The 57,135-nt window shown below is 65.4% G+C and carries 51 protein-coding genes and 1 tRNA gene (1 of these 52 only partly in view); 19 read left to right on the top strand and 33 right to left on the bottom strand.

Annotated elements, in window-relative coordinates; genetic code table 11:
• Together IHV25_RS08325 and speD are read right to left on the bottom strand one after the other, a co-directional pair.
• Positions 1-270: the start of a type III PLP-dependent enzyme gene (locus IHV25_RS08325; protein WP_192534660.1), read on the bottom strand. 996 nt of this gene lie to the left of the window's left edge; 270 of the gene's 1,266 nt are visible here — the first part of the coding sequence; its start codon is at positions 268-270; its stop codon lies beyond the left edge, outside the window.
• A 166-nt stretch (positions 271-436) separates the two neighbouring features.
• Complete coding sequence (gene speD, locus IHV25_RS08320) at positions 437-952, bottom strand: adenosylmethionine decarboxylase (protein WP_192534659.1); 516 nt, start codon at positions 950-952, stop codon at positions 437-439.
• 378 nt (positions 953-1,330) lie between these two features.
• Between speD and speE the strand changes: the two genes are divergently transcribed.
• From speE to IHV25_RS08305, 3 genes are read left to right on the top strand one after another with little or no spacing between them, the layout of a single operon-like run.
• Positions 1,331-2,188 (top strand): polyamine aminopropyltransferase, encoded by an 858-nt coding sequence (gene speE / locus IHV25_RS08315; protein WP_192534658.1) that lies wholly within the window; start codon positions 1,331-1,333, stop codon positions 2,186-2,188.
• Positions 2,188-3,027: a nucleoside triphosphate pyrophosphohydrolase gene (mazG, locus tag IHV25_RS08310; protein WP_192534657.1), complete on the top strand. Its 840-nt coding sequence runs from the start codon at positions 2,188-2,190 to the stop codon at positions 3,025-3,027. Before speE ends, mazG begins: the two co-directional genes overlap by 1 nt.
• The gene (locus tag IHV25_RS08305) at positions 2,967-3,677 is read left to right on the top strand and encodes a hypothetical protein (protein ID WP_192534656.1); all 711 of its coding nucleotides are present in this window, start codon (positions 2,967-2,969) and stop codon (positions 3,675-3,677) included. The genes mazG and IHV25_RS08305 overlap by 61 nt, the downstream gene beginning before the upstream one ends.
• Positions 3,678-3,686: 9 nt before the next feature.
• Here the strand turns inward: IHV25_RS08305 and IHV25_RS08300 are convergent, their stop codons facing one another.
• Positions 3,687-4,550: an inositol monophosphatase family protein gene (locus IHV25_RS08300; RefSeq protein WP_242018890.1), complete on the bottom strand. Its 864-nt coding sequence runs from the start codon at positions 4,548-4,550 to the stop codon at positions 3,687-3,689.
• 212 nt (positions 4,551-4,762) lie between these two features.
• Between IHV25_RS08300 and lexA the strand changes: the two genes are divergently transcribed.
• A complete protein-coding gene (gene lexA / locus IHV25_RS08295) occupies positions 4,763-5,533 on the top strand; it encodes a transcriptional repressor LexA (protein ID WP_192534655.1) in 771 nt (256 codons plus the stop codon).
• A gap of 890 nt (positions 5,534-6,423) precedes the next feature.
• Here lexA and IHV25_RS08290 read toward each other — a convergent pair.
• The 3 genes from IHV25_RS08290 to IHV25_RS08280 form a co-directional block, all read right to left on the bottom strand.
• A complete protein-coding gene (locus tag IHV25_RS08290; RefSeq protein WP_192534654.1) occupies positions 6,424-7,659 on the bottom strand; it encodes a flagellar motor protein MotB in 1,236 nt (411 codons plus the stop codon).
• A gap of 217 nt (positions 7,660-7,876) precedes the next feature.
• Positions 7,877-8,242 carry a MotA/TolQ/ExbB proton channel family protein gene (locus IHV25_RS08285; protein WP_192534653.1) on the bottom strand — a complete coding sequence of 122 codons (366 nt, stop codon included), beginning with the start codon at positions 8,240-8,242 and terminating at the stop codon, positions 7,877-7,879.
• A gap of 242 nt (positions 8,243-8,484) precedes the next feature.
• Positions 8,485-11,211 carry a penicillin acylase family protein gene (locus IHV25_RS08280; RefSeq protein WP_192534652.1) on the bottom strand — a complete coding sequence of 909 codons (2,727 nt, stop codon included), beginning with the start codon at positions 11,209-11,211 and terminating at the stop codon, positions 8,485-8,487.
• Positions 11,212-11,286: 75 nt separating this feature from the next.
• Between IHV25_RS08280 and IHV25_RS08275 the strand changes: the two genes are divergently transcribed.
• Both IHV25_RS08275 and IHV25_RS08270 read left to right on the top strand, forming a co-directional pair.
• A complete protein-coding gene (locus IHV25_RS08275; protein ID WP_192534651.1) occupies positions 11,287-12,366 on the top strand; it encodes a hypothetical protein in 1,080 nt (359 codons plus the stop codon).
• Positions 12,366-13,127 (top strand): SAM hydrolase/SAM-dependent halogenase family protein, encoded by a 762-nt coding sequence (locus IHV25_RS08270; RefSeq protein ID WP_192534743.1) that lies wholly within the window; start codon positions 12,366-12,368, stop codon positions 13,125-13,127. The genes IHV25_RS08275 and IHV25_RS08270 overlap by 1 nt, the downstream gene beginning before the upstream one ends.
• Positions 13,128-13,420: 293 nt before the next feature.
• Here IHV25_RS08270 and hemB read toward each other — a convergent pair whose 3' ends face one another.
• Entirely contained in the window at positions 13,421-14,446 is a 1,026-nt protein-coding gene (gene hemB, locus IHV25_RS08265) for a porphobilinogen synthase (RefSeq protein WP_338048611.1), read from the bottom strand.
• Complete coding sequence (locus IHV25_RS08260) at positions 14,443-15,735, bottom strand: O-acetylhomoserine aminocarboxypropyltransferase/cysteine synthase family protein (protein ID WP_192534650.1); 1,293 nt, start codon at positions 15,733-15,735, stop codon at positions 14,443-14,445. Before IHV25_RS08260 ends, hemB begins: the two co-directional genes overlap by 4 nt.
• Before the next feature lie 309 nt (positions 15,736-16,044).
• Between IHV25_RS08260 and IHV25_RS08255 the strand changes: the two genes are divergently transcribed.
• Entirely contained in the window at positions 16,045-16,860 is an 816-nt protein-coding gene (locus IHV25_RS08255; RefSeq protein ID WP_192534649.1) for a squalene/phytoene synthase family protein, read from the top strand.
• Positions 16,861-17,009: 149 nt separating this feature from the next.
• Here IHV25_RS08255 and IHV25_RS08250 read toward each other — a convergent pair whose 3' ends face one another.
• The 5 genes from IHV25_RS08250 to IHV25_RS08230 form a co-directional block, all read right to left on the bottom strand.
• Entirely contained in the window at positions 17,010-17,609 is a 600-nt protein-coding gene (locus IHV25_RS08250; RefSeq protein ID WP_192534648.1) for a superoxide dismutase, read from the bottom strand.
• A gap of 313 nt (positions 17,610-17,922) precedes the next feature.
• Complete coding sequence (locus tag IHV25_RS08245; protein ID WP_192534647.1) at positions 17,923-18,189, bottom strand: DUF1150 domain-containing protein; 267 nt, start codon at positions 18,187-18,189, stop codon at positions 17,923-17,925.
• Between the two features lie 34 nt (positions 18,190-18,223).
• The gene (locus IHV25_RS08240) at positions 18,224-18,697 is read right to left on the bottom strand and encodes an Hsp20 family protein (protein WP_192534646.1); all 474 of its coding nucleotides are present in this window, start codon (positions 18,695-18,697) and stop codon (positions 18,224-18,226) included.
• A 393-nt stretch (positions 18,698-19,090) separates the two neighbouring features.
• On the bottom strand, positions 19,091-19,444 hold the full coding sequence (locus IHV25_RS08235; protein ID WP_192534645.1) for a hypothetical protein: 354 nt from the start codon (positions 19,442-19,444) through the stop codon (positions 19,091-19,093).
• Between the two features lie 177 nt (positions 19,445-19,621).
• Positions 19,622-19,954, bottom strand: a complete 333-nt coding sequence (locus IHV25_RS08230; RefSeq protein ID WP_192534644.1) for a hypothetical protein — start codon at positions 19,952-19,954, stop codon at positions 19,622-19,624.
• Between the two features lie 181 nt (positions 19,955-20,135).
• Here IHV25_RS08230 and IHV25_RS08225 point away from each other — a divergent pair, with 181 nt between their 5' ends.
• Positions 20,136-20,831, top strand: a complete 696-nt coding sequence (locus IHV25_RS08225; RefSeq protein WP_192534741.1) for a M48 family metallopeptidase — start codon at positions 20,136-20,138, stop codon at positions 20,829-20,831.
• 155 nt (positions 20,832-20,986) lie between these two features.
• Here the strand turns inward: IHV25_RS08225 and recJ are convergent, their stop codons facing one another.
• The 11 genes from recJ to IHV25_RS08170 form a co-directional block, all read right to left on the bottom strand.
• Positions 20,987-22,813, bottom strand: coding sequence for a single-stranded-DNA-specific exonuclease RecJ (gene recJ, locus IHV25_RS08220; protein WP_192534643.1), 1,827 nt, complete (start codon positions 22,811-22,813; stop codon positions 20,987-20,989).
• A 109-nt stretch (positions 22,814-22,922) separates the two neighbouring features.
• The gene (gene glpX, locus IHV25_RS08215) at positions 22,923-23,918 is read right to left on the bottom strand and encodes a class II fructose-bisphosphatase (RefSeq protein ID WP_192534642.1); all 996 of its coding nucleotides are present in this window, start codon (positions 23,916-23,918) and stop codon (positions 22,923-22,925) included.
• A gap of 63 nt (positions 23,919-23,981) precedes the next feature.
• Entirely contained in the window at positions 23,982-25,307 is a 1,326-nt protein-coding gene (locus IHV25_RS08210; RefSeq protein WP_192534641.1) for a homoserine dehydrogenase, read from the bottom strand.
• 24 nt (positions 25,308-25,331) lie between these two features.
• Positions 25,332-26,579 (bottom strand): LL-diaminopimelate aminotransferase, encoded by a 1,248-nt coding sequence (locus IHV25_RS08205; protein ID WP_197975007.1) that lies wholly within the window; start codon positions 26,577-26,579, stop codon positions 25,332-25,334.
• Positions 26,580-26,722: 143 nt separating this feature from the next.
• Entirely contained in the window at positions 26,723-27,922 is a 1,200-nt protein-coding gene (locus IHV25_RS08200; RefSeq protein WP_192534640.1) for an OmpA family protein, read from the bottom strand.
• A gap of 857 nt (positions 27,923-28,779) precedes the next feature.
• Positions 28,780-29,217 carry an ATP synthase F1 subunit epsilon gene (atpC, locus tag IHV25_RS08195; RefSeq protein ID WP_192534639.1) on the bottom strand — a complete coding sequence of 146 codons (438 nt, stop codon included), beginning with the start codon at positions 29,215-29,217 and terminating at the stop codon, positions 28,780-28,782.
• A 39-nt stretch (positions 29,218-29,256) separates the two neighbouring features.
• A complete protein-coding gene (gene atpD / locus IHV25_RS08190; protein ID WP_192534638.1) occupies positions 29,257-30,678 on the bottom strand; it encodes a F0F1 ATP synthase subunit beta in 1,422 nt (473 codons plus the stop codon).
• Positions 30,679-30,706: 28 nt separating this feature from the next.
• A complete protein-coding gene (locus IHV25_RS08185) occupies positions 30,707-31,600 on the bottom strand; it encodes a F0F1 ATP synthase subunit gamma (RefSeq protein ID WP_192534637.1) in 894 nt (297 codons plus the stop codon).
• A gap of 50 nt (positions 31,601-31,650) precedes the next feature.
• Complete coding sequence (gene atpA, locus IHV25_RS08180) at positions 31,651-33,183, bottom strand: F0F1 ATP synthase subunit alpha (protein ID WP_192534636.1); 1,533 nt, start codon at positions 33,181-33,183, stop codon at positions 31,651-31,653.
• Positions 33,183-33,743 (bottom strand): F0F1 ATP synthase subunit delta, encoded by a 561-nt coding sequence (locus IHV25_RS08175; RefSeq protein WP_192534635.1) that lies wholly within the window; start codon positions 33,741-33,743, stop codon positions 33,183-33,185. Before IHV25_RS08175 ends, atpA begins: the two co-directional genes overlap by 1 nt.
• Before the next feature lie 247 nt (positions 33,744-33,990).
• Entirely contained in the window at positions 33,991-36,255 is a 2,265-nt protein-coding gene (locus IHV25_RS08170; RefSeq protein WP_192534634.1) for a primosomal protein N', read from the bottom strand.
• A gap of 165 nt (positions 36,256-36,420) precedes the next feature.
• Between IHV25_RS08170 and fsa the strand changes: the two genes are divergently transcribed.
• From fsa to creD, 4 genes are all read left to right on the top strand, one after another.
• On the top strand, positions 36,421-37,104 hold the full coding sequence (fsa, locus tag IHV25_RS08165) for a fructose-6-phosphate aldolase (RefSeq protein WP_192534633.1): 684 nt from the start codon (positions 36,421-36,423) through the stop codon (positions 37,102-37,104).
• Positions 37,101-37,850: a DUF484 family protein gene (locus IHV25_RS08160; RefSeq protein ID WP_192534632.1), complete on the top strand. Its 750-nt coding sequence runs from the start codon at positions 37,101-37,103 to the stop codon at positions 37,848-37,850. The genes fsa and IHV25_RS08160 overlap by 4 nt, the downstream gene beginning before the upstream one ends.
• A gap of 23 nt (positions 37,851-37,873) precedes the next feature.
• Positions 37,874-38,848, top strand: coding sequence for a tyrosine recombinase XerC (locus tag IHV25_RS08155; protein ID WP_420825421.1), 975 nt, complete (start codon positions 37,874-37,876; stop codon positions 38,846-38,848).
• Positions 38,849-38,952: 104 nt separating this feature from the next.
• Complete coding sequence (creD, locus tag IHV25_RS08150; protein WP_192534631.1) at positions 38,953-40,635, top strand: cell envelope integrity protein CreD; 1,683 nt, start codon at positions 38,953-38,955, stop codon at positions 40,633-40,635.
• A gap of 135 nt (positions 40,636-40,770) precedes the next feature.
• Here creD and IHV25_RS08145 read toward each other — a convergent pair whose 3' ends face one another.
• The 7 genes from IHV25_RS08145 to amrS all read right to left on the bottom strand — a co-directional run bounded on the left by IHV25_RS08145 (position 40,771) and on the right by amrS (position 50,111).
• Positions 40,771-41,700 (bottom strand): AEC family transporter, encoded by a 930-nt coding sequence (locus IHV25_RS08145; RefSeq protein WP_192534630.1) that lies wholly within the window; start codon positions 41,698-41,700, stop codon positions 40,771-40,773.
• A gap of 634 nt (positions 41,701-42,334) precedes the next feature.
• Complete coding sequence (locus tag IHV25_RS08140) at positions 42,335-43,309, bottom strand: lysylphosphatidylglycerol synthase domain-containing protein (protein ID WP_192534629.1); 975 nt, start codon at positions 43,307-43,309, stop codon at positions 42,335-42,337.
• The gene (gene hpnK, locus IHV25_RS08135; RefSeq protein WP_192534628.1) at positions 43,306-44,208 is read right to left on the bottom strand and encodes a hopanoid biosynthesis-associated protein HpnK; all 903 of its coding nucleotides are present in this window, start codon (positions 44,206-44,208) and stop codon (positions 43,306-43,308) included. The genes IHV25_RS08140 and hpnK overlap by 4 nt, the downstream gene beginning before the upstream one ends.
• Before the next feature lie 12 nt (positions 44,209-44,220).
• Positions 44,221-45,648, bottom strand: a complete 1,428-nt coding sequence (gene hpnJ, locus IHV25_RS08130; RefSeq protein ID WP_197975005.1) for a hopanoid biosynthesis associated radical SAM protein HpnJ — start codon at positions 45,646-45,648, stop codon at positions 44,221-44,223.
• Positions 45,645-46,823, bottom strand: coding sequence for a bacteriohopanetetrol glucosamine biosynthesis glycosyltransferase HpnI (hpnI, locus tag IHV25_RS08125; protein ID WP_192534627.1), 1,179 nt, complete (start codon positions 46,821-46,823; stop codon positions 45,645-45,647). The genes hpnJ and hpnI overlap by 4 nt, the downstream gene beginning before the upstream one ends.
• Positions 46,824-47,272: 449 nt before the next feature.
• Entirely contained in the window at positions 47,273-48,757 is a 1,485-nt protein-coding gene (locus IHV25_RS08120; RefSeq protein ID WP_192534626.1) for a hypothetical protein, read from the bottom strand.
• A gap of 298 nt (positions 48,758-49,055) precedes the next feature.
• Positions 49,056-50,111: an AmmeMemoRadiSam system radical SAM enzyme gene (gene amrS / locus IHV25_RS08115; protein WP_192534625.1), complete on the bottom strand. Its 1,056-nt coding sequence runs from the start codon at positions 50,109-50,111 to the stop codon at positions 49,056-49,058.
• Positions 50,112-50,238: 127 nt separating this feature from the next.
• Here amrS and amrB point away from each other — a divergent pair, with 127 nt between their 5' ends.
• From amrB to IHV25_RS08080, 7 genes are all read left to right on the top strand, one after another.
• Positions 50,239-51,054 (top strand): AmmeMemoRadiSam system protein B, encoded by an 816-nt coding sequence (amrB, locus tag IHV25_RS08110; RefSeq protein WP_192534624.1) that lies wholly within the window; start codon positions 50,239-50,241, stop codon positions 51,052-51,054.
• A complete protein-coding gene (amrA, locus tag IHV25_RS08105; protein ID WP_192534623.1) occupies positions 51,051-51,776 on the top strand; it encodes an AmmeMemoRadiSam system protein A in 726 nt (241 codons plus the stop codon). Before amrB ends, amrA begins: the two co-directional genes overlap by 4 nt.
• 144 nt (positions 51,777-51,920) lie before the next feature.
• Complete coding sequence (locus tag IHV25_RS08100; protein ID WP_192534622.1) at positions 51,921-52,301, top strand: hypothetical protein; 381 nt, start codon at positions 51,921-51,923, stop codon at positions 52,299-52,301.
• Positions 52,302-52,607: 306 nt separating this feature from the next.
• Positions 52,608-52,916, top strand: a complete 309-nt coding sequence (locus IHV25_RS08095; protein WP_192534621.1) for a DUF485 domain-containing protein — start codon at positions 52,608-52,610, stop codon at positions 52,914-52,916.
• Positions 52,913-54,613, top strand: a complete 1,701-nt coding sequence (locus IHV25_RS08090) for a cation acetate symporter (RefSeq protein ID WP_192534620.1) — start codon at positions 52,913-52,915, stop codon at positions 54,611-54,613. The genes IHV25_RS08095 and IHV25_RS08090 overlap by 4 nt, the downstream gene beginning before the upstream one ends.
• 160 nt (positions 54,614-54,773) lie before the next feature.
• Positions 54,774-55,253: a YbjN domain-containing protein gene (locus IHV25_RS08085; RefSeq protein WP_192534619.1), complete on the top strand. Its 480-nt coding sequence runs from the start codon at positions 54,774-54,776 to the stop codon at positions 55,251-55,253.
• Between the two features lie 123 nt (positions 55,254-55,376).
• Positions 55,377-55,452 (top strand) — tRNA-Glu (locus tag IHV25_RS08080).
• Between the two features lie 595 nt (positions 55,453-56,047).
• Here IHV25_RS08080 and IHV25_RS10575 read toward each other — a convergent pair.
• Complete coding sequence (locus tag IHV25_RS10575) at positions 56,048-56,305, bottom strand: ATP-binding cassette domain-containing protein (protein ID WP_338048609.1); 258 nt, start codon at positions 56,303-56,305, stop codon at positions 56,048-56,050.
• Positions 56,302-56,736, bottom strand: a complete 435-nt coding sequence (locus IHV25_RS10740; protein ID WP_420825420.1) for an ATP-binding cassette domain-containing protein — start codon at positions 56,734-56,736, stop codon at positions 56,302-56,304. Before IHV25_RS10740 ends, IHV25_RS10575 begins: the two co-directional genes overlap by 4 nt.
• Positions 56,737-57,135 lie beyond the last annotated feature (399 nt).

Raw genomic sequence — 57,135 nt, 5'->3', positions numbered from 1 at the left:
CAGGGGGTTGGCCTTGACGGCGTAGAACACCTCGACGCCGGGGAGGGCATCCGTGAGACGGTTGTAGTTCTGCCCGACCACGTCCACGTCGATCACGACGCAGGGGGTCTGGGGCTGGGAGGCCAGGAATGCGGCCTGCTTGACCGTCAGGCCCGGAGCCACCCACTCGGGGGTGCGGGCGAACGACAGGATGGTCGCTCCCGTGGAGGCGACGTTCTCGCGCGGGGAGGACCAGGAATCCGGGTGCAGAACAGCGACAGGAGGAGACATCGGACTTTTCCCCTTTCGGAAAAGCCCGGCCTACCCTTCCCCGCCTGGCGTTCTCCGGCCTGTTGCGGAGAAACGGTGCGGAAAAGGAAGGACCGGAAAAAGGACGAGGAGGGGCCGGAAGCCCCCCCGGGTGACATCACTTATAAAAATCCGGTCTGCCGTTTTTTCAGGAAACGACGAGGCCACGCTTCTGGTCGGACAGGACCATACGTCCGGCGCCGAACGCCCGCTTGAACACCGGCACGGCGCTCAGGGGACGGGCATCGCCGCACATGAAGATGTCGAGTGCGGCATATCCGCATTCCGGCCACGTGTGAATGCTGATGTGCGATTCCGCAAGCACAGCCACGCCCGAAACGCCCCCGTTGGGAGAGAAGTGGTGCAGGTGGATATGCAGAAGGGTGGCGCCGCATTCCTCGACGGCGCTGCGCATCGCACTTTCGATCAGCGCAATGTTGTCCAGTCCCTCAGCGTCCCACAAGTCCAGAATAAGGTGGGTTCCGGCGAATGTCAGTCCGTCCCTGTGTATGAAGTGGTCAAACCGCTCGTCACTGGCTGAACTTGTCGTCTCAACGACTTTCAGGTGGTTGTGCGAGACGGGTGAAACGGATCTTACCTCTGCTCGGGCTTCGAGGGCCTCCGCTTCAGTATTCACCGCCAATCGGGGGGATGCGTAGTGCATTTTGGTGCTCCCTCTAACCAGCGTATGAACCCGAAGGGGTTGTGGTTGTTGCTGGACAAGCCTCATCAGATTGTTACAAAAAACAACGCACACAAGCAGACATCCGACAATCCGTCAACCCGGTGGGTCACTTCCTTCTGGAGCTGCGAGCGTGCGCTTCGTGTGTGGCGGGCTTAATGCCGACTTTTCGCAGCCGGCGCAAGCCTTTTCTGCGCAGGAGTTCAAAAAAGTCCCAGATGTAACAAATGGAACGGGACCAGAACCCCGCCCGGTGGCGGCCTGGCCTGTGTTAAGGGTTTGAGACTTGCCCCTTTCCGAAAAGTTCGCCATCCTCCCGCCTTTGTGTTCGGTAATCCGGCTTCGGAAAGGATATGATCAATGGTGAACTGGCTGTCCGAGACTCTCTACCCCGCCTGGGAGCAGAGATTTCGTGTTGACGAGGTTCTTTTTCAAGAGAAAACCGCCCTTCAGGATCTGGTGATCCTGAAAAACGAGATGTTCGGAACGGTCATGATGCTGGACGGCGTGGTTCAGCTTACGGAGAAGGACGAGTTTGTCTATCATGAAATGCTCGCGCACGTGCCCGTGTTCGGACACGGCTCGGCCTCGCGCGTTCTGATCATCGGTGGCGGCGACGGCGGCACCCTTCGCGAGGTTCTGCGCCACCGCTCCGTGACCCACGTGACCCAGGTCGAGATCGACCGCGCCGTGATCGACATGGCCCTGAAATACATGCCCGGCGTCAGCGCCGGCGCCTATGACGACCCCCGTGCCCGGATCATCATCGCCGATGGCATCCGTTATGTGGCCGAGACCGAGGACCGCTATGACGTCATCCTGGTGGACTCCACGGACCCGGTGGGCCCGGCCGAAGGTCTCTTCACCGAGGAGTTCTACCGCAACTGCAAGCGCTGCCTGACCGAAAACGGCATTCTTGCGGTGCAGGGCGGTGTCCCCTTCCTCCAGCCGGAGGAGCGCACCCTGGTGAACAACCGCATGAAGCCCAGCTTCCGCTGCTCCACCAGCTATATCATTTCCATGGCCACCTACGTGGGCGGTCCCATGACCCTTGGCTGGGCGTCGGACGACCCGTCGAAAAAGACCCCGGATCTGGCGGTGCTCGAGCAGCGCTACCGGGAGGCCGGCTTCAGCACCCGCTACTACTCGCCGGCCGTGCACATCGGGGCCTTCGCCCTGCCCCCGTACATCGCCGCGCTCGAGAACGGACCGGCCTGATGGGCACGCCGGCGACCCGTGTCGCGCGTCTTCTCGAGATCATGGCACGGCTTCGCGACCCGGTCGGCGGATGTCCCTGGGATGTCCGCCAGACCTTCGAGACCGTGGCGCCCCACACCCTCGAGGAGGCCTATGAGGTCGTCGATGCCATAGAGAACGGAACCCCGGCGAATCTCAGGGAGGAGCTGGGGGATCTCCTGTTCCAGGTGGTGTTCCACTCGCGGATCGCCGAGGAGAAGAATCTTTTCTCTTTCAGCGATGTGGTGGATACTCTTGCGGACAAGCTGGTGCGTCGCCACCCCCACGTGTTCGGGGACACCGCCGGGGCCGGAGCCCCCTCGACCCCCGAGGAGGTTGCGGACACCTGGGAGCGGATCAAGGCCCGGGAGCGGGAAACCCAACCGGGCGGTGACAGCGTTCTCGACGGAGTGACCCGCGCCCTTCCCGCCCTGTCCCGGGCACGGGCCCTGGGCCGGAGGGTTGCCACCGTGGGCTTTGACTGGCCCACTGTGGAGCGGGTTCTGGAGAAGGTGGATGAGGAGCGCCGGGAACTGGATGACGAGCTTCGTTCCGGTGCCGACCCGGACCGGACCGCTGAGGAACTGGGAGACCTGTTCTTCGCCCTGGTTCAGCTGGGCCGGAAGCTGGGGATCGACTCTGAAGCCGCCCTCCGGGCAGCCAACACAAAGTTTGAACGCCGTTTCCGGGCTGTGGAAGAGGCGCTGGCCCGACAGGGATGCGCCCCCGGGAACGCCACTTTGGAAGAGATGGAGGAAATATGGCAAGCGGTGAAACAGAAGGAAAACCGCACGCCCCCGGCGCCCGGCGGTTTGGCCTGAGCGCACTTAGAAGGCGCGGGTTCCTGTTCCCTGCGGTGGCCGTGCTTGTCTCGGCCCTGTGCCTTTTTGTGGCCTCCTGCTGGCTCCCCAACTCGTTCATCGCGGAAATCCGCCTCTCGACGGACCGGAGCTACGGTTTCGTCTACGAGGGCGAACTGACATGGGTTCCGCTGGCCCAGGACATCCGGGCCGGGAAGCTGTCCCAGGCGGAGATCGCGGAGAAGGTCCAGGTGCTGATCCGCGACCTGAACCGGGACAACCATTTCAAGACCATCCGATCCCTCGGGGACGGGCGCTTCCAGGTCCGCTACGAGGCGCAGGGGCGCCTGGGAGAGCGGGGCATCTTCATCTTCCTGAGGCGCACGGACCGGCTTGTGGTGATCGAGACCTTCGAGGACGGCACCGCCCGGGTTTATGCCAAGACCCTCAAGCAGAACCAGCGCCAGCAGATCGCGGATTCGGGGATCACCATCAACGGAAAGTTCCGCGTGGTCACCAATGGAACCGCGACCCGCGGAAATGCCCAGTCGGTCAAGCCCAGGGGCTTCCAGAACTACATGACCTATGACTGGGACATCACGAGCGAGAACCTGGATTCGCCGGTTCTCTACGTGGACCTCAACCGGGCTGCCATTCTGCCCGAGAAGTAGAGGGGCCGCTCACTGCGGGTGCATGCCCGCAGCCGGAGCGTCCGCGCCTGCGGCCTCAATACGGCCCGCGAGTTCGTCCCACATCCCCGGATCCGGGGCCAGAACCAGAGGGCTGGGCTCGCTGCGCATCAGCGGCGAGTAGGGGCGCCTGTCCCCGAGAGCCGCAATCCCGCCCGCCTCGCGCACCATCAGCACACCGGCGGCATGGTCCCAGACATTCAGTCGGCTGAAGGCTGCAAAGTCGATCCGCCCGCCCAGAAGATCCAGATAGGTCTGGGCCGCGCTGCCCACCCAGTCCACCTTGCGCACACAGGGCTTGAGCGCGCGGCGGATGGCCTGTCCACCGACCTGACCGCACAATCCGGGCAGGCGCGGAGCCGGGGCGGGGGTGCTGGTGTGCAGGTGGATTCGGTCTCCGGACGGGCCGTACACCCCCTGCCCCGCCACCGCCAGGACCGTCTCACGCTCCACACAGGAATCAATCCAGCCCATGCGCGTGATGCCATCCTGAACCAGGGCCACAATGCAGGCAAAGCGCGGGTTCCCCCGGACAAAGTTGCCCGTGCCGTCCACCGGATCGATCACCCAGACCGGGGCCCGGTCCCGCAAGGCCTCGAGAACCGCCGCGTCCCTGTACACCCCTTCCTCCCCCACCACCCGCGATCCCGGCAGAAGGGAGGTCAGACGCCGGCTCAAGGCGGCCTCGGCCTCCAGGTCCGCCTCGGTGACCAGATCTCCGGGGGCCGATTTCGTGTGGATCTGGGATTGCTCCAGCCGTTGAAAACGTGGAAGAATCTCGCTGTCAACGACCTCGCGAACAATGGCGCTGACGGCAGCCGGGTCAATGCGGATCATGGTTTTGCCCAAAATCATAAACGACACGAAAGGTTACCCCAAACATTGGCCCTCCGCACACCGGAAAATACCCCCTTGACATAAAAAGAGAACCAACTTAGAACATAAGAGATCGTTTACGGCTTTTGTTCGGTTATTGGCAAGAGTGACCGTGAACACTTGCAACCACGGCGCACGCACCGCTGCGGGTCATCCTGCCGGTTGCCGTTCTGTGTCAGGGAGCCCTCGCCATGCTCACGAAGAAACAACACCAGCTGCTGACCTTCATCGAGGGCCGTCTCCGGGAAACGGGCATTTCACCGTCGTATGACGAGATGCGCGATGCTCTGGGCCTGCGCTCGAAATCCGGCATTCACCGGCTGGTGCTCAGCCTTGAGGAGCGGGGCTTCATCCGGCGCCTTGCCCACAAGGCCCGCGCGGTGGAGGTTCTGAGAACGCCCGAAAGCTCGGCTGCCCCCTCCCCGTTCCCCATGCGCGCCGATGTGACGCCGGAAGGCTACTATCTCGCCCCGGCCCCGCACGGTTTCCCCTCCCAGATCCGGTCGGTGGGGGACGCCACGGCTCCCCAGCCCTTTGCCATTCCCGCCAGTCACGTGGAGGCCCAGGGCGCCCCGGCCGTCTCGCTGCCGCTCGCCGGCAAAATCGCCGCAGGAACCCCCATTTCCGCCCTGAACGACACCACGACGCAGGTCGATGTGCCCTCAGCCCTTATCGGAGCGCCGGGGGAACATTTTGCCCTCACGATCGAGGGGGATTCGATGGTGGAAGCCGGAATTCTGGACGGGGACACGGCCATTATCCGCCGCTGCTCCAGCGCGGACAACGGGACCATTGTGGTGGCCCTGATTGACCGGGATGAGGCCACCCTCAAGCGGATCCAGAAGCACAAGGAGGGGGTCGCCCTGGAGCCGGCCAACCGGCACTACAAGGTCATGGTCTACCCCTACAGCCGTGTGGAGATCCAGGGGCGCCTTGTCGCCATCCTGCGCGAGTACCGGTAGGGGGCTCCGCGCGCCGGAACGGGCTGGCTCGGACGGTGAACCTTCCCGTTCCCGTCTTTGTCTCCGTCTTGGTCTTGGTCTCGCCCCCCTCCCCTTCTCACCCTGGCCGCCTCACCTTTTCTGTGCCTCCGGCATACAAAATTGAGTTCTAGATCAGAATTTTATGGTCAGGGCAACGGAAACCCTTTGAGAACACGGGGCTCCGGCCGGGGGCCTCGTTGGCACCGACGACCGGAAAGCGCCCACATCCGGGGAGATCCGGGTTCGGGGAAGCGAACCCGGGCCGTGGTTCCGTTGCTGGTTTGCTGCAAAGACACTTCCGGACGCACGCTGCGCGCCAGAGCTGTCACGCACACCACGCGAACCTTAGGGCCCCGGACTTTATGGAACTGGACGTCGCGAACCTCAGAGCCCCGGTGTTCACGCGAACCCTCCGACCGGATTGATCCTGTCCCGCGTGAGCGAACCTCAGGCACCCCGCGGGTATTCCGGGAATCCGGACCTCTGCTCACGCGAATTTTCCGGACGGATTGGATCCGCCCAGGGTGAGCGAACGCCCGCACCTCTCCGCTTCCGGGAAGCGGGGCGCTGATGAGGCGAATCTCTCCGACAGAGAAAATCCTTCTTTGAAACGTGGGATCCGAACCGGCAGAGGGGCGCCTTTCCCCTGCCTCCCCCTCCCGGTGGGGAGAGAGGCATCACGGGGCATCCCCCTGGTTTCGGAGGCTGCGCAACACATTGGCCGGAAACCGACTGCCGCGGACAAGCCCGTCGGGACGTGTCCGCCACCAGCCGACCCGGAACCGGCTCCGGAACCGTTCCCGCGATGGTCCCCACGCCAGCCGGGGCACCCCTCCACCGGCCTTCCCAACGCCCACCGGTGCCGGTGATCAGTTGCCGCCACCGCGCGGTGTGTTCAGGAAGCGCGGCAGACCGGGCGGACCGGCGGGGCCGGGTGTGAGCGCCCCGGGCTGTGTGGTCTCGTCGTCTTCCGAAGTGTCCCCGCTCTCACCATCCGCCGACGGGGATGCAGCCCCGCCGGTTCCTGACGCTCCCGGTGATGGCGTGCCCGGTTTTTTGCCTGTCGCACTGCCCTGCCCGGCCCCGGGCACTTTCTCGCCCTTTGAAAGAGCACGGGCCTGGTCCATGAACAGGGACGGATCCCTCAGGAGCGTGATTTCAATCCGCCGGTTCTTCGCATTGCCCGGATCCTCGGGCACGTAAGGCTCCTGATCCGCGCGGCCCTCCACCCTTTGGATCCGGGCGGGATCAAGCCCCTTCTGCACCAGTGCCCGACGGGTCGCATTGGCCCGATCTGCGGAAAGTTCCCAGTTCCCATACTGGGCCGAGCCGGAGTACGGCGTGGAGTCCGTGTGCCCCACGATAGCGACCTTGTTGGGAACCTCGGCAAAAATCTGGAGAACGGACTCCAGCAGCTTCTGGGTGTGAGGCAGAAGCCGCGCCGAGCCCCGGTCAAACATGGACAGACCTTCCTGGTCCACCAGCTGGAGCCGCAGCCCCTCGGGGGTGGAATCAATCACCAGGTTCTGGCTGATGGCGGCAAGCTCGGGGGTGTTGTCGATCACCCGGCGCATTTCCTCTGCCTGCCGGTCAAAGGCGTCCTTCTGAAGCTCCTCGGCAATCCGCTCCTCCGAACTCTCCGCGCTGCCTTCCGCCCCCTCAAGGCCCATGGTGGCCTTGTCCCGGGCGGAGGACGAGGCATCGGCCGTCCGGGTCGCGGCATCCTGCTTCTGGTCGAAGTACTCGGAGGCCGATCCTTCCGCATCATCGGTAAAGGACGAGCCGCCGGTTCCGATGGTGGGGGGAGGCAGGGCCAGCTGATCGGTCATGGCGTCCGATTTGTCGGACTGCATGGCCCCTTCCCCGAGGACCTGGCCCCCAAGAACGCCCCCCGCCCCCGAGGGGGAGGACGACACGGCGGTCGGTGCAAAATAGTTCGAGATGCCGAGAAGCTGCTCCTCGGTGACCGAGTTCAGCAGCCACAGAAGAAGAAAAAAGGCCATCATCGCGGTCATGAAGTCGGCGTAAGCCACCTTCCACGAGCCGCCGTGGGCGCCATGGCCGCCTTTTTTGATCCGTTTGATAATGATCGGCTGATCGGACATCTCTAATCTCTTGCTCTGGCGTTCCGGCGCCCCTGAACCGGGGCGAAACCCCTCTGGCCATCGGACCCGCGCCCCGGGACGCGGCCCCCTTCCTCAGCCCCGATCGAGGGCGCCCGGGCCGGAAACGCGGTGTCCCGGACGGGCGCGGGGCTTGCTCAAGTCCGGCTACCCTGCCGTGATCCGCACTCCCGTCACGGATCTGCGACGCGTGCCCGGATCAGCCGCCGCCACTGGGCAGACCGCTAACCGCGACCTCGAGTTCATCGAAGTTGGGCTTGACAGCCGGCGACAGGGTCTTGCGGGCCAACTCGATGGAAATTCGCGGCGCATAGCCTTGCATGTGCGCCAGAATGGCGGCCTTCATACAGCCGAAGTACTCGGTATCTCCCGAGTAGGCCGCATCAATGGCCCGGGCAAGGGGAGCCACAAAGCCATAGGCCGCAAGCACGCCCAGGAAGGTTCCCACCAGCGCGGCACCGATAAGTCCGCCCAGAACCTCGGGGGGCTCGGTAATGGAGCCCATGGTGTGAATCACGCCCAGAACGGCGACAAGAACAATTGCGATCCCGATAATAACGAGCATTTCAGCTCCCGAGGTTGCCTGTACAGTTGACCGTGAAAAAATGCCGGCTTCTGCCGTTCATTTTTCACCCGTGCCGGACCCGAATGCAGCCGCAAGATGGGGCGCACCGGACCCGGTAATCAAGGAGACTGCCTGGCGGCACCGTGCGAAACGGACACTTGCCGGTTTTCATCCCCTTTTTTCAGGACCATAGAATGGACTGAAATCTTCACAAAGCGAAGGTGGATTTTATTGCGAACAGGTCATTTCAGCAAGCTTTTGATGCACCTTACGAGAGTGAAGAGTACTCCGGACCCTTCCGTGTCGTCCGATGACACGGGCCGCAGGACTGTTGTACCGCCGGAGGTGTCCGTGCTGTCCATCCCGATGAGCTGCCCCGAAGCCCACAGGGCTACCTGATTCCGATAGGCCGGGGACAGGAAATGCCCTGACTGGCCGGGGACAACGGCATAGCGGGAGTTGTCCGCCCGGGCCGGATCAAGAACAACCCGAAGGCCGGAACCCAGTCCGGCAACCGGGAAAAAACCATCGTGGGGCTCGTCCCCCCCGCGCCGGTCCAGGCTCTGGAGCCCCCCTGCCGGGGGAAGGGACAGATGTGCGAGACGACCAAGGACGGGCACGCCCTCCAGGGCTCCGGAGTGGATGGCGCTGCGCTGGACCCGGTCCCTGCGCCCCTGGGTGAAAAGATCCATCCCGGGGTTCTCACGGTTCAGGCGGGCAAGGCTCACCAAAAGGGTTTCCCTCAGAAGGGGCCCGCAGGTGTCCTGCGGGCTCTCGCTCCGGGCGTCCTGGAGCGCCTCACGACACCAGAAACCGTCGGCCGCCAGCACACGGACCACAGGGCCCGGGTCAAACGGTTGCCTGAAAGGACGCCCCCGCCCGGGGATGCCCCCGAACAGCGCATCGTTCAGTTCATGAAGCCAGGCGACGGCCAGAAGGGGCTCCAGACGCTCGGGGTCCATGCGGTACCCCCACCCCCCGGAGGACAGAAGGTAATGGGCGGCAGCGATACTTCGGGAGCCTGTGACCTCGAAGTCCGGTGAAAACCGCAGCATGAGCGGCAAAAGGGACGCCAGGGCCGGAGAGAAGCGGTCGTCCAGAATACGGCCGGCAGCCGGCACGTCCAGAGCCCGCGCCTCCTCCAGCAGAGCGGCGAGCCTGAGAGCGCGGGCCTGACCGGACATTCCCTGCCCGAACGAAGGCGCAGGTGTCTTGCCCGTCCAGGGCGGCGGATCATTGGTGCTCAGCACAAAGTCCTGCGCAGGGACGGGTATGGAGACCGGATCGGGATCCGGGTCCGCAGGCGCGCCATCGGACAGCCGGAAACCGTGGCGTCCGGGGTCGTCGGGCGCGAGCCAGCCCGGCCGCGGTGCGAACGGTACCGCACGGAGCGCGTGCTGCCGGCTGCTGGCGGCGGGATCCAGCCGCCCGATCCGCCCATCCCGGGTTGCGTAGACCACAGTCCAGTGCGGCGCAGAAAAGAAACGGGCCGCACTGTGGACCTCCGCAACGCTCCGGGCCCGGTTCAGGCGGTAAAGGGCCTCCGGCAGGGTGCTGCCCGGGGCCAGCGCGCTGGAGCGCAAGGCCAGCGGCCCGACCGGTCCCCAGCCCCCGCTTCGGGGGAGCCGGATCCCGTCCGACACAATCACGCCGTTACGCGATGAGCGCACCCGCAGCACCTCGTCGGGGGAAAAGCGGACCCGGATTCGCTCCTCCCGGACCGAGAACGCCCGCACACGGCCGTTATCCAGATAATGGGTGGCGAAGCCGTTGTCCGATCCGATATCCGGTGCTCCGGCATGGGAACCCGCATCGGACACGGCATCGGATACGGGGCCGGAGCGGGGATCAGGCTGCGGGCCGGCCTGGGGGCGTCCGTCCGGGTCACAGGACCGCTCGACCAGAACCTCCGCCGTGTCCGACGCAGACCCGTTCAACCCGAAGGCCAGATCATCATTTTGCCCTGTCAGAACAAAGGGGAAGCCGGGCAAGGTTCCGCCGGACAGGGTGCCCTCCGGCGTCTCGATGCGCACCAGATACCAGTGCGCCGGAACCCGGTCGTCTCCATGGAAGTCGCCGGCCACGAGGGGAAGGCCGCTTGTGGTTTTGCTTCCTGAGGCGGCCCACAGGTTTCCGGACACGCGGGGAAGAGCCCGGCTTTCCTCCAGTTCGCCCAGAAGCGCGAGCCAGCCGCGGACGTTCTGCCCGGCCACACCCGCCATCCGGACCGCGTGGCTGGTGTCCCACGTGGCGTCCCCGTCCGGTGGTTCCGCCAGGTCCGGCCAGAGGGTCTGAAGCTGCCGGGGTTCCAGAAGCTGGCCCAGGGCGCCGCGATAGATCTGGGCGACCCAGTCCTGCGATTGCCACAGCGCCAGCAGACGCCCGAGAAGCAGCGTGTCCGTGTCCCTCCAGGGCTCCGGATCATGCGCATACACCAGAAACTCCGGGGGCAGAGCCCCGCGCCGAGAGCGAAGAAACTGGTTCACCCCGTCCGTATAAGCCCTTATAAAATATTTGACTTCCGCATCAGAAGCGGCAAGGTCTCCGGCGCACAGCTCCTCCAGCCCCAGGGTTCGCATGAACCGGTCGGCTGCGAGGGTCCGGCCCCCGAAAATCTCGGACTGCCGCCCGGTACCCAGCCGGCGCACCATTTCCATCTGCCACAGCCGGTCCCGGGCATGGACATAGCCCAGGGCATAGGCCGCATCACGGACATCCGAGGCCCGGATCGTCGGGATTCCATACCGGTCCCGGGTGATTTTAATCCTGTCCCCCGGGAAAAGCGGATATGGTTCCGGGGGAACCTGCCGGCCGCCGCCGGCGTCACTGTTGATGCCGGTGCGCCCAAGGGACACGGACACGACCGCATCCCGGGGGGGAAGGGACGACACCAGCAGTGCCCACACCAGCGCGAGGACCACGACCACCACGCACAGGCAGGCAAACAGGACTTTGGCGACGGTTCTCATGTCAGACGTTCCGGTTGACCCTACATCCGGACCGAACGGGAGCACTCACCGTCGATTGGCCAGGACTTCAGGATTATGCCCTTTTTCCGCTCATTTCTGATTGTGTTTTTTCTGGTGTCTGCCGCCCTGCCCCCGGCGGCCCAGGCCCGGACCCTCAAGGTTGCCCATCCCTACAGCGACACCTCCCGTGACGTGCGCCACCGCATGCTTCAGGTGTTCGCCCGGGAACTGGCCGCCGTGTCTCCCGATCTGCGGGTGCGCCTGTATCCGGACGGCAAGCTGTTTGGCGAGACCGAGCTTCCCGACGGCCTCTCGGCGGGAACACTGGAGATGGCCCTTCTGTCGAGGGCCCGGATTGAGGCCCTTGTTCCCGAATTAAGCCCGACGCCCGCCCAGGACCCCACCGCGGACACGGAGTGCGCACCGGGGAGCCCCTTCCCGGGCGAGACGGGGAGAGGGAACCTGGCGCTTCAGGCCCGGGGCCTGAAATGGCTTGGGGGGCTGTGGCTTCCGACCGCTGTCTTCGATCGCGGCGGTGAGTGTCGCGCCACCCCCGGGGACCTGGCCGGTGCCCGCACGCTCTACCTTCCCTTTGACGCACCCATGGGGCTGCTGAAGGCGACATCCGGCGCGCTGATCAACCGGGTTGCGGATCCACAATCCGCCTCTGCCGGGATCCTCCCGGAGGTGGACCTGACGGACGGGCAGCCCCTGCGCCTTCCCGAGGGGGCGTGCATTGTCCTCCAGGGCGCGAATGCCCGCCTCTATGACTACGTGGCGCTGGTGATCAGCCTCCCGGCCTGGATGAGCCTTGACGAGCCCCAAAGGGCCGCCCTGACCGAGGCCGCCGCCGTCGCCACCCAGTACGGCGTCGCGAGCCTGAGCCGCACCCTGGACGCCCCCGAGGACCGTCTGACCGCTGTCAGCCAGGGCGGGCGCCTGCAGGCCCGGTTCCAGACACCGGAGGAGGAGGCAACCTGGCTTCCCCGCCCGCACGCCCCACAAGACCCGCGCGAGGCGGAGCCCCTCAATGCCAAAGATCCGGCCACCGGCTCCGCGGCCGGGACACGGGATGCCTCCACGGGATCAGGCGGCAACGGCAATGGGGCCGCGGAGCCCGCCACCGCCACAACAACACACGGAGACCCGCCGTGATGATCCTCCTTGCCACGGATTTCGGCACCAGCGGCCTCTACACGGGGCAGATGCGCATGGTTCTGGCCGCGCGCGCCCCGTCCGTGCCGGTCATCGAGCTCTTTGCGGACCTCCCGGCCTTTGATCCCTTTCGGTCGTCCTACCTGCTGTCCGCCTATGGGACGCCCTGGTCCGGTGTGCCCGGGGACGCGGTGGTCATCGGGGTGGTGGATCCCGGGGTGGGAAGCGCCCGCGCCGGGGTCCTGCTCCGGGCCGGGAGCGTCTGGTACGTGGGGCCGGACAACGGCCTGTTCTCGATGATTGTGCGCCATGGCCGCGACCGCCGCCCGCTGGAGGCCTGGCAGCTTCCGCAAGCGCCCGGGACCGCGAGCGCGACCTTTCACGGCCGGGATGTCTTTGCGCCCGTTGCGGCGGGCCTGGCGGCGGGACAGATGCCGGAGGGGTGCAGCCCCATCGACCCGATCACGCTGGATCGGGAGGACTGGCCGGAGGATCTGCCCGAAATCGTGAGAATTGATCCCTACGGGAACGCCATCACCGGCCTTCGGGCCGCCTCTTTCCCGGGCGTGAATGCCCTGCGGGTGGGACCGCGCACGCTGGCGCGCGCCCGCACCTTCAGTGACGTCCCCGAGGGAGCGGGCTTTTTCTACGCGAACGCCAACGGCCTGCTGGAGATCGCCGTGAACCGGGGCCGGGCGGATGAGACGTTTGGCCTGAGGGCCGGGAGCCCGGTCACACCCGAACTCTCTCCGACAACGTAATCGAGGGGAATGGCATCCGGGGGGAACCGTTCAGAACTGTTGCCCGCCCCCTGGAGAGCCCCCGCTCCCGACCGCTCGAGGCTCCCGCCGCCACGCTCTGCGGCTGCAACGCCCGGCCCCATTCAAAAAAATACGGGGGCACCCCCGGCCCCCCCCAAAAAAATACGGGCCGCACCCCGTCTCCCCCGGTTTCAGCCCGAGGGAACGCGGTACGGCCCGGATCCCGGTGAGAGAGGCTCCGGTCACGGGACCGGAGACCTCAGGATTCAGTCCGACACGACCGACCGGACAGCCTAGAAATGGCCGCCCATCTGCCGCAGGAGCCTCGCGGCCTCGACAGCGGTGTAGGTCAGGATCCCGTCCGTTCCCGCCCGCTTGAAGGCCATCAGGCTCTCGAGGATGACCTTGTCATTGTCGAGCCAGCCGTTCTGCACAGCCGCTTTCATCATGGCGTACTCACCGCTGACCTGGTAGGCAAAGGTCGGGCGGCCGAAGGCGTCCTTGACCTGACGGATCACGTCAAGATAGGGCATCCCCGGCTTCACCATGACGGAATCCACGTCCTCCATGACGTCCATCATGACCTCATGGATGGCCTCAAGGGAGTTGGCCGGGTTCATCTGGTAGGTCTTCTTGTCCCCCTTCAGAACACCGCCCGTCCCGAGAGCGTCCCGGAACGGCCCGTAGAACGCGCTGGCGTACTTGGCCGCATAGGAACACAGCTGAACGTGCTGGTAGCCGGCGTCGTCAAGCGCCGTGCGGATGGCACGGATCCGTCCGTCCATCATGTCGGACGGCGCATTGACGTCGCACCCCGCCCGGGCCTGGTTCACAGCCTGCTGACACAGGGCCTCGAGCGTCTCGTCGTTGAGAATCTCACCATTTCTGACGATCCCGTCATGCCCGTCGGAATTGAAGGGGTCCAGCGCCACATCGCAGAAAATCCCGATGTCAGGCACGGACTCCTTGACCGCCCGGACCGCCCGGCAGACCAGATTGTCCGGATTTGCGGATTCCCGCGCATCCGGGGTCTTCAGGGCCGGCTCGACGACCGGAAAGAGCGCGATGGCAGGAATCCCGAGATCCCGGGCCTCCCGGACCGCGTCCACCAGAAGGTCGATCGAGAGGCGGTCGACGCCGGGCATGCTCTTCACAGGCTCGGTCTTCCGGGTTCCCTCGATGACAAAAACCGGCCAGATGAGGTCGTTGACCGTAAGGGTGTTCTCCGCCGTCAGACGGCGGCTCCAGTCCTCACGGCGCAAACGACGCATCCGGGTGGCGGGGAAGGTTCCCGCACAGGCATAACGGGGTGTGGTCACGATACCTCCAGTGCTTGTTTCAGGTCTGCGAGAATGTCGTCAATATGCTCGATACCGATCGACAGGCGGACGTATCCCTCCGACACTCCCGACGCCAGCCTCTCGGCCTCGCTGAGCTGGCTCTGGGTCGTGGTTGCCGGATGAATGGCGAGAGAACGCGCGTCTCCGATGTTCGCAACGTGATAGAACATCTTGAGGGCTTCGATAAAGCGTTTTCCTGCCTGGGCACCACCCTTGAGTTCGAATCCCAGGAGCGAACCGTATCCGCCGGACAGCGCATCGTCCCGACGGCGGGCATCCTCGCCCGTCTGGAGGGACGGATACGTGACCGAGGCGACCTGCGGATGGCTCGCGAGGAACTCCGCAACCTTCTGCGCGTTGTCGCAGTGGGCTCTCATGCGCAGCGCAAGTGTCTCCACTCCCTGAAGAATCTGGAAGGAGTTGAACGGGCTCAGAACCGCACCCGTGTCCCGCAGGAGCGTGGTCCGAATGCGCACCACGTAGGCAACCGGGCCCATGGGCTTGGTGGCCTCGGTCCAGACCAGGCCGTGATAGCTCGGATCCGGGGTGTTCAGCGTGGGGAAGCGCTCGGGGTTCTGGGTCCAGTCAAAGGTACCCGATTCGATCACAAGACCGCCCATCGAGGTGCCGTGCCCGCCCAGGAACTTGGTCGCCGAGTAGATGACGACCGCCGCGCCCAGCTCGAAGGGGCGGCAGATCAGGGGCGCGCAGGTGTTGTCCACAATCAGCGGAACGCCAAGGGAGCGTCCGATTGCAGCCACCTCACGGATCGGGAACACCTTGAGCTTGGGGTTCGGGACCGTCTCGGCGTAGTAGCACCGGGTCTTGTCGTCGGTCGCCCGACGGAAGGCCTCCGGATCGGCGGGGTCCACAAACCGTGCCTCGATCCCAAGCTGGGCGAAGGTGTTCGAGAACAGGTTCCAGGTTCCGCCATACAGGTCGGTGGAAGTGACAAAGTTGTCCCCGGCCGAACACAGGTTCAGAACGGCATAGAAGCTGGCAGCCTGCCCCGACGCCAAAGCGAGGGCCGCGCTGCCGCCCTCGATGGCGGCCATTCGTTTTTCCAGAATATCGGTTGTGGGATTCATCAGACGGGTGTAGATGTTGCCAGGTTTTGTAAGGGCAAAAAGACTCGCCGCGTAATCCGTATCCTCAAACTGGTAAGCCGTCGTCTGATAGATCGGAGGTGCAACCGCACCCGTCGCCGTGTCCGCCCGGTAGCCCGCATGAAGGGCCAGTGTTTCTGCTTTTCTTTTATCCTGGGCCATTGTCTGCTTTACCTTTTCAACATTGTCACACACCCGCCATCCGGGTGGACAGCCACTGTGGAAGAGGACTCGGGGCAAAGCAAGCGCTTTCAGGGCGCTCCCGGGAATACCTCCGATCGGGCAAAATGAAGGCAAAAGCGGCGGATTTCGGGCGTGGACTCCGGTCACTGGACGGAGCCCCAGAACCTCCCCAGATAAGGCCGGAAACCTGCCATTTGCCGGGCACACCCGCCCGCGACCGGCTCCCGAAAATGACACGACCGTCCCCTTCGGACAGGGGGCTCTCGGCGTACAGGAGGCACACACCCCATGACGGCAGCCGTGACCACGAATTTTGAGGCCCTCTCGCCGTTCGCCCGAGCCGTCCTTGAGCACAACCCGGGCCGGTTTCATGCCGCGCTGTGGGCTCCGGCGGAGCGGCGGGCCGGCCTTTTCGCCGTCTACGCCCTTGATGCGGAGCTGTCCCGGCAGATGGCCCGCGCCGCCGAGCCCGCCCTGGTGGAGATTCGCCTGCGCTGGTGGGCAGAGGCGTTCGAGACCCTCAAACCCGGGAGCCTGAGGGGCGTTCCCCTGCTCGACACCCTCGCCCGGATGGACCGGGAGCGGCCGGGGCTCGCACGGATGCTCCTGGAGGTGTGCGAGGCATGCGAGCTCGACATCCCCGAGACCCCAGCGGACCCGGAGCCCGCACCGGAAGCCCGCGACCGCGCCGGGCAGGCCGCCGGGAGGCCGGCCCCGGCCTCTTTTGAGGCGCGACAGGCCCGGGCACGGGCGGTGGGCCGGGCTGCGGCCTTCTGGCTGGGAGCACAGCGCGACGATCTTCTGGAGGCGGCCGGAGCGGCGGACAGTGCCTGGGCGCTGGCCGTGGCGGCCTGCCAGACCGACAGCGACAGCCGAAGCGCGCTGATTGAGGCCGCACGGACGTGTGTTGTCCAGGCGCGCCGGGTGCGCCCCGGGGTGGCTCGGGCGTGGCGCGCGCCGTTTCTTCTGGCGACCCGGGCGGCTCTCCTTCTGCGGCACCCTGATACACAGGGAGCGGGAGCCTCCGCTGGCCCCGACCGGGGACCGGGCGCCCGACCGCCGGTCCTGCGCCTGCTGTGGGCGACCCTCAGCGGTCTCTACTAGTAGTCTTTTGCGAGGGCGCAGGCCGGGCGTGCCCAGACGCCCGCCCCCGCCGGACCCGGCATTTTACCGGATGCAGACGGGCACAAAAAAGCCGCCCGGAGCGCACCCCGGGCGGACACAGTGTCTCGGAAACCGGATCGGACTGGACATCAGACCCTGGAGAGATTCTCCGCCACGAAGTCCCAGTTGACCAGGTGGTCAAGGAACGTCTGGACGAAATCCGGGCGTCGGTTCTGGTAATCCAGGTAGTAGGCGTGCTCCCACACGTCGCACGTCAGGATGGCGGTCTTGCCGTGAACCAGGGGAAGGTCCGCGTTGCCGGTGGACATAACCTCGAGCTTGCCGTTGTTCGACACAAGCCAGGCCCAGCCACTGCCGAACTGGCCGGTGGCAGCGGCCTTGAAGGCATCCCGGAAGCCCTGAACCGAGCCGAACGCCGCGTTGAGGGCGTCCTTGACGGCTCCGGAGGGCTCACCGCCGCCACCGGGCTTCATGCTGCTCCAGAAGAACGTGTGGTTCCAGACCTGGGCTGCGTTGTTGAACACCTTTTTGCGGGCGTCGTCCGAGGCGGTCTCGCGGATGATCTCCTCGAGGGAGCGGGACGCAAGGGGGGTGTTGGCGATAAGGTCATTCAGCGTGTTCACATAGGCGGCGTGGTGCTTGGCGTGGTGAAACGAGAACGTATTCGCCGACATGTACGGCTCGAGCGCCGTCGCGGCGTAGGGAAGCGGGGGAAGAGTAAAGCTCATTGATGTCTCCTCACATTCAATTGAACTGCCCCAATATGATCTGGAACACAATGTTATATGTAGCACTCCTGCCGATTGGCCGAAAGAAGCGAACCGGCCCCCGTCAGCAATTCCCTTTTTTCGCCACGTTTACAGACCGGGCGGACGGTGTCCATGGAGCACCGGTCCGCCCCCCCTCGCACCATGGGAAAGGCCCATAAAAAAAAAGGCGTCCTCCCCTTCTGGCACGTGGGAAGGGAAGACGCCGTTGGTGGTTGCTCCGTCCGCGGTCCGGACGTTTCCTTCAGTGCACGCCTGCTGCGTGCTGGCTCACTCAGTGAACGGTGGCCGGGGCCAGGTCGTGGCTTCGGATGGCCTGGTGGGCCTGGTCGAGGCTGGGTGCCCAGCCGATCATCTGGCCGTTCGCGGCGTGGATGGAGTAGCCTTCTTTCGGCAGCTTGTCCTCACCGAGCACCTCGGAGGTTTTCGCATTGAACCGGGCGTAGGCCACACTGTGGAGCCCGAGAATGGCAAGTTCCTGACTGGTCGGGATTCTTCTGTCGGGCGATTGGAAGATCGCCGGTGACTTTCTGTCAGACATGGTATCAGTCCTCCTCAATCGATGGTGAGACGCCTCAGCCGTTCTCCTTGTCTGCGGTCGTCGGACTTCCGGTCTCCCGGAGGCTGGACTTCCTGCTGGAGGCGTCTATCGGTATCCGGCGCACTTTTGGCGCATTCAGGGGACGTTCCAGATTGATATGCAGCAGCCCGTTTTCCAGGCTGGCCGACGTGATCTCTATCCCTTCTGCGAGAACAAACGCCCGCTGGAACTGGCGCGAGGCGATGCCGCGATGAAGGTAGACCCGTTCCGTGTCCTCTGCCGGCTTCGCTCCGCGGATGACAAGCTGGTTGTCCTCCAAAGACACGGAGAGATCGGCTTCCGAGAAACCTGCCACCGCCAGAGTGATCCTCAGGTGGGTTTCCCCGACCTGCTCGATATTGTAGGGCGGATAGCCTTCAGCCTGGTTCTTGGAAATCCGGTCAATCACCCTTTCGAAGTGATCGAAGCCAAGCAGAAGTGGCGAATTGAACATGGACAGTCGGCTCATGGGTGTGTTTGCCCTCCTCAAGATGAGCGAGTTCACTGTGCTGAGTATAACCTGGCCCGCCCCTGGCGGCACCGGGTTTGCGCAGGCCCCCTGTTTATGGAGCTCCCGCGCTGGCACTGGTAGATGTCGTGATGATTGGCGGTTGCGTCAAGCCTTCACCCCCCTCCAAAAGGGTGAGAAACATGTTAGAAAACTCCCGGACCGGACCGGGATTCGGCTCCTGCCCCCCCACGGATCACCCCCGCAGATCCCCGGCAACGGGCCCGAAAACGGGACGCCGGGCCGTTCGCCGCGCGTGCCGCGAACATTGCGCGCTGTCCACATTGCGGGCTGTTCACGCCGCGGTGCCGTGCCACCCGCCCCGGCCCCGGGACACGGCGGAGGAAGCCAGGCTCACGGCCCCGGAACAGGCAGCGGCTCCGTTTCAGAGGATGTGACCCCCGTGTCCTCCACGCAGCCCAGAAGAACCAGATAGGATCCCCCCATGCTCCGGGCAACGCTGTCGCATTCCGAAATCAGCTCTGCCGGAAGGGGCAGCCCTTCCAGACGGATCCGGGCCTCCTCCTCCTTCAGCAGGCACTTCCTGCGGGCCTCGCCCGAATCCTGGACGAGCCCGGAAAGCATGGAGCAATAGCGCACCGGATCATACGCGGGGAGAGCGTCCGCCCCCTCAGGGGTGTCGACACCACCCGAGACCGGCGCGGGCTCGGGGGAAACGCCGGGGTCTCCGGCGGAGGGGGTGTCCATCGGGGTCTCAAAGATGGGAGGGACCACATCAGGCACCGGCGCGGGCCCCGTATCCGCGGCGGCTGCAGCCCAGGGCGCCAGCATCAGACATGCGGCACCCAGCAGCGGAGCGCACGTGGCGGGCCGCCGCCGGCCAGCGGTGTCAGAAAGGAACACTCCCCAAAGGGACACGGGGGCCTACTCCGTCAGGGAGGTCTGGTCCCACATCTCCCGTGGAACCTCCAGAAGGATCGAGCGGCAGTTGAGGATCATCATGTAGCTGCGCGCGCTCATGACCGTGTCCGACTTCACGCAGTAGTTCAGGGCCTCGTCATCCGGATCAATCTCCTGGAGCATGGCAAGGGAGGACTTCTCCATGTCCACGCAGAAGGCCTCCACAAAGGGGTCATCATCAGACGTGACCTTGCATTCGGCCGTAATATCGTACTCGGGGATCAACTCGTCGCTGCAACCGGCCAGAGGCATCATGCACGCCACAACAGCGAGCGCCGGGAACGAAATCCGCTTCATGGGGGCAACCCTTTCCAACCTGGAGAAACCGGTTTCTCAACATGTCCTGCTGTAACGGGAAGAATCAACGACCCATCCGCCAGTGTCAACGTCCTTTCGGCTGTGGACGGGGGCCGTCACACCACCCGTCCCATCCTGGTGAGCGTTTTCTTTCCGGGGAAAATGCAGTATATGCGTGTCTATGGGCACCCCGATCGACATCGATGGACATTCACTGTCCCTGACAATCCGCCGCTCGCGGACCGCGCGGCATCTGGCCTTGCGCCTGTCCCCGTCCGGGGACGCGGTGGTGGTGAGTGCTCCGCCCCACGTGAGTGACGCGGATCTGATTGCCTTCGCCCGGAGCAAGGGAGACTGGGTGTCGCGCCAGCTGTCCCGGGCTCCGGACCGGATTTTGTTCGAGCCCGGCGCCCGTGTCCCCTTCTCCGGCCGGCTTTACGAGATCGTCCCCGTTGCCGGGGGCACGCGGGCGGTCCGTCTGGATCCGGAGCACGACCGTCTTCTGGTGGCGGGACGACCGGAACACGTGGCGGACCAGATCCGGGGCTGGATGAGGGCCCGGGCCCGGGAACGGCTGGTGGACCGGGTGAGCCTCTACTGCCGGACCCTGGGGACATCCTTCAACCACCTGTCCCTTCGGGACACGCGCTCCCGGTGGGGCAGCTGTGCGTCAAGCGGCCGGCTGTCGTTTTCCTGGCGGCTGATCATGGCTCCCGCGCCGGTCCTTGACTACGTGGCGGCCCATGAGGTGGCCCATCTGGTGGAGTTCAATCACTCGCCCCGGTTCTGGGCGCTGGTGCGCGATCTTGTGGGCGATGTCCAGGAGGCAAAAGCCTGGCTCCGGACCGAGGGGCCCGGGCTTCACCGAATCGGCTGAGCACCAGCCCTCCCCGCCTTCGGCGCTGCCCTGCCCGGCGACCTTCCGGCCAGCCCTGCCCCGCTGCAACCCCACACACCCATGACATGGGCGCGCTTTGGTCCCGGCTCACGGGCGGCACTGACCGCAGGCGCCCGTATCCGGCGTTTCGGGGCTCAGTCCGCCCAGGAGAGATCCTCAATCAGAAGCTGGGTGCCATTGCGGCCGCCCCAGGTGTCCGGGCGGAGAATTCCCGCCACATGGACCGTGCGGCCCCGGGCGTTGAGCAGGGCGTGCCCCAGCTCGGAATCCGCACTGCGGAAGGCCATGCCCTTCAGGCTGCCTCCGGCGGCCCCGCTGAAAAAGCAGCGGATATGCCCCATGCCCACGATATCCACGCGAGACACCCGGGCGTTGGCCACGGCAAACACGGGCTCCGGGTTCCCCACACCATAGGGACCGGCCCGCTCGACCTGGCCGGTAAAGTCCGGACAGGCGCCCCGAACATCAAGAACGCCGTCAATTTCGAGAACACGGGCCCCGGAGTCCTCGGCCCCGGCCATCTGGGCCAGGATGCGCTCCTCCAGAAACGCGCGGAACGCATCCAGGCGGGGCTCCATCACCGTAAACCCGGCGGCCATGGCGTGTCCGCCGCCGGCCTCAAGCAGACCGGCCTCGCTGGCAGAAATCACGGCCCGCCCAAGATCGATGCCCTTCACCGAGCGGCCCGATCCCTTGCCCACGCCGCCCTCCAGGGCCACAACGCACACGGGGCGGAAATAGCGCTCCTTCAGGCGGCTGGCCACAATGCCAACGACGCCCGAGTGCCAGCCCTGCCCCGCAACGAAGATCACGGGAGCGTCCTCGGGGATGGCGGCGGCCATTTCGAGGGCCTGATCGAGGACCTCGGTCTCAATCTCCTTGCGCGCCGAGTTCCAGGCCTCCATGTGCCGGGCCATCTCGAGCGCCTGCACCGGGTCATCACAGGCGAGCAGAGCGGGGCCCATTCCGGCCTCGCCGACCCGTCCGCCCGCATTGATGCGCGGCCCCAGAATGAAACCGAGATGAAACGGCCCCGGAATGTCCCGAACCTTCGAGACCTCCATCAGGGCCTGCAGGCCGGTGTTGGTGCCGGCCGCAAGAACCTTGAGCCCCTGACGGACCAGGGCCCGGTTCACCCCCACAAGGGGAACCATGTCGCACACCGTGCCCAGGGCCACAAGATCGAGATAGCTCATGAGATCGGGGGCGTCGCGGCCGTTGTCCCGGTACCAGTTTGCCTCCCTCAGGGCCCGGTTCACACCGATAGCCATCAGGAACGCGACCCCCACGGCCGCAAGGCACGTGTGGTCCGTGGTCTCGTCCAGCCGCTTCGGGTTGACCACAGCGCAGGCCTCGGGCAGGCCGCTCTGGGCCTCGTGATGGTCGCAGACGATCACGTCAAGGCCGATTTCCGCAGCCTTCGCAAGGGGTTCAAAGGCGCTGACGCCACAGTCCACCGTAATCACAAGGGTGGCTCCCCGGGAGGCCAGGGCCAGCATGGCGGGAATGCCCGGGCCGTAGCCCTCCTTCTGGCGGTCGGGAATGTACACCTCGACCTCAAGCCCGAGGGCGCGCAGAAAACGGTGCATCAGGGCGGAGGCGGTGGCGCCGTCCACGTCATAGTCACCGAAGACCGCCACCTTTTCCCGGTCCCGCACGGCGCGCACGATCCGCTCCACCGCCTTGTCCATATCGAGAAGGTGGGACGGATCGGGAAGAGCGGCGCGCAAGGTGGGATCGAGATAGGTCTCGGCAATCTCGAGGGGAACACTGCGTCCCGCCAGAATGCGCCCGATAATCTCGGGCACCCCCAGCCGCTGGCTGATGGCGAGAGCCAGGCGTTCGTCTCCGGAGCGCTGGCACCAGATCCGGCCGGTTTTCGAGCTGTGGACTCCCAGAAGCGCGCGCCTGACAGATCCGTCGGCGGCTTCTGAAGTCGTCTGGGGTTCATGGCGTGTCATGCGCTACAATAGACGCCTCTCCTTCGGAAAAGAAAGGGCTTTCCCCGGAAAAGAGGCCCATCCCGGCCAAACACCGGGCGGGGCGCCCGTGGCGCAGGACAAACGGGGATCAGTCGCCGGAAATGCGGGCGCCGACACGCGCGTGGCGGGAGTCAATCACCCTGCGGGTGCCGGAGCAGGATTTGAGGATCATGGTCTGGGAACAGACTCCGTCCGCCGTGAAGCGCACCCCGCGCAGCAAGGTGCCGTCCGTCACGCCGGTGGCGGCAAACACGGCCTCGCCGGGGACGAAATCGTCCATTCCAAGGAGCCGGTCCGCCTCCCCCGGGAAGCCGAACTCCCGCACCAGAGCCCGCTCGGCCGGGGTGCGCAGAAGAAGGCGCCCCTGAAGTGTTCCCCCGAGACAGCGCAAACCGGCGGCCGCAAGCACACCCTCTGCCGCCCCGCCCGAGCCCATGTACATGTCCACACCGTTTTCCGGCAGTCCGGCCGCGAGCGCACCGGAGACGTCCCCGTCCAGGATCAGCATCAGCCGGCAGCCGGTTTCCCGGAGCGCCTCCACAAGCTCCTCGTTGCGGGGCCGGTCCAGGACGCACACGGTCAGGGCCGAGACATCGACACCCCTGGCCCGGGACACGGCCCGGACATTGTCCGCCGGACTCTGGTCCAGGGACACCACATCCGGGGGAACATCCGGGCCCACAGCGATTTTGTCCATGTAGAGCGGCGGGACACGAAGCAGCCCGTCCCGGGGGGCGAACGCAAGGCACGCCATGGCGTTGGGGGCGCCGGTTGCGCAGATGGTCGCGCCCTCCAGGGGAGCAATGGCCACATCCACCTCGGGCCCCTCACCGGTGCCGACCGGCTCCCCGGCGCAAAAGAGGCCCTCGGCAGGATCCGGGTCCGCACCGACCGCGACGGTTCCGCGCATGGGCGTCGCCGCCAGGACCTGCCGCATGGCGAGGCTCGCCGCCCGGTCGGCGGCCCGCTCGTCACCGCGGCCGACAAAGCGGGCAGCCGCCATGGCCGCCGCCTCGGTGGCGCGCGCGACGTCAAGGGCCAGAACCCGCCCGATAATGGCCTGCGGGGATGCGTGTTGTGTCATGGTCCTCTTCCCGGCCTGAGCCCGGCAGCGTGGGGTCCGGGACACGCCGTGCCCCGGACAGGTCTAGAAACGGCCGATTCTCATGACCCGCGGAGGCTCCACGATCTCATGCAGGCTGCCGATCCGGCGCACCGCTCGGGTCACCGCGTCCTCCGGCGTGTCGTGGAGGACCATGACGAGAGCCACGGTCTCCCCCGGGTTCCGCCCGTGCTGGATGATGGACTCCATGGAGACCGCCTCGTCCCGAAGGGCCGCCGCGATATCGGCAAAGACGCCGGGGCGGTCGGTGACCATCAGGCGCACGTAGTAGCGCTCGCCCCGGTCCGGAGCCGAGTTCTCGCACAGTACCGAAGCCGACAGGTCGCCCGAGGGCACGCCAAAGACCGGCGTGAAGCGGCCGCGCGCGATATCGATCAGGTCCGCCACCACGCTGGAGGCCGTGGGTCCGGCTCCGGCGCCACGCCCCACGTAGAGGCTGGTTCCCACCAGGTCGCCCTCCACCAGAACGGCGTTGTAGACGCCCTCCACGTGGGACAGCGGTGCGGACACGGGCACAAGGACGGGCTCGACCCGGGTTTCCACGCAGCCGTCGAAGCGCTCGGTATGGGCAATCAGCTTCACCCGATAGCCCAGTTCCGTGGCGAACGTGATATCGAGCGCCGTGACGTGACGGATACCCTGGATGACGATCGAGTCAAAGTCCACCTGCTCGCCAAAAGCCAGGGAGGCCAGAAGCGCAATCTTGTGGGCCGCGTCCACGCCGTCGATGTCGAAGGACGGATCCGCCTCCGCGTAGCCCAGTTCCTGGGCCTCGATCAGGACGTCCGAGAACTCGCGTCCCGTCTCGCGCATGGTGGTCAGGATGTAGTTGCAGGTTCCGTTAAGAATCCCCTTCACCGAGCGGACCCGGTTCGCCGCCAGGCCCTCACGCAGGGCCTTGATGATGGGAATGCCTCCGGCGACGGCCGCCTCGTAGAACAGGCCAAGCCCCGCCACCTCGGCCTTTTCGGCCAGCGAGATGACGTGGTGGGCAAGAAGCGCCTTGTTGGCGGTCACCACATGGCGCCCGGAGTCCAAAGCGGTCTCGCAGACCTTGCGGGCCACGCCCTCCGCGCCCCCGATCAGCTCGACCACCACATCCGCGTCGGCCTCGCGGGCCATGACGGTTGCATCGTCAAACCACCGGAAGGGCGCAAGATCCACTCCGCGGTCCGCCTGCGCGTTGCGGGCAGACACGGCCACCACCTGGATGGGGCGCCCTGCCCGCTCGGAGATCAGGTCCGCCTGCTCGGTCAGCACCCGAAGAACACCCACTCCCACCGTTCCAAGACCGGCAATGGCCACTTTCAGCGGCGGGAGCTCTTTTTTACCCTTGTCGTCGACACTCATTTTTCTTCCCGTACGATCAAAGACTCACGAGGTCTGTTTTTGCCGGGCGCGTCGCTCGACTTCCTCGAGGATTTCGGAGGCGTTCGACATGAACGTCTTGACGGACTTCACGGCCTGACGGATCCGGTGCCGGTTTTCCACCATGGCAACCCGGACGTGCTCGTCCCCGTACTCCCCGAAGCCTACACCCGGAGACACCGCGACGCTCGCCTTTTCCATCAGGATCTTGGAAAATTCCAGGGAGCCCAGGTGACGGAAAGGCTTGGGAATGGGCGCCCAGGCAAACATGGACGCCGACGGCGACGGAATATCCCATCCGGCCTGGGCAAAGCCCTCGATCATCACATCCCGGCGATCCCGGTACAGGCTGCGGATCTCCTCGACGCAGTCCTGGGGACCGTTCAGCGCGGCGGTGGCCGCCACCTGGACCGGCGTGAAGGCGCCGTAGTCAAGATAGGACTTGATCCGGGTCAGCGCCGAGATGAGGTGACGGTTGCCCACGGCAAACCCCACGCGCCAGCCCGGCATGTTGTAGGTCTTGGACAGGGAGGTGAACTCGATGGTGATATCCCGCGCGCCCTTGACCTGAAGAACCGACGGCGGCGGATTGCCGTCGAAATAGATCTCCGAGTAGGCGAGGTCCGAAAGGATCCAGATCTTGTGGAAGCGGCAGAAATCAACGATCTCCTCGTAGAAGCCCAGATCGGCCACGTAGGCCGTCGGGTTGGAGGGGAAGTTGACAATCACGGCCATGGGCTTGGGCACCGAGTGGCGGACACCGCGCTCCATCGCCTCGAGAAACTCGCGGCCCGGCGCCGCCGGAATGTGGCGCACCGCACCGCCCGCAATAATGAAGCCGAACGCGTGGATCGGATAGCTGGGGTTGGGCGCCAGGATCACGTCACCGGGCGAGGTGATCGCCTGGGCCAGGTTCGCAAGCCCCTCCTTGGACCCGAGGGTCACAATGCACTCGCTTTCCGGATCGAGGGAGACGTTGAAGCGGCGCTCATAATACGCGCACAGGGCCTTTCTCAGGCCCGGAATGCCCTTGGACATGGAATACCGGTGGGCGCGGGGATTCGCCGCCGCCTCGGCCAGCTTCTCGACAATATGGGGCGGTGTCGGCTGGTCCGGGTTGCCCATTCCCAGGTCGATGATGTCCTGCCCCGCGGCGCGCGCCTTTGCCTTCATTGCGTTGACCTCGGCGAAGACGTACGGCGGCAGGCGCTTGATGCGGTAGAAGTCGGGAGTGATGATGGGCTCGTCGTCCATGGTCAGGCATCCATGCTAGCAGGTTGGGAACAGGGTTGGTCCGGTGCGCCGGATGGTGGCGCCAAAAACAGTTCGGAGCAAGAGGCTTTCCGCTGGAAGGCCATCTTGCTCCGCTACGCAGACCCCGTCGATGTGAGAACGGGTCAATATTCGAGATAAATCTCCACGCGGCGATTGAAGGCCTCGCCCGAGGGCATGACCTCCTGATAGACGGCCTGTCGGTCCGATTCGGCGCTTGAGAAAATTGCCCCCGGGGGCACTCCCAAGCGCTCGAGAGCTCGCCGCACGGCCTCGGCGCGCCGGTTTGACACCTGCAGGTTGGCCAGATCGTGCCGGGCCATGGACATATCCGCCGTACGGCTGGACGCATGCCCTGTGACTCTCAGATAGCCGCCGTTGGCGCGCTGGTAGTCCGCGATGTCGCGCAAGATCGCCATGTCGTGCCCGTCGAGGCCCGAGGAGCTGGCCGCAAAATAGATCTCGCCCACCAGGGTCGAGTAGGAGGGAATGAAGTTGGCCGGGAACCCGCCCCCCGGAGTGACCGTCAGGAAGCCGACGGTCTGGGCGTCGACCGCGCGCTCACCGCTGGAATCAACAAGAATGCCGCCCGGAAGCTCGTACCCCGACGGAAGGCCCATCGTGCCCATCATCCCTTCGGCACCCGGCTGCATGCCACCCGGCACCTCATGGGGCATCGCGGACCGGCCGTAGGCAATACGCTGGCGGGCCTCCACCGGACGGGAACCGCTGCCGTAGCCGTACCCCGCCGTGCCGCGGCCATAGGGCACGGACTGGCGCGTCGTCATGACCGGCTGGGCATACGCCCCACCCGGCGCGTAGGTTCCGCCCTGGGGGGCTTCCGGAGCCGTCCGGGGGGGCTGCGAGCGCCCATAGGTCACCCGTTCGGGCTGGGAGGCAGACCCAACGCCACCGCCCGCGGCGACCGGCGCAACGCGCGGAGCCGCCGCCGGAACGCCGGATACAGTGGGCTCGGCAATACGGCTCGGAACCGAGCGCGACGGCCCTCCCACCTTGCCGTACTTGGCTTTCGCCGCCTGGCCGTCCCCGGTCGCACCCGACGCCCGCTCGGCGGCACGAACACGGTCGCGGTCCGCCGCCAGGCCCTCGGTCACATTGCGCATCTCTTTTGCTGTGGGGGCAGGCGGAGCCTGCTGGGGAACACGGTTGACATCCGGGTACTCGGTCCGGGCGGACGGCATGTCGGACTGGCCCCACGCGTCGGACACAAACGCCGTGCCGGAAAGCGCTCCTGCAAGCCCCAGCCCGATCGCCACAGCCATCGTCACCGACTGGTTTCGGCCTTTCCGGTTCGTCTGTACCATGGTTCAGCGTTCCCTCGTTAAATACAACCCGACGGGGCAGTTTGACCGCATTCGCTTCATTTGTGAAGCTCTAACCAAACAACACATCCTGACACTAGATCAGGAGGGTTAACACTTTCTTGTCCGCCCCGCCCGTTCGACACATCCGAGCGGGCCGCGAATTCCGCCGGGCACTGGCAAGCCTGGCACCCAATGATGAAAAAATACAGAATTGTGCCTTGTTTGGCAATCATCTCCAAGACGGTGTTGACAGAAATATTGGAGAAACAAGAACACCGTATCCGGGTAAAAGCAGAAACAACAAAATCCCCGGAAAAAGACCAGATCCGTTGTCAGACTACAGTTTCGCGCGAGACCGCGAGCCCGGCCCCGAATGACCGGCTGCGTCGAACACGCCGCCCGGCGGCGCTGCCAGACCCGCTGCAGGCCACACCGGGCCCGGTCAGGGCAAGGGCACCGGACAACGAACCCGGCCCCACAACTCCGTGGCCGGCAGGCCCGGGAGACGGCGTGGCCCCCGTGGATCTCCGGGAACGGGCTGAAACGATATGCAAGGGCAGCCTGCCTGCGCTGGCGGGCAAGGGGCAAAGTGTGGGAGAGGTAGGGGAAACCGCGACACGGGGTGAAACCCGGCCCGATCCCGAGAGAGGACATGCGGGACAGGAAGCGCCGGGCCCGGCACTGCGGCCGGACCGGACTATCCGCGGGGCGGGCGTACGCTTGACAGGCGCCGGCGCAAAGCCGTCAGCGCCCGCACGGTCCGGGAAAGAAGGAACCGCGGCAGGTTGTAAAGGAAAAAGGCGAAAATGGCCATGACCATTTCCGCCCCGTTCCATCCGTCTGAAAACCCGGTCCGCTTAGGACGCATGGGCTCCGTTCGCCTGACTGGTGACCGTCTCGAAGGCCGCCTGAAGGGCGTCCGCAACGGTCTTGTCCTGCTGTGCGCGAGCCTTCTCGGCGCTGTCCACCGCTTCCTTGAGGCGGTCATCCGCGCTCTGGAGACGGCTGACGACGTCGGCCCGGGTGACCAGAGACAGGTCGATCGCCTCTTCCGAGAGGACCGTGCACCGCTCTCCGGTGACCTCGGCGAAACCGCCGCTCACGAACAGGCGACGCACCACCTTGCCGTTGGTGTACAGCGCGACGATCCCGGGACGGACCGTCGACAGAAGGGGCGCGTGGGCTGCCATCGCACCGAAGTCACCATCGGAGCCGGGAACGACAGCCATGTCGACCGCCTCGGAAACAACGAGGCGATCGGGGCAAACCAGTTCAAACTGCATCGATGTGGCCATCGGGAACTCTCCAAAACAAACAGTTCAGCAACGGCCGACTCAGGCAGCGTCCGCCATCTTCTTGGCCTTCTCGATCGCCTCGGCCATCGAACCGACCATGTAGAACGCCTGCTCCGGCAGGTGGTCGTAATCGCCGTCCACCAGACCCTTGAAGCCGGCAATGGTGTCCTCGAGGGAAACCAGCTTGCCCGGGGAACCGGTGAAGACCTCGGCCACGTGGAACGGCTGCGACAGGAAGCGCTGGATCTTGCGGGCGCGGGCCACCACAAGCTTGTCCTCTTCCGACAGCTCATCCATGCCAAGAATGGCGATGATGTCCTGGAGGGACTTGTAGGTCTGCAGGATACGCTGCACCTCACGGGCCACCCGGTAGTGCTCCTCACCGACAACGTTCGGGTCGAGAGCGCGGGAGGTGGAGTCCAGCGGGTCCACGGCCGGGTAGATGCCAAGCTCGGCGATCGCACGGTTCAGCACCGTGGTGGCGTCAAGGTGGGCAAACGACGTGGCGGGAGCCGGGTCGGTAAGGTCGTCAGCCGGGACGTAAATGGCCTGGACCGACGTGATCGAGCCCTTCTTCGTGGAGGTGATACGCTCCTGGAGGGCACCCATGTCGGTGGCCAGCGTCGGCTGGTAACCCACGGCGGAGGGGATACGGCCCAGAAGGGCGGACACCTCGGAACCGGCCTGGGTGAAGCGGAAGATGTTGTCCACGAAGAACAGCACGTCCTGGCCTTCCTCGTCGCGGAAGTACTCGGCCTGGGTCAGACCGGACAGGGCGACGCGGGAACGGGCTCCCGGCGGCTCGTTCATCTGGCCGTAAACAAGCGCGGCCTTGGAGTTCTTGCCCTCGAGGTCAATAACGCCGGACTCGATCATCTCGTGGTAGAGGTCGTTGCCCTCACGGGTCCGCTCGCCCACACCCGCGAACACGGAGTAACCGCCGTGGCCCTTCGCGATGTTGTTGATGAGCTCCATGATCAGAACGGTCTTGCCCACGCCGGCGCCGCCGAACAGGCCGACCTTGCCGCCCTTGGTGTACGGAGCGAGAAGGTCGATGACCTTGATGCCCGTCACAAGGATTTCCGTGTCCGTGGACTGGTCGATGAAGGACGGGGCCTCACGGTGGATGGGGTAGGTCTTGACGGCGTCGATGGGGCCGCGCTCGTCGATGGGCTCGCCGATCACGTTCATGATGCGGCCGAGCACGCCCGGACCGACCGGCATGGCGATGGGCTTGTTGGTGTTGGTCACGCTCTGGCCGCGGGTCAGGCCCTCGGTGCCGTCCATGGCGATGGTGCGGACCACGCCCTCACCAAGATGCTGCGCAACCTCGAGGACGAGGCGCGAACCACCGTTTTCCGTCTCCAGAGCGGTCAGGATAGCGGGAAGGTCGCCCTCGAATTTTACGTCGACGACGGCGCCCTTTACCTCGGTGATTTTTCCGACAGTGGTCGTAGCCATTGGGTTGATCTCCTGAATTCTTGTCTTTTTAAAGGGCTTCGGCGCCGGAGATGATCTCGATCAGCTCTCCGGTAATCTTCGCCTGTCGCGTACGGTTGTATCTGAGGGTCAGCTTGTCGATCATGTCGCCCGCGTTGCGCGACGCGTTGTCCATCGCCGTCATCCGGGCACCCTGCTCGGAGGCAAAGCTCTCCAGGAGGCCGCTGAAAATGCGGGAACGGATGGACAGCGGCAGCACCTGGACAAGCAGAGCTTCCTCGTCGGGCTCGTACTCGTAGATGGCCCCGGCCTCCTCGACCGGCTGCGCGGCCGGGGTGCCCCCGGACGTTGCAACAGGAATGAGCTGGGTCCGGGTCACGATCTGCGTGATCGCCGAGCGGAAGTAGTTGTAGACCGCCGTGCAGACGTCGAACTGACCGTCCTCATAGAGGGCCAGGATCTCGTTTGCCACGTGGCTCGCGTCGTCATAGGTCGGACCATTGGAGCCGCGGGTCCGGTGCGTCCCCAGAATACGGGACTGGTACTCGCCCTTCAGTGCGTCATAGCCCTTGCGGCCGACACAATAGAAGCGCACCTCCTTGCCCGCGTCCAGAAGGCGCCGGGCCTCCAGTCGCGCGGCACGGATAATCGAGCCGTTGAAACCCCCGCAAAGGCCACGGTCCGCAGTCATCACCAGAAGCAGGTGCACCTTGTCCTTCCCTGTTCCGGTCAGGAGGGGGTAGTTCCCCCCGCCCTGCCCGGCCAGAGATGTGGAAAGCCCGTCCAGCATGCGCGCCATGCGGCTTGCGTAGGGGCGTGCGGACTCCGCCGTGTCCTGCGCGCGGCGCAGGCGGCTGGCGGCGACCATTTTCATGGCCGACGTGATCTTCCGGGTGGACTTGACCGAGGTAATCCTGGCCTTCAGGTCCTTAAGGGTTGCCATCGTCTACAAGCCTTTCGACAGATACATCACCTTGGGCTCTCGGCCCCCGACTAGGCAAACTTCCGGGAGAAGTCGTCGAGGAACGCCGCAAGAGCCGCCTCCGTGTCCTTCGAAAGGTCTTTCTCGGTGCGGATCTTCTCGAGGATACCCGCTCCGGCCGAACGCAGGGCCGACAGGAGAGACGCCTCAAAGCGGGTCACGTCCTCGACCTTGATACCGTCCGTGTAGCCTTTCGTGCCCGCATAGATCACGCAGACCTGCTCTTCCATGGTCAGCGGCGAGTACTGGGGCTGCTTCAGGATCTCGGTCAGACGGGCACCACGGGCCAGAAGCTTCTGGGTAGCCGCATCCAGGTCCGAGGCGAACTGCGAGAACGCAGCCATCTCACGGTACTGGGCCAGCTCAAGCTTGATGGAGCCCGCAACCTTCTTCATGGCCTTGACCTGAGCCGCCGAGCCCACGCGGGACACGGACAGACCCACGTTCACCGCTGGACGGATGCCGCGGAAGAACAGCTCGGTCTCGAGGAAGATCTGACCGTCGGTGATGGAGATCACGTTGGTCGGAATGTACGCGGACACGTCGTTGGCCTGGGTCTCGACCACCGGAAGTGCGGTCAGCGAGCCGGAACCGTTTTCCTTGTTCAGCTTCGCCGCACGCTCCAGCAGACGGGAGTGCAGGTAGAACACGTCGCCGGGGTACGCCTCGCGTCCGGGCGGACGACGGAGCAGCAGGGACATCTGGCGGTAGGCCACAGCCTGCTTGGACAGGTCATCGTAGAAGATGACCGCGTGCATGCCGTTGTCGCGGAAGTACTCGCCCATGGCGCAGCCGGTGTAGGGCGCCAGGTACTGAAGCGGGGCCGCTTCCGAGGCCGTCGCCGCAACCACGATGGTGTAGTCGAGGGCGCCGTGCTCCTCGAGGGTGCGGACCACCTGCGCAACGGAGGAGCGCTTCTGGCCGACCGCCACGTAGATGCAGAACAGCTTCTCGGAGTCGTCCTTGGCGCGGTCGTTGATCGCCTTCTGGTTCAGGATGGTGTCCAGAATGATGGCGGTCTTGCCGGTCTGACGGTCACCGATGATCAGCTCACGCTGGCCGCGGCCAACGGGGATCAGGGAGTCAATGGCCTTGATGCCGGTCTGGACAGGCTCGTGAACCGACTGGCGGGGAATAATGCCCGGAGCCTTGACCTCGGCGCGGCGACGCTCGCAGGAGTCGAAGCTGTCCTTGCCGTCGATCGGGTTTCCGAGACCGTCAACAACACGGCCCAGAAGTTCCTTGCCGACGGGAACGTCAACGATGGCGCGGGTCCGGCGGACCGTCGAGCCTTCCTTGATGCCCGTGTCGCTTCCAAAAATAACGATACCGACGTTGTCGGCCTCGAGGTTCAGGGCCATGCCCTTGACACCGTTGTCGAACTCGACGAGCTCGCCAGCCTGGACCGAATCAAGGCCATAGGCACGGGCGATACCGTCACCGACTGTCAGAACCTGCCCTACCTCGGCGGATTCGGCCTCGGTCCCGAAATTAGCGATCTGCTCTTTGAGGATCGCAGAGATCTCGGCTGCGCGGATTTCCATCACCCAATCCCTTTCATGGCGAAGTGCAATCTTTTCAATTTGGTACGGAGGGACGAATCGACCATGCGCGATCCGACGCGCACGACCATGCCTCCAAGAAGCGAGGGATCGACATCCGTGGTCAGATCCAGTTTTTCAGTACGAAGCTCTTTCCGCAGCGCGGTGGCCAGCTCGGCCTCCTGCTCCTCGGAAAGCGGCGTTGCGGTGGACACGCGGGCCATCACCTCGCCCCGCTCGACGCGCAGAAGGTTCCGGAACGCGTCGATCACCGCACCCGTCACACTGCTGCGACGGTGCAGGGCCAGAACGCCCAGGAAGCTGCGGGTCAGGCGGTCAAAGCCGGCCTTGTCGGCCAGCGCCTCGAGCCCTTTTACCTGCGCCGCTCGCGACAGCACCGGACTCGCGACAAAACGGCGCAAGTCCGGACTTTCCTCAAGCATGCGGCTCAGGTCGTTCAGGTTCGCCTCGACAGCATCAAGGCGCTTCTCGCCCCGTGCCAATTCGTAAAGGGCGAGCGCATAACGCTCTGCGACCCTTGATGCTCCAGCCTTTGCGGACACGTTCAAGCCCTTCGATCAAGTTCAGACAACTCGTGCAGTGGTGCGGGGAAAGTGTCGGAGCGCGAGAAGCGTCCGGCCCGCCTGCTGAAAGCGCCCTTTCTCAAAGACGCGGCGCTGAATTAGCACAGACATCCGATCCATGCAACCGGCCCCGACATGTTTTGGCAGCAAAAAGACACTTCCGTGTCCTGCCGGGCCCCGGGTCGGCGCAAAAAAACGGGCAGGGCCCGCAGCCGACGTGACCGGATCATAGAAAAGAAACAGGATCCACGTCCACCTGAAGACGCACCGAGGACGGAATTTTAACTTTCTGAAGCCAGGACCGAACCACAGCCTGCACCCGCACGCCCTTTTCGGCTTTCAGGAGCAGCCGGAAGCGGGACCGGTTCCGAATCCGCGACAGGGGCGCCGGCGCCGGGCCCAGAACCCGCACGCCCGGAGCCTCCGGGGCGGCCTTTCCCAGCGCGCGGGCCACGGCCTGGGCCGCGCCCTCGTCCTCGGCGGAGACAATCAGGGCGACCAGGCGGCCCCAGGGGGGCATGCCGGTCATCTGCCGCTCCCGGCTTTCAACCGCCATGAAGGTGTCGGGATCCCCGGCCCTTAAGGCCTGCATCACCGGGGCTCTCGGATCCAGGGTCTGGACAAAGACCCGTCCCGGGCGCCCCGCCCGCCCGGCGCGTCCGGCCACCTGGTGGAGAAGCTGATAGGTCCGCTCCGCCGCCCGGGGGTCGCCTCCGGACAGGCCCATGTCCCCGTCGATGACCCCCACCAGGGTCAGCAGGGGGAAATGGTGTCCCTTGGCCATGATCTGGGTGCCGATCACGATATCGATCTCGCCCGCCGTCATGCGCCGCCCCAGCTCCAGAGCCTCCGCGGGCCCCCTGAGGGTGTCGCTGGTGGCCAGAACCACCCGCGCCTCCGGGAAGCGGGCGGCAACCTCCTCCGCGAGGCGCTCCACACCGGGACCGCACGGGAACAGGGTGCCCTCGGCGCTGCAGGACGGGCAGGTCGGTGGCACAGGGCGCGAAAAACCGCAGTGGTGACAGACCAGAAGCCGGCGCCCGCCCCGATCCGGCACGGATCCGGGCCCCCGGTGCTCCACAAGCCAGGCGGTGCAGTGGGGGCAGGCAATGCGGTCGCCGCAGGCCCGGCACACGGTCAGCGGCGCGTAGCCCCGTCGGTTCAGGTAGAAGAGCACCTGCTCCCCGGCCGCCAGCGCGGTCCGGGTTTCCTCGACAAGCGGGGGCGAGACAAAGCCGACCTGCCCGCGGTCGTCCTCGCCCGAGGGGCCGCCGGGACCATACCAGCGTTCGGGCCCGTGGCGCTTCAGATCAATCAGATCGATTCGGGGAAGGGTCGCGGCGCCATGCCGCTCCGGCAGGTGAAGATACTGATAGCGCCCCTGGGTCGCATTCTCCATGGTCTCCAGGGAGGGCGTCGCCGAGGCCAGAACGACGGTGGCGCCCCCCAGCTTTGCCCGCACGACGGCCATATCCCGGGCGTTGTAGGCCACACCCTCGTCCTGCTTGTAGGAGGCGTCGTGTTCCTCGTCCACCACGATCAGCCCCAGGTCCGGGAACGGAAGAAACAGGGCCGAGCGGGCCCCGATCACCACCCGGGCCTCGCCCGAGGCCACCGCACGCCAGACGTTCCGGCGCGCCGCCGGGGTCATCCGGGAGTGCCAGGTCAGGGGCATGACCCCGAACCGTTTCTCGAACCGTTCGGGCCATCGGGCAGCAAGAGCAATTTCCGGAAGAAGAACAAGGCCCTGACGGTTTTCCTTGAATGCCTGCCCGAGGGCGTCGAAATACACCTCGGTTTTACCCGACCCTGTCACGCCGTGTAAAAGAAACGCCTCAAACTCCCGTTTTGAAACGGAAATCCCCAACGCATCGGCAGCATCTCTCTGGCCGTCGGACAGCACCGGACCGGGACTGTCCCCGTCGGGCAGAGGCACCGCAAACTCCCGGCGGGACGAGACGGGTTCCAGGACACCGGCCCCCACAAGGCCCGAGACCACCCCGGCGCTGACACCGGCCGCCCGGGCCAGATCCGCGGCACCCAGAAGGCCGAGCCCGGCCCGTTCACGCTCCGCAAGGGTGTCGAGAACCCTTTGGCGGGGCTCGGTCATCCGCGGGAGCTGGGGCGCTGCCGAACGTCTCAGCACCGTGGTCGTTTCGGGGGGCGCCAGCGCGCCGGGAGCCCCGAGGGCCATCTTCAGGACCGCACCCGGCGGATGAAGGGTGTAGGCCGCAACCCAGTCGATAAAGTCGCACAGGACACCGGGAAGGGGCGGAGCCTCAAGCACGTCGCGGATCGGCTTCAGCTTTGCGGCGTCAACGTCTCCGGCGCCCTCTCCCCACACCACCCCTTCGAGATACCGACGCCCGAAGGGAACACGCACCAGAGTGCCCCGGGCCGGCAGTCCTCCCGGCTCGTTCGCGGGGGGAAGATAGTCATAGGGACCGCTCACCGGGAGCGGCAGAAGAACACCAGTACGGGAGTTGGGCATCAGGTTTTTCGCAGTCTGCGGGAATATCGTGTTTTCGGGTGAAAAGACGCGACAACGCCCGCCAGCATACGCTAAAGTCTGCCCGAACAGGACGCAAAAAATGCAGACCCGCGCACACGGGGGGCAGCAGATGCGAAAACCAGCGGGCCTTCCGGGAGACCAGCCATGAAATTCTTTATCGACACCGCGGATATCGATGCGATCCGGGCCTGGCAAAGCACGGGACTGATCGACGGCGTGACGACGAACCCCACCCTGGCCGCAAAGGCCGGGCGCGCGTTCATTCCGCTGATCGAGGACATCTGCGCGTGCATCAGCGGCCCTGTCAGCGCCGAGGTGACGGCCACCGAGGCCGAGGTCATGGTGCGGGAAGCCCGGATCCTTGCGGGCATCGCCCCCAATGTGGCGGTGAAGGTGCCCCTGACCCGGGACGGGCTCAGGGCCTGCCGCGCCCTGTCGGACGATGGAATCCAGGTGAATGTCACCCTGTGCTTCTCACCGGCCCAGGCAATCCTGGCCGCGAAGGCCGGTGCGGCCTTTGTCTCGCCCTTCGTGGGGCGGCTGGATGACATCGGCGCCCGGGGGATGGAGCTGATCGCCGACGTGATGGAAATTTACGGAAACTACCCCGCGTTCTCGACCGAGGTCATCGTGGCCTCGGTCCGCCACCCGGTTCATGTGGTGGAGGCCGCCCGCATCGGGGCGGATATCGCAACTGTGCCTCCGGACGTTCTTGACAAGATGTACAACCACCCCCTGACGGACCGCGGCGTGGATGCCTTCCTCGCCGACTGGGCCGGTCTGGGACAGTCCATCCTGGACCCCTCGAACACGGAGACCCGGGCATGAGAAATGGCCAGGACAGCGCGACGCAGACTGATGCGTCCAAAACCGATGCGACGCCGGAGGATGCGGTGGCGACCCTTGATGAGGCGGCGGTCCTCGACTACCTCCTCAGCACGCCGGATTTTCTCCTTCGCCATCCGGACGTCCTTTTGAACGCCAGCGCGCCCCGGCGTTTTGACGAGTCCGAGGGCAAGGTGGTGGACTTCCAGCACGCCATGCTCCGGCGCCTCCAGTGCGAGATGGAGGATCTCCAGAACTGCGCGGAGGAGCTGATTCTCACCACGCGCTCCAACATGGACAACCAGAAAAGCACCTTCGATGCGACGCTGGTGCTTCTGGAGGCCGGCTCGGTCGAGGAGCTGGTGCTGACGGTCTCGGAGACCCTGCCCCTCATCCTGGACGTGGACACCTGTGTCCTGCGCCTGGAGGATCCCGCCCGCTCCGGCCGACCGGACCACAGCGCCCTGCCCCGCGGCTTTGTCGATGAGATTTTCGACGACGGCACGGAAGCCCTCCTGCGTCCGGAAATTATCGGGGAACCCGTGCTTTACGGAGAACGGGGCCGCCATGTCCGCTCCGACGTTCTTGTGCGGGTCGACCCGGGCGAGGGCCTGCCCCCCGCCGTCCTCGCCCTCGGTTCCCATGTGTCGGGCACCTTCCACGGGGACATGAGCGTCGATCTGGTCAGCTTCCTCGCAAAGATCCTTGAACATTGTCTGCGCCGTCTGCGTCGCACGGCCGCTCCCTGAGGCTTGCCCCCGGCGGAGCCGGAGTGCTCGAGGCGGTCCCGGTGTCCGCCGACACGGCCCTGCGCGCCGTTCTCGCCCGCTGGCTGGACTGGATGGCCCGTGAGCGCCGGGCGAGCCAGCACACCGTGTTCGCCTACGCCCGGGATGTGGCGGCGTTCACCCGGTTTCTTCAGGACTACCGCGGCGAGGAACCCTCGGTCGGGATGCTGGGCAGCCTCAGCACGGCCGAGTTCCGCGCCTATGTCTCGGCCCGGAGCCGGACCGGTCTTGCGCGAACCTCCACCGCCCGCGGCCTGTCCTCCCTGCGCAACCTGTATCGCTGGCTGGACCGGGAGGGAATCGTCTCCAACCCGGCGCTGGACGCCCTGCGCACCCCCAAAATTCCCAAAGCCGTTCCCAAGGCCATGACCGAAAGCGAGGCCATGGAAACCTTGGAGGCCGCGCGCACCCTCTACGAGGATCCCTGGCTGGCCCGACGGGACATGGCTCTCTTCACGCTGCTCTACGGCTGCGGCCTGCGCCTTGGCGAGGCGCTGGCCCTGAACCGGGGCGATGTGCCGAAAGGCAGTGTTCTGCGGATCCTGGGAAAGGGACGCAAGGAGCGCCTTGTCCCGGTTCTGCCGGTGGTGCGCTCGGCGCTGGAGGAGTATCTCCGGCTCTGCCCGGTGCAGTCCACCGACCCGACCCTGCCGCTTTTTATCGGCGCCCGGGGCGGACGGCTCAATCCCGGCGTCGTCCAGCGCCAGATGCGCAAGGTCCGGGAGCATCTGGGCCTGTCAGAGCAGGCGACGCCCCACGCGCTGCGCCACAGCTTCGCCACCCATCTCCTGGCCAACGGCGGCGACCTGCGCACGATCCAGGAACTGCTGGGGCACGCCAGCCTGTCCACCACCCAGCGCTACACGCGAGTCGACGCGGACGGCCTGGCGCGCCTCCACGCCCGGACCCATCCCAGAGCCCGGATTGATACGGAGCCGGAGCCCACGGACGTTAAATGATGACGGCCCGGCGCGTATCCTGATACCGTAAGGGGCGGACAGGTCCGCCCACCCGGTCGGCGTCCGTCGCTCTTCCTAAGGTCTCTCCAGAAAAAGGCCCTGATATGGACAGTCTCGAGTCCCTGGTTGTCGCTGTCCTTGTGCTGGCCGCCGGTGTGGTCGGCCTTGCGGCTTTCGGGCTCTTCGTCCTGATCCGCGCCGCCGTTCGCCGCTACCGTGCCGGACAGGAAACGCCGGCCCCATGCCCCGGTCCGTCCCAGGCCCGGTCGGGCCCGATGCCGGCTCTGTCGGCCGGGAACGGACCACCTGCGGCGCTCCACTCCGCCCCTGATTCCGTGTCCACGACCGCGCCCGGCTGTCCCCCGGGCGCCCCCACAAGCGAGACTCCGACCATGTCCACCCAGCCGAAGCCTCCCGTCACGGACCGCCTGTTCATCCGAGCCCTGGTCATCGCGGGTATCACCCTTGGCCTTCTGATCCCGCTGTATTTCGTAAACGATATCGTTGACGAGCGCTCCATCCTGCGCCGGACGGCGGTGGCCAACATTGCCAGCCTGTGGGGCCAGTCCCAGACCGTCAGCGGCCCGGTTCTTGTGATCCCGTACCTGCGCACCCACACCTACAAGGAAACCACGAGAACCCCGGGCGGACCGACGGAGGAGACCCTGAAAACCGGCCTGCGCCAGGATCTGATGGTGGTTCTTCCCGCCAGCGTGAGTTTCGGGGCCGACCTGAACCCGCAAATCCGCAAGCGGGGCATCTATGACTACGTGGTCTACACCACCCCGATCACCATCAGCGGGACCTTCCGGGTGCCGGAACCGTCCGCGTTCGGCGAGGAGCTTTCGCGCATCCTGTGGGACAAGGCCTGGCTTGCTCTGGGTGTCACGGACCTCAAGGCCATCACCTCGGTGGCCCCACTGGCCTGGAACGGGAAGCCCGCGGCCCCCTACAGTCCGGGCACCCGGGTCGACGATCTTCTGGGTCCGGGCTTTCACACCACCGTGGCTCTGCCGGTCGGATCCGAGGGGAAGGTTCTGCCCTTCTCTCTCGCGCTCGATATCAACGGCAGCGGTGGCCTTCACTTCACTCCGGTGGGTGAAACCACGCGGATCAAAATCACGGGCGCCTGGCCCCACCCCAGCTTCTCCGGAAACATCCTGCCCACCACCCGAACCGTCACCGACAGCGATTTCTCGGCCGAGTGGACCATCCCCCACCTGAGCCGAACCTATCCCCAGATCGGTGTGCTGGGGAAAAACGAGTTCAGCGGCGGGGCCGTGCGGAGCTTCACCGCCGGGGTCGACCTGTTCGAGACGGTGTCGCTCTACAGTCAGGTGAACCGGGCTGTGAAATACGGGCTGCTGTTCATCGGCCTGACGTTCGTCGCCCTTCTCTCGTTCGAGCTGGTGTCGAGGGCGCGCCTGCACCTGATGCAGTACGGGCTTGTGGGCATTGCCATGACGCTCTTCTACCTGGTGTTGCTGTCGCTCGCCGAGCATACGGTTTTCCCGCTCGCCTTCTCGGCGGCGGCGGGTGTTTCGGTTGTCATGAACAGCCTTTACATTGCGGCAGCCCTGCGCAGCACGAAAAAGGGCCTGATCATCGCGGGCCTTCTCTCGGCGCTTTACGTGCTGCTGTACGCCCTGCTGCAACTGGAGGACTACGCGCTGGCCATCGGGACAGCCATGGTCCTGGTCATGGTGGCCATTCTCATGTACCTCACCCGACACCTGTCGGTGAGCGGAAAGGACCAGGACTCCCCGGCCGGACCGTCCGCGCCCTGATACAAGGGGCGCCAACGCGGGCGCCCAATGGCCCCTGACCTGCCCCCCGCCGGTGCCCCGGACACCCGCGGGATCCCGCGGGCCGGGCCCCGGGCCCCGGAGACGCCCCGGGGAGCCGGAGCGAACGCCAAGGCGCTAGAGGGTCGTCATCAGAACCGTCATGATCACCACGCTGATCAGGATCGACAGCGAGTTGATGTTGCTGGCCAGGGCCAGGTCGCATCCCAGGCGCGCCGTGAACACAAGCCCGATGGTGGAGGTGGGCGCGAAGCAGATGGTCGTGAGCGCCAGTCTCACGTCATGATCAAATGGCAGGAGATACCACGCCCCCAGAGCAAGCAAGGTGGCAAAGAAGTAGCGAACACCCAGATGGAACAGGATCGCTTTCAGGCGCTCGCGGTTCAGGTGGAACTCGACGCCAATGCCCAGCATCAGCATGCTCAGGAACGTGTTGGCCGCACCGATCGTGGAGGTCAGCCGTGTGACGGGCTCGGGCAGCGAGAGCCCGAGAAGGCACAGCGGGATCATCACCACGTAGACAAAGAACGGCAGGGACGAAAAGGTGACGGCAAAGAAGCCCCACAGCCCCCGAAGCATGTTCACAAGGGAGAAGCTCCGCCTGGGCTCGAGGACACCGCGGGCCACCGCATAGCTGCCCCCCGAGACCATCACCGCATTTCCGGCATCGAACAAAGCCGCAGCCAGAAACCCCGTGGGCGGCAGAAACGCCTGGACGTAGGGAAACGAGAAGCTCCCCACGTTGAACCCGGACAGGGTCATGATCGAGAAGGCTTTCTGCTCGGCGGTTTTCCCGCGCGAGACCAGAAACGCGATGGCAATCATCACAAGGTTAGCCGCGAAACCGAGCGGTATCAGAACGAGCAGGGCGCCCCCGACCTTCACACCGTCCAGATTGGTGACAATTGCACACGGCAGCGTGATGTGAATGACAATGCGTGACAGCACGGCAAAGTTCTCGGCGCTGACCACTTTCAGGCGCTTGATCACATAGCCGATAACAATAATCGTTATGAACGACAGGGCGGTAAGAAGGCTGTCAAGCATCGTCTGTCTGCCTCCGGAAAACCGGAGCCCGGGACAGTCCTGTCCCTGCGGCAATCGGTTTCATGATCAAAAACGACCCCGGTACGGACCCGGGGTCTGTTCCAAAAACTCGGACACGACAGGGCCGGCTGCCGGGCGGAAACGGACATCCGCGCCGTGCCGCTGTTCCGGGGCGTGCCCGTGTCCCGCCTTCCGGTTCCCCGGAGTGCCCGACTACGGGCGACGGCCTGAAACCGGCCCCGCCGACGTCACGCAAGGCAGCCGGGCGCGCGCGTGTCCCCCTAGATAGGGAGGGAAGGACCGCCCGTAAACCAATGCAAAGGAAAAGAGATCGGCCCGGCCCGCCGGAGGTCACGCGTGCGATTATGCATCCACACGCGTCACGCGTAAACAGGAGCGCCGCACACAGGCTCCCCCGGATCCGGGCGCGGGGCATCAGCCCCGGTGCCGGTACGCATAACCGAAAGGTTGGAGCGCCCCCGGGGAGCCGCGCGGATCACAGAGCACCCCGGAAGGAAGCCGATGACGGAGCCCCCGGGTGCCCCCGGGGAGCCGCAATGCGGGCCAGGCGGGACCGGGCGCCCGCTTTCCGGAGCGTCCGGACTGGCTGGACCCGCCTCCCGCCAAGTAAGGATCAGCCGGCGTCGGAGCTCAGCAGCTTGTGCCCCAGAACCGCCTGCCAGACGATCAGCACCGGCACGAAGAGCACCACGTCCCGGGCCCGACGCACCAGCGCAAGGGCAAGGGCCGTTTCCGCCACGATCCCGAGCCAGCCGCAGACCACGACAAAGCTCGCCTCCTGGACGCCCAGAGCGCCGGGAACAACAAACGCGCTGCTGCTGGCGGCCTGAACGATGGACTCCACAATCACCGGATCCGCCCAAAGGGTGTGCTGCCCCATGAAATAAAGGGCCACGCCGATCTCGACAGCCCCGAAGGTCCAGCCCAGAAACTGCCAGAAGGAACAGGCGAAGATGGCCCGACGGTGACGGTAGACCGAGCGGATGCTGTCATCGAAGGTGTCCGCCTTGTCGGTCCACTGCCGGAAGCGGTCGCCGAACATCTTGTCCACCACAAGGCGCACAAGCCGGAACATGCCCTTTTTCTGAACCTGGTAGAAGGCAAACGCCACCACCAGCGCCGCCACACCTGTGGCCGCCAGCCCCGTCATGAGACCGGCGTTCTGGTAGTAGAGAACAAACAGACCGAGCCCGAGGAACGTGAACAGGAACTGGGTTCCGATGCAGATGGTCACATCCGCGGCAAGGGACGCCACCACCGCAGGCATGGACATGCCGTAGTTGTTGAGGAGCTTCGCAGTCACGACCTCGCCGCCGACCCGGGCCACCGGCAGGAGGCCGTTCACGGACTCCCGCAGCCACACGGCCCAGAAGAACTGGAGAAGGTTCGGGCGGTGGCCCTCCACCACCAGGACCTGCCAGGCCCGGGCGTTCACGAGCATGGAGGCAAAGTGCACCAGGACCATTCCCAGAAGGGCGAACCCGGAGGACAGGAACACCGACAGGATCGTTCCCGCATCACGCCAGATGAACAGGCCGGTGAAGATGGCGAGCCCGACCAGGCCCAGAAGAGCGGCACGCCGGATCATGACGGATCCCCCGCCAGGTCGCTCCAGGTGGCAAGTGTCACCGACTGGCGCGCAAGGCATGCGCGGTTGTCCTCATTCATGAGAGCCTCGTACTCCGCAACATACTGATAGCCGGGCGCGGCGCTCTCCAGGACCGGAGTGCGCCGGACGGACGGATGGAAATAAAGCTCGCTCACCCCGGCGGGCAGGTTCTCAAGAAGAGCCCGAACCCGCTCCGGGGTCATGGCCCCGGTCCAGTGAAGGCCCAGAAGAGAGTCGTTGACCACAAGCCCCGCCCGGCGAAGGCGGGCCCTCAGCATGTGTATCCAGAACCTGTACAGCGGCGCCCGGATGGTCTCGGACGGCGCCACCGCCCGCAGGACATCAACCGGCTCGTCCGGAACCCGCATGGCCCTCAGGCCGTACTCCCGGCCAATGGCCAGGATCAGGGAGGCCACGGTCGGATGCAGATGATAGTGCTGGTGCACGTTGACGTGATCGAGCGGAAGCCCGGTGGCCCGGAAGGCCTCGAACTGGGCGCGGATCTCGTCGGCAAGCTGCCGGCGGACCCGGGGCAGGAAAAAGTAGCGGATCCCCGCGCGGGCCAGATTGCCATCAAAGCGCCCGTCCGGACCAACCAGATCCGGAATCCGCCCGGCCGGCAGAACCGGACGCCCGGAGGTCACGGCCACATGCAGCCCCACGCCAAGGCCGGGCAGACGGCGGGCACGGGCGACCGCATCGGCACAGGCCCCCTCGCCCACCATCAGGCTGGCGCAGGTAAGGAACCCGTCGCGGAAAGCAGCCTCGACGGCCTCGTTCACCGCCTCGTCCAGACCGAAGTCGTCGGCGCAGACAATCAGGGTCCGGGAGGGAGAGGACCGCTCCCCCGCCCCGGACCCGGTTCTGTTGATCACCATGCCCATTGCAGGTCAGCCAGCCTTGCGGCGCTCCCGCAGGAAGCCGAAGAATTCCACACCCTCGCGAAGACGGCGCACCATCATTTCCGGGCTGGTGATCATCTCCTTCACGATGGCTCCGATCTTGCTCGGACGGAAGTAGAACTCCCGGTAGAAGGTCTCCAGCGAGTCATGGATTTCCTTGTGGGACAGGTGCGGATAGTGCAGCGGAGCAATCTGGACACCGTGCTCGTCGAGCAGCTCTGCGTTCTGCACGTCCAGCCACCCGTTCTCCGTGGCCTGGCGGTGGAGAAGCGTGCCGGGGTACGGCGCCGCAAGAGACACCTGGATGGTGTGCGGGTTGATTTCCTTCGCGTACTCGATGGTCTCGCGGATGGTCTCGCGGGTCTCGCCCGGAAGCCCCAGAATGAACGTCCCGTGGATCGCCAGGCCCAGCTCGTGGCAGTCTTTGGTGAAACGACGAGCGTCCTCGACCTTCAGGCCCTTGCGCACGTTGTTCAGGATCTTCTGGTTCCCGGACTCGTAGCCCACCAGGAGAAGCCGCAGGCCGTTGGCCTTCAGAACCTCGAGGGTCTTGCGGGGCACGTTGGGCTTGGCGTTGCAGGACCAGACAATCCCCATCTTGCCCAGCTCGCGGGCAATGGCCTCGGCACGCTCGGTGTCATCGGTGAAGGTGTCATCGTCAAAGAAGAACTCCCGCACCTGGGGGAAGTCCTTGCGGGCCTGGCGGATTTCCTCGACCACGTGCTCCACGCTGCGGGTGCGGTAGCGGTGGCCGCCCACCGTCTGGGGCCACAGGCAGAAGGTGCAGTGGGAGCGGCAGCCCCGCCCGGTGTAGATGGACAGGTACGGGTGCTTCAGGTAGCCGATGAAGTAGTCCTCGATGCGCAGGTTGTCCCGATAGACCGGAGAGACAAACGGAAGCTGGTCCATGTCCTCGAGAATCGCGCGGTCCTTGTTGTGCACAATGGCGCCGCTGGCATCGAAGTAGCTGATTCCGTCCACCTCGGCCAGGGGGCGCCCCTCGGCGATCTCCTTGATGGTGAAATCGAACTCGTTGCGGGCCACGAAGTCGATGGCACCGACCGCGGCCTTCAGGCTTTCCTCGGGCTGCACGGCCACCTTGGCGCCCACAAGACCGATCATGATCTTCGGGTTCTGCTCCTTGAACGCCCGCGCCACCCGGATATCGCTGGGGAACGACGGGGTCGACGTGTGCATGATCAAAAGATCATGGGTCTTGGCCTCGGGCAGCACATCCTCAAGCTGAAGTCCCGCGGGGGGCGCGTCAATCAGCTTGCTTCCGGGCACCAGGGCGGCCACCTGGGCCAGCCAGGTCGGATACCAGAACGAACGGATTTCCCGGCGGGCCTGATAGCGCGAGCCGGCGCCACCGTCAAAACCGTCAAACGAAGGGGGTTGCATAAACAGGGTTTTCATGATCGTGCGTTCTTTTCCAGCTGAACGATGGTCCCGTTTTTCAGGGAGGTGAGCGTGTGGCCCCGCCAGACCAGCTTCCGGCGAAAGAAACTGGTGACGAAGATATAGAAAGAAATCGCGTCCCGCAAAACAAGGCGCGCCACTTCGGGAGTGGCAAGGCTGAACAGGCGCGCAAGCAGATGAACGGACAGCCATCTCAGGGCGATGGCGGAGGCGACAGCCGTTCCACCCGCCCAAAGGGGAAGAAAGGCGGCGGCCAGGACGGCCAGAGGCACCGGAAAGGTCAGGAACGAGCCCATGTATCCGGCGGGCTGAACCAGGAAGACCGTGTGGGCCCAGCGCAGCTCATGGTCCAAAAGGCTGGAGGACGTCGGTTCGGACACCATGGTGTCCACCAGCGCGCGGGAGAGAACCACCCGCAGTCCCAGGGCCCGGACCGCCTGCCCGAGAGCATGGTCATCCGCAAGGTGGTCGCCGATGGCGGCAAACCCGCCAATCCGCTCCAGTGTTTCCCGGGACAGGGCGATGGTCGCACCGAAGCATCCGTCCCCCACCCCGAGCCAGTCGCCCAGAAGGGCCTCGGGCAGGAAGTTGAAGTTGATGTGCATGGCCCCCAGCGCCGACCACAGGCCGCTGTCGGACACGACACCCCGGTACAGGCAGGTCACGGCACCGTTTGCGGGGTCCGCCAAAGGAGCGGTCACAGTGGCCAGATAGTCCGGGGCAACACGCATGTCGCTGTCGGCCAAAACAAGCCAGGGATGGCGGGCCTCGCGCATCATGTTGTCCAGATTGCTCACCTTCCGGTTCCGGAAGGGCGCGGCATCATTGACAACGATGGCGATGTCGTGCCCGGGAAACTCATCGCGGACCGCCCGGGCCACCGCAAGTGCGGGATCATCCGGACTGTGCACCCCGAAGACGATCTGGAACTCGGGATAGGTCTGGCGGCAGAAGCTGCGCAGGTTCTCGAGCAGTCCATCCTCAAGACCGTGAAGCGGCTTGAGCACGCTTACCGGACGGGCGGCGGCGGCGTCAAAAGCCGTGCGGTCGCGCTCCCGGGCCGAGGCCCGCACAAAGCGTCGGGTCGCCAGAACCGATGCGAGCACGTAACCGCAACTCGCGACGAACACGATCAGAAGCACGAATGAGAGGACAGAAAAAATCAGGGCCATGGTCAAGGAATGAGAAATGTGCGAAAGCCCCGGGGAAGGGGAGCGTGGGGACAGAAACGGAAAAAAAGCCCGGCCAGATCCGGAAAAAAGACAGTCCCTGTCAGGACTTGCCTTCTGCCGGGGTCTTGGCACAAAAAGAACTGGACGGACGCTTTGGGATCCCGACCCGGACCGGACGGAGTGTACACGCCCGGCCATGACACGATGCAGCGCGCGACAAAAAATTCGCGCCTGCGTCTGCACGGGGACAGAACTGCTCGCCCTTTCATAGAGCGTGCAAGCCGCTCTGTCAAAAAGAATGCCCCAAAAAGGCCGGAAAAGCGGACTTTCAGGCCAAAAACCCCGAGTTGCAGGGGCAGACCCATTCCCCGAGCCCTCCCGCAGACCGGAAAACCGGTCTTTCCGAAGGGAACAGGCCCCTCGGAAGGCCCCGTGCACCGAAACGGCGCCTACCCCACCACAAAGAAGGCGACTCCGCGAAAGGCGAATGCGCAAAGGCCGGCAAAGACCGCCATGGCCACAGTCACCGGGTTCAGGGACGACTGCCGGACCTCAAGGCGGAAGGACGCCGCCGCAATCCCGTAATAGATCACAGTGACAAGGCTGATGACCAGGGGATCGGTCCCCATGCGCACCAGGACCGCCTGGAACTCGTCCAGGGTCCGAAACCCGGAGAAGATGGACAGAAGGCCCGCACAGACACCCCAGGCAAGAACAAGCCCCCCCAGGGACCGCAACAGGCCCCGCCTGCGAAACAGAACCCGCGCCTCGGGGCGGGCACCGGACAGGGTCACATGCGAGACACGGACGCGCTCTGCCGGCCCTGCCAGCGTGACAGAACCGGGGCCATGCCATCCCCCGTTCCCGAACACCGGAAGAACGGGGGCCGTTCCCGACTGCAACACCGGGCCCGCCCCGTCCCCCTTTCCCGATGACGGGAGGACAGGGTCCCCTCTGCCGCCGTTGCGGGAGGGCGCCGGCCCCTGCGGTTCGGCGGGATCCGAAAACCCGGGCAAAACCACGGAAACCGGCTCACGCCGCGAGACGGACAGGACAGGGCCGATGGCGTCCCCCTGCACCGCCGTGAACGCCGGGGCGAGGCGTCCGGGATCAACCGGAGAGCTCCGAACCGAAATGGGCTCCTCCAGCCGCAGCCGGAACCGCTGGGGATCCCCGCTCCAATCCCCCTGCCCGTCTGCCCCATCGCGCTCGGACAGCCCGGACGGCATGGCGGGGACCGCAGCCGCAAGCCCCCCGGCAGAGACTGCGGCACGATCCGAAAGACCGGGAGCCGGGGGCACCGCGGACATCGGGGTCTCCGCCGCCGGGCCCGGCGGCACCGGATCCGGCGATGATTCGGACCCGCCTGCGGCTTCGCGCCGGGAACCGGACGGGGGAGCCGGCTGCGGTCCCTCATTTGCGGGACGCCCGGTCCCGGACAGAGGCGAAGCCCCCGTCTGCGCCCCGGGGCCGTCATTGTCATCGGGACACAGGTCTGCCGCCCCGGAGAGGATCATCCGGACCCGGGACCGGTCACGGCTTTGGAACCACCCGAGCAGGTCACCCTTGAGGGCGGAAAGGGCCTGGGGGCTCGTCTGCAGAAGGGTGTCCAGACGGGCCATGGCCTCGGGGTATCCGCCCCCCTCCTGCCTTTCGGCCAGAAACTGCTGCTCCAGATCGGGATCGTCAAAAAGCCGGGACAGAAGCTGGATCACAACGAGAGCCAGAAACGCCTCCCGCGGCGCACATTTCACCCCGTCGGCGGGCTCGCCGGCGTCTGGGCCCACGGCCAGGAGCCTGCCCAGATGAAGGGCGATGGCGCTCAGGCAGGCACTGCGGTCGCGCGGTGGCGTGAAGGCCGGGTCCAGCGTCCAGACGGCGCGACTGACGGCCCTGAGTTTCTCGTCATCCGAAAGCCCTGCAATTCCGAACATCTGTCCTCTCCCGCGAGACCGTACCGGACAGCCCCGTCGCACGCCCGCGCGCTGCCTGTCCGCCCTGTTCGGCCGCCACCGATCCAAACCACTGAAAAAGGGAGGCGCAGGCCCATAGGGACCGGTCCGGCGTTTCCGGCCCGTCCACGCTCTCAGCCCCACCCGCGCAACCGGGCCCATCATGGGCGATTCCCCGACGGGATTCTACTGGCTTGTTGGACTGTGCGGCCACAGACTCGTCCGGGTCGCCCCTGGAGCGGACGGCCCGCAGGCGCTGCCCTCCGGATGCAGGTGGCGGTCAGGAGAAGCGCCCAGCCAAAGCCTGCCCGCACACCGGGCAGACCCCGGGGGCGCCCTGCCAGAGCGGCTCGCTCCGGAAGCGGTCGCGCCGGATTACCGGGGCCCCGCACCGGGCACAGACGGTTGTCTCGCCGTCCGGATCACCCGCATTGCCGAGATAGACATGCTCAAGCCCCTCCGCAAGAGCCAGAGCGCGAGCCCTCCTCAGGGTCGCAAGCGGGGTCCGCGGCAGGTCCGCCATCCGATGGGCCGGAAAGAACGCACTGAGATGGAGGGGAACCCCGGTGCCCAGGTGACGGGCGATCCAGCCCGCAAGGGCCCGGATCCCGTCATCGCCGTCATTCTGCCCGGGAATGATCAGGGTGGTGATCTCCAGCCAGATCCCGGTCTCCCGGCGAAGCCACAGGAGGGTCTCCAGAACCGGAGCCAGCCGGGCAGAGCACAGCCTGCGATAAAAACCGTCAGAAAACGCCTTGAGATCCACATTGGCGGCGTCCACGTCCCGAAAAAACGCGGCCCTCGCAGCGCCCGAAACGTAGCCCGCGGTCACGGCGACGGTCCGGATCCCCTCCGCGCGACAGGCGCCCGCCACCTCAAGACCGTACTCGAGGGCGACCACCGGCTCGTTGTAGGTCAGCGCCACGGACCGGCAGCCGCTGGCCCGGGCAAGGGCGGGCACCTCCTTTGGATCGAGCATGATGGCCGTGGAAGATGGCCCCGCTGCAAGGGAAAGCGCATGGTTCTGACAGAACCGGCAGGTCAGGTTGCAGCCGGTCTGCCCGATGGACAGCACCCGGGAGCCGGGAAGAAAATGAAACAGAGGCTTCTTTTCGATCGGGTCCGCGTGAAGGGCGGACACCAGCCGGTCCCCTGTGAGGACCAGCCCCTCGCCGGGTGCGTGGGCCCGAACCCGACACAGCCCCCTTTGGCCCGGGGCCAGACGGCAGGCCCTGGGACAGACCTCGCACACGACGTGCCTCCCGCCCCCGCGGCGCCAGAAGAGGGCCGGACGGGCGGGCTGCCCCTCAAACAGGATGGGCGGGGACGGGGTCATGACTTTGCCTCCGTCTGACAGTAGACTGCTTCCAAGAGAACGCCATTCGGGAGCCCTTGCCAACCCTGATCTGCGCCCCCGGGCGGGGCGGGACAGGAGTGCCCCCTGAAACCGCGGAGGTTTCGCCATGCCGGATGTTCGCCCTGCCGCCGTTGCCGGTCTCTTCTATCCCCGGGACGCCCCGAGCCTTGCCCGCGACGTGGACCGTTTTCTGGCGGCCGCTCCCCCGGACGACGCACCCGAACCGCGCCAGCCCAAGGCACTGGTTGTCCCCCATGCGGGCTATCCCTACTCGGGGCCTGTGGCGGCGTCGGCCTACGCCCGCCTGCGTCCGTTCGCGGGGCGGATCCGGCGGGTCGTCCTCCTGGGGCCCGCCCACCGCGTTCCCGTGCGGGGACTGGCCCTGTCGGGGGCGCGCTTCTGGGCCACCCCGCTGGGAGCGGTGGAGCAGGACATGGATCTGGTGGACACCCTGTGTGACCTGCCCCACGCCGCCCGGTTCGACGGCGCCCACGAGAACGAGCACTCGCTTGAGGTCCAGCTGCCGTTTCTTTTGCGGGTTCTGGGGCCCTTCCAGCTTGTTGCCGGGCTTGTCGGCGCCCTGACACCCGGGGAGGCGGCCCGGGCTCTGGATGCGGGCTGGAACGGGACCGAAACCCTGATCGTGATTTCCACGGACCTGAGCCACTTCCTGGACTACGCCCACGCCGTGGCGCAGGACGGGATGACCGCCCGGGCGATCGAGGCCCTCTCCCCCTCGGGAATCGGCGCGGACGCCGCGTGCGGGCATGCTCCCCTGGGCGGGCTTCTGGCGGCCGCGCGGCACCGGCATATGGAGATCGAGCGCCTGGACCTCCGCAACTCGGGAGACACAGCGGGATCACGGGATCGGGTCGTGGGCTACGGGGCCTGGGCCCTTCACGAGCCGGAGGGCGAAGCATGAGCGGCCCGGAACGCTCGTCCCGAGACAGTGAAACCGCGCGCGCGGAGCGTCTTCTGGCCGCCCACGGCGGGTTCCTTCTGGACCTGGCCCGCGAGTCCATCCGGGCCGCCGTCACCGGAGGACCGGAGCCGGAGCGCCGAAACATCCCGGACGCCCTTTGCAATGACGGGGCCTCGTTCGTGACGCTGACCACACGGGAGGACGGCCACCTGCGGGGCTGTATCGGCTCGGCCACACCCTGCCGCCCCCTGGCGCTGGATGTGGCGGAAAACGCCAGAGCCGCCGCCCTGCGCGACAGCCGCTTTCTCCCGGTCTCCCCCGGTGACCTGCCGCACCTGGCCCTGGAGGTGTCGATTCTCAGCCGCGCCGTTGCGCTCCCGGTCCGCAGCGAGGCCGACCTCATCTCGCGTCTGGTCCCCGGTGAGGATGGACTGATCCTGACGGACGGCCCACGGCGCGCCCTGTTCCTCCCCCAGGTCTGGGACCAGATTCCCGACCCGCAGGACTTTGTGGACCACCTGAAACAGAAGGCGGGGCTGCGCCAAAGCGAATGGCCTCCGGGAATCCGGGTTCACACCTTCGCGGCCCGGAGCGTCACGTGTGCCACCCCGTGGACGCAGGCGCGCAGTCCCGTCCGCATCGCCCCGAACGCCGCAGCCGGAGACCCGCCCCGTCCGCCCGGACAGCGGAGACTGCACCATCCGGGGGCAAATGATGTATAGTTCCCCCCTGTCGACACGCTTCGACGCTCCAACACCCCAACGCTCCGACTCCCCGCACGGCCCGGCAGTCTCCGGCTTGATCCTGTCGCCCGATCCTGCGCCGGCACCGGTGCGGTTCCCATGAAACCCCGAGGAACCCCGAGAATGGTGATGCACTCCCCCCGCGCCCGAAATTTTGCGACCCTGATTGCCGCCGGTCTCCTGTCCGGCTGCGGATTCGAATGTGCTGTCTGCACCACAACGCCGGCCGGACTGGCATCAGATCCGGCGTTCTGCGGGATTCCCGAGAACTTTCACGACGATGCAACCTGTGGCGCGGTCGCGTTCCAGGACCGTCTTGGCGCGCGCCTGATTGGTCCGGCCGAGGCCCTCCCGGAAAACGGCCCCGCTGTCCGGGCGGCCGATTTCCCGACTCCCCGGCGCATCGCCCCCGCAAGCGCCCCGGTCCGCCTGGGCGACCACCCAGAGCGGATCAACATCTTCCTGAACAACCGGGGCGAGGTGGTGCGGATAACCTGCGGATAAGCCGAATTATGCCCGTAGCGAATATCATGGACAAAAAGCCCTCACACGAAAAAATCGCGGAGTTTATATCCGAACACGCCAAGCGATCAATAGATTAAATGCCCTTATACCTTTTTTTGCAAAAAAGGCTCCCGGCCACGATCTAAACGCTTGTTTACGCAAACAATCGCTGGCAGTCTCCTCGCTGGACCCATGAAAAAACCTGAACCCCGACACAAAATGGCGGAAATCAGGCATCCCGCATGGCCCCCGACACATAGCAGAAAAACTTATGTCGGAAAAAAAAACGGTTCCAGGGAGGAAACGATGAACGAAATCGAAAAGAGGGTTCTCGCGAACCCCAAGTATCAGGAATTGATCCGGAAACGGACGCCCTACGGATGGATCATGATCTCGATCATGTTTTTCGTCTATTACGGATTTGTGCTTCTGGTTGCGTTCGCAAAAGGCTTTATCTCGACGCCGATTGCCAGTGACATGACCACCACCTGGGGCATCCCCCTGGGGGTTGGGGTCATCCTCACAACCATCATTCTTACGGGTCTTTATGTCCGCCGGGCGAACGCTGAATTCGACCCCCTGGTCAACGACATTGTCCGGGAGGCGCAGAAATGAACCGGGTGTTTGCACAGATTTTCCTGGGTCTTCTCAGCGCACCTGTCCTGGGAACCGCCCTCGTCACCGCCGCCCATGCGGCTGACCCCGCCCAGGCGTCGGGGAGCTCGACCAACTGGCTCGCCATCGCCATGTTCGCCGCCTTTGTCGGCCTGACCCTGTGGATTACCAAGTGGGCGGCCTCGAAAACCCGCACCGCGGGCGACTTCTACACAGCCGGAGGCGGCATCACCGGCTTCCAGAACGGTCTGGCCATCGCCGGTGACTACATGTCCGCGGCCTCATTCCTGGGCATTTCGGCCGCCGTGATGTACGCGGGCTTCGACGGCCTGATCTACGCCATCGGCTTCATGGTCGGCTGGCCGCTCATCACGTTCCTCATTGGCGAGCGACTGAGAAACCTCGGACGCTACACTTTTGCGGACGTGGCCGGCTACCGGTTCGCCCAGGCTCCCATCCGCGTCTTTGCGGCGTCGGGCACGCTGGTTGTGGTCCTCTTCTACCTGATTGCCCAGATGGTGGGCGCGGGACAGCTCATCACCCTGCTGTTCGGGCTTCCGTACTGGGTGGCCGTGGTGATCGTGGGCCTTCTGATGATGGTCTACGTGCTGTTCGGCGGCATGACGGCAACCACGTGGGTGCAGGTCATCAAGGCCGTTCTGCTTCTGGGCGGCGTCAGCTTCCTTGCGTTCATGGTCCTTCTGCAGTTCAAGTTCAGCCCCGAGGCCATGTTCTCCGAGGCGGTGCGCATCAAGACCGAACTGGCCGATGGCGACCTGGCCAAGGGCCTGTCCATCATGGGACCGGGCAAGTTTGTGGAACATCCCTTCTCCACGATCTCGTTCGGCATGGCGCTGATGTTCGGTACGGCGGGCCTGCCGCACATTCTGATGCGCTTCTTCACCGTTCCCGACGCCAAGGAAGCCCGCAAGTCTGTGCTCTGGGCGACCACCTGGATCGGCTACTTCTACATCCTGACGTTCGTGATCGGCTTTGGTGCCATCAGCTTCGTGCTGACCAACCCGTCGTTCCTGAACCCGGACGGCTCGCTGATCGGCGGCAACAACATGGCCGCTGTCCACCTCTCGAACGCCATGGGCGGTCCGATCTTCCTCGGCTTCATCTCCGCGGTTGCGTTTGCGACCATTCTTGCGGTGGTCGCCGGTCTGACCCTGTCCGGTGCGTCGGCCGTGTCCCATGACCTGTACTCCATGGTTCTCATGAAGGGCGGTCACGACACCAAGAAGGAGCTGAAAGTCTCGCGGGCCACCGCGGCGATCCTGGGCCTGATCTCGATCATCCTGGGCATCACCTTCGAGAAGCAGAACGTTGCGTTCATGGTGTCGCTGGCCTTCGCCGTCGCCGCCTCCGCGAACTTCCCGGTTCTGCTGATGTCCCTGCTGTGGAAGGACTGCACGACCAAGGGCGCTGTTGCCGGCGGCTTTGTGGGTCTGGCGACCGCTCTGGTGCTGATGACCCTCTCGAAAGCCGTGTGGGTCGACGTCTTCGGCTTCGAGCAGGCTGTGTTCGGCTGGACCTCGCCTGCGCTGATCTCGGTCCCGGCCGCGTTCCTGACCATCTGGGCCGTGTCCATGCTGGACCGTTCCACCAACGCGGACAAGGAACGGGCGGCCTTCCCGGCGCAGCAGATCCGCTCCGAAACCGGTATCGGCATTGCGCCGGCGGTGGACGAGTAGGCACCCGCTTCCGGCGCCATCCCACGGGATGACCTGAACTCCTCACGAAAGCCCCGGCCCGCGCCGGGGCTTTTGCCTTGACACCAAATCCGTGAGCCCGGCACTCTCGTTGTGCTTCCCGAAAAGGGAGTCGTTCGATTTATTCCTGAAGAGGTCCACCATGTTTCCAGTCTCCCGGATTGTCCGGACCGCGCTTGCCTCCGTTGCTGTCTCCGCCTTTTGCGTATCGACCGCGCTGGCCGCCGACCTGATCGACGCCACGTCCCCCGAAGCGATTCTCGATGTCGCCAAAGGGTTCGGCTCGGCCCAGCTGACCACAGATTCAGCGGGAGACCCCATGATTTCCGGTCGGATTGACGGAACCCGCTACTCGATCATGTTCTACGGCTGCAAGGACGGGCGGAACTGCACCGACGTCCAGTTTGGCACGGCCTGGAGCAAACCCGGGATGTCCCTGGAGGAGATAAACCGCTGGAACCGCACCGCCCGTTTCAGCAAGGCCTTCCTCGATGACGAAAACGACCCGGTTCTGGAGATGGCCGTGAACCTGAATGCAGGTGTAACGCGCAAGAACCTCGAGGACACAATCGACTGGTGGGCCACGGCTGTGAATGCCTTCCGTATGGAAGTGCTGAACTGAACCCGCCTTGCGCAGAGCCCGGAAAAAAAACGAAACTTTTTTGTAAGGAGTGGTTGACGTGTGACGGGGGCCGGTGTAATGTCCGCGCCGTTGCCGAGGAATGAGACGCCAACGCGTCACACAGTCCCCATCGTCTAGCGGTCCAGGACGTCAGCCTCTCACGCTGAAAACACGGGTTCGATTCCCGTTGGGGACGCCAACTTCCTTCGGCAGGCGGGTCAGAGAAAACCCGCCACGCGCTCCCGGGCGCCCTGCTCTCTTTCCCAGCTTTACGTCTTGAAACAGCCTGTGCCACAGGGTGGCGCTTGTGCGTGTCGTTGGGCCTGTTCCGCAGGCTTTCGCCCGTGTTCGCCAGACTTTGGCCATGCCCCACGCCGCCCCTGCACTCATCGTCGTGCACCCCACACTGTCGCACATCCCTGGAGACTCAGCCCGGGCTCGCGCTGCGGCGCCCAGCAGATCCTCCCGGTCCCTCAGGGCGAGAAGAGCCGTTTGGGAGTGTGCGGGCCAGAGAGGCACTCTGAAGCCTCTGGCGCCCCGTTCGGCCGGGTTAGGGACGTGGCAACACCCCCGAGGTGCCCTTCCGCACCCCGGATACTACAGGCCGCCAACCGCCTTCGGATAGGATGACGCTCCTCGTGCGGTATTTCGTGGGCGGCTTGCCCCTCGGCCGCCCCCCTCCAGACCCTTCCTGATTCACGAATCGCGAAGAAGGCTTGCATAGAGGCCGTCGCCCGCCAGAAGCTCCTCGTGTGTCCCCTGTTCCACGATACGCCCGGCCTGCATCACGAGAATCAGGTCCGCATCACGAATCGTCGAGAGCTGGGCGCGATGGTAATCCTCGTGCGGTTTCTGGACATGCGCCCGAGAGCCGCCGACAGAGTGCGCTCGGTGCGGGTATCCAGGGAGCTTGTTGCCTCATCCAGCAAAAGAACGGGCGGGTCGCGCAAAACAGTGCGTGCCAGTGCAAGGCGCTGCCGCTCCCCGTCGGAAAAGCGATAGCCCTCCTCCCCTACAAGCGTCTCGTCTCCGCCCGGGAGAGCCGCTATCACGTCATGATCTGGGCGACCCTTGCCGCGGCGATCACTTCAGCGTCGCTTGAGTCAGGTTTGGCGGACCTCAGATTCTCCGCCACAGACGCGTGCAAAAGATAGGGATCCTGAGACACGACCCCAAGCATCTGCGACAAGGTCTCAACGCTCAGGTCTCGCACGTCCACGCCGTCAAATCGGACAGCCCCCTTCTCCACCTCATAAAGCCTTGCCAGAAGGTAGCCTGGGGTCCTCTTCCCTGATCCGGTCGGGCCTACAATCGCTACGTAGCTGCCCGCAGGACTGGTCAGGCCGAGGCCATTGACGGGTTCATCACCACCCCCGGAGGCTCGCCCCAGTCCCTGACGCTTGCCCTGGAGGAGCTCATGCCTCGGCTCAGCGACGAGGGCCTGCTGAGATCCGAGTACTCTGCCCGCACGTTTATGGGGCACCTGACGGACTAGAGGCTGTTCTGGACGCCCGCCATTTTGCCTGCTGTGTTTCTCTCCCCGGGTAGCGGGCTAGACCGGTGCGTGGAGACGTCCGCGGTGCTGCACTCCCGACGGAGCCGGGAGTGCATTTCCCCGGCGCCCATGGATGCGTTCCAAGGGGGCTTTTTTTCCATGGGTGTTCGCGTGGCGCCTGTGTGTGGGTGCTGGCCGGAAGGTTTTTTATCTCTCGGTTCCCTGCGGCCGCGACCTGCGAGACCCGGCTTTCTGAGGCCATTGCGCTCCGAGCGTCCCCGGCGCAGCAACCCGGTGTTGGTGCCATATCCCCTGTACGGCGCCGCTGCCCGTATCGGATACGTGGCGCGAGGCTGCCCTGGTTTGTGGCCTGATTTTGTGGACATC

The organism is Phaeovibrio sulfidiphilus (assembly GCF_014861485.1).
In the GTDB taxonomy this organism is placed as follows: domain Bacteria; phylum Pseudomonadota; class Alphaproteobacteria; order Rhodospirillales; family Rhodospirillaceae; genus Phaeovibrio; species Phaeovibrio sulfidiphilus.
Note: the sequence above shows the minus strand (reverse complement) of the source record. Positions and strands in the feature narration are given on the sequence as shown.

Coding starts and splice junctions, on each gene's coding strand:
- speD (WP_192534659.1), bottom strand. CDS start 952: ATGCACTACGCATCCCCCCGATTGGCGGTGAATACTGAAGCGGAGGCC.
- speE (WP_192534658.1), top strand. CDS start 1,331: ATGGTGAACTGGCTGTCCGAGACTCTCTACCCCGCCTGGGAGCAGAGA.
- mazG (WP_192534657.1), top strand. CDS start 2,188: ATGGGCACGCCGGCGACCCGTGTCGCGCGTCTTCTCGAGATCATGGCA.
- IHV25_RS08305 (WP_192534656.1), top strand. CDS start 2,967: ATGGCAAGCGGTGAAACAGAAGGAAAACCGCACGCCCCCGGCGCCCGG.
- IHV25_RS08300 (WP_242018890.1), bottom strand. CDS start 4,550: ATGATTTTGGGCAAAACCATGATCCGCATTGACCCGGCTGCCGTCAGC.
- lexA (WP_192534655.1), top strand. CDS start 4,763: ATGCTCACGAAGAAACAACACCAGCTGCTGACCTTCATCGAGGGCCGT.
- IHV25_RS08290 (WP_192534654.1), bottom strand. CDS start 7,659: ATGTCCGATCAGCCGATCATTATCAAACGGATCAAAAAAGGCGGCCAT.
- IHV25_RS08285 (WP_192534653.1), bottom strand. CDS start 8,242: ATGCTCGTTATTATCGGGATCGCAATTGTTCTTGTCGCCGTTCTGGGC.
- IHV25_RS08280 (WP_192534652.1), bottom strand. CDS start 11,211: ATGAGAACCGTCGCCAAAGTCCTGTTTGCCTGCCTGTGCGTGGTGGTC.
- IHV25_RS08275 (WP_192534651.1), top strand. CDS start 11,287: ATGCCCTTTTTCCGCTCATTTCTGATTGTGTTTTTTCTGGTGTCTGCC.
- IHV25_RS08270 (WP_192534743.1), top strand. CDS start 12,366: ATGATCCTCCTTGCCACGGATTTCGGCACCAGCGGCCTCTACACGGGG.
- IHV25_RS08260 (WP_192534650.1), bottom strand. CDS start 15,735: ATGGCCCAGGATAAAAGAAAAGCAGAAACACTGGCCCTTCATGCGGGC.
- IHV25_RS08255 (WP_192534649.1), top strand. CDS start 16,045: ATGACGGCAGCCGTGACCACGAATTTTGAGGCCCTCTCGCCGTTCGCC.
- IHV25_RS08250 (WP_192534648.1), bottom strand. CDS start 17,609: ATGAGCTTTACTCTTCCCCCGCTTCCCTACGCCGCGACGGCGCTCGAG.
- IHV25_RS08245 (WP_192534647.1), bottom strand. CDS start 18,189: ATGTCTGACAGAAAGTCACCGGCGATCTTCCAATCGCCCGACAGAAGA.
- IHV25_RS08240 (WP_192534646.1), bottom strand. CDS start 18,697: ATGAGCCGACTGTCCATGTTCAATTCGCCACTTCTGCTTGGCTTCGAT.
- IHV25_RS08235 (WP_192534645.1), bottom strand. CDS start 19,444: ATGGACACCCCCTCCGCCGGAGACCCCGGCGTTTCCCCCGAGCCCGCG.
- IHV25_RS08230 (WP_192534644.1), bottom strand. CDS start 19,954: ATGAAGCGGATTTCGTTCCCGGCGCTCGCTGTTGTGGCGTGCATGATG.
- IHV25_RS08225 (WP_192534741.1), top strand. CDS start 20,136: ATGGGCACCCCGATCGACATCGATGGACATTCACTGTCCCTGACAATC.
- recJ (WP_192534643.1), bottom strand. CDS start 22,813: ATGACACGCCATGAACCCCAGACGACTTCAGAAGCCGCCGACGGATCT.
- glpX (WP_192534642.1), bottom strand. CDS start 23,918: ATGACACAACACGCATCCCCGCAGGCCATTATCGGGCGGGTTCTGGCC.
- IHV25_RS08210 (WP_192534641.1), bottom strand. CDS start 25,307: ATGAGTGTCGACGACAAGGGTAAAAAAGAGCTCCCGCCGCTGAAAGTG.
- IHV25_RS08205 (WP_197975007.1), bottom strand. CDS start 26,579: ATGGACGACGAGCCCATCATCACTCCCGACTTCTACCGCATCAAGCGC.
- IHV25_RS08200 (WP_192534640.1), bottom strand. CDS start 27,922: ATGGTACAGACGAACCGGAAAGGCCGAAACCAGTCGGTGACGATGGCT.
- atpC (WP_192534639.1), bottom strand. CDS start 29,217: ATGGCCACATCGATGCAGTTTGAACTGGTTTGCCCCGATCGCCTCGTT.
- atpD (WP_192534638.1), bottom strand. CDS start 30,678: ATGGCTACGACCACTGTCGGAAAAATCACCGAGGTAAAGGGCGCCGTC.
- IHV25_RS08185 (WP_192534637.1), bottom strand. CDS start 31,600: ATGGCAACCCTTAAGGACCTGAAGGCCAGGATTACCTCGGTCAAGTCC.
- atpA (WP_192534636.1), bottom strand. CDS start 33,183: ATGGAAATCCGCGCAGCCGAGATCTCTGCGATCCTCAAAGAGCAGATC.
- IHV25_RS08170 (WP_192534634.1), bottom strand. CDS start 36,255: ATGCCCAACTCCCGTACTGGTGTTCTTCTGCCGCTCCCGGTGAGCGGT.
- fsa (WP_192534633.1), top strand. CDS start 36,421: ATGAAATTCTTTATCGACACCGCGGATATCGATGCGATCCGGGCCTGG.
- IHV25_RS08160 (WP_192534632.1), top strand. CDS start 37,101: ATGAGAAATGGCCAGGACAGCGCGACGCAGACTGATGCGTCCAAAACC.
- creD (WP_192534631.1), top strand. CDS start 38,953: ATGGACAGTCTCGAGTCCCTGGTTGTCGCTGTCCTTGTGCTGGCCGCC.
- IHV25_RS08145 (WP_192534630.1), bottom strand. CDS start 41,700: ATGCTTGACAGCCTTCTTACCGCCCTGTCGTTCATAACGATTATTGTT.
- IHV25_RS08140 (WP_192534629.1), bottom strand. CDS start 43,309: ATGATCCGGCGTGCCGCTCTTCTGGGCCTGGTCGGGCTCGCCATCTTC.
- hpnK (WP_192534628.1), bottom strand. CDS start 44,208: ATGGTGATCAACAGAACCGGGTCCGGGGCGGGGGAGCGGTCCTCTCCC.
- hpnJ (WP_197975005.1), bottom strand. CDS start 45,648: ATGAAAACCCTGTTTATGCAACCCCCTTCGTTTGACGGTTTTGACGGT.
- hpnI (WP_192534627.1), bottom strand. CDS start 46,823: ATGGCCCTGATTTTTTCTGTCCTCTCATTCGTGCTTCTGATCGTGTTC.
- IHV25_RS08120 (WP_192534626.1), bottom strand. CDS start 48,757: ATGTTCGGAATTGCAGGGCTTTCGGATGACGAGAAACTCAGGGCCGTC.
- amrS (WP_192534625.1), bottom strand. CDS start 50,111: ATGACCCCGTCCCCGCCCATCCTGTTTGAGGGGCAGCCCGCCCGTCCG.
- amrB (WP_192534624.1), top strand. CDS start 50,239: ATGCCGGATGTTCGCCCTGCCGCCGTTGCCGGTCTCTTCTATCCCCGG.
- amrA (WP_192534623.1), top strand. CDS start 51,051: ATGAGCGGCCCGGAACGCTCGTCCCGAGACAGTGAAACCGCGCGCGCG.
- IHV25_RS08100 (WP_192534622.1), top strand. CDS start 51,921: ATGGTGATGCACTCCCCCCGCGCCCGAAATTTTGCGACCCTGATTGCC.
- IHV25_RS08095 (WP_192534621.1), top strand. CDS start 52,608: ATGAACGAAATCGAAAAGAGGGTTCTCGCGAACCCCAAGTATCAGGAA.
- IHV25_RS08090 (WP_192534620.1), top strand. CDS start 52,913: ATGAACCGGGTGTTTGCACAGATTTTCCTGGGTCTTCTCAGCGCACCT.
- IHV25_RS08085 (WP_192534619.1), top strand. CDS start 54,774: ATGTTTCCAGTCTCCCGGATTGTCCGGACCGCGCTTGCCTCCGTTGCT.